This window comes from Streptomyces sp. NPDC056169 (assembly GCF_042268445.1).
In the GTDB taxonomy this organism is placed as follows: Bacteria; Actinomycetota; Actinomycetes; order Streptomycetales; family Streptomycetaceae; genus Streptomyces.
On sequence record NZ_JBHJUO010000027.1, the window covers coordinates 1 to 56,120 of the forward strand.

The window sequence follows — 56,120 nt, forward strand, 5'->3', positions numbered from 1 at the left end:
GGTCCCCCCCGGGCGCGCCGGGGGGCGGCTACCCCGCCCCCCCCCCCGGCCGCTTCCCCCCCGCCCCCCCCCCCGCGGGCCCCGGCCCTGTGGGTTCCCCTGACTCTCGGGATCAGTTAGGTTAGGCTTGCCTAAGTAACGACTTGGGCATCTCCTTCCCTCGCCCCTGGAGAACTCGGATGCGCCCCTTCAGTGCCCACGTCACCCAGCCCACCCCCGCGGAACGCGTGCGCTCGATGCTGGCCACGGCGCACTCGATGACCGTCGTCACCGACGGACGCCGCCGGGAGGTCCATCTCCTGGACGGGACGGGGCCGATGGGCCGCATCCACCTGCACGACCCGTCCGAGGGCGTCCATGGCGCACGGGGCGCGCGCATCCCCGTACGCCTGGAACTCACGGACATCGCCCCCACCGCCGTACGCGAGCGCCTGAGGGCGCGCGTCACCGTGACCGGGCTCCTCGGCTCGGACTACGCGGACGACGCGGCCGAGAGCACCTGCATGGAGTTCGGCCAGGCGCTGCTCGAAGACGCCGAAGGCCGCACGTACGTCACCCTGGACGCGCTCCACGCGGCGGACCCCGACCCCGTCGCCTCCTCCGAGGCGGCCATGCTCACCCACCTCGTCGACGGCCACGCCGAACTCGTCCCCCTGCTCCTGCGCCTCGTCCGGCCGCGCCCCGACCGGCGCCTGGTCCGCGCCCTGCCGGTCGCCCTGGACCGCTACGGCATCACCCTGCGCATGGAGTACCCGGTGGGTCACCGGGACGCACGGCTGCCGTTCCCCACCCCCGTCACCGACATCGGCGAGGCCGGCCCGCGCATCCACGCCCTCCTCGCCGCCGCGCGCCGGTCCTCGCACCCCAACAGCCTGCTGACCTGACGGTCCTGGCCGCCGTGGGCGTGTCCGCGGGCCCGGCTGCGGCACGGGCATTGACGCCTCCGTGAGCGCCGTGCTGCACTTGCGGCGCCCGATGGTTACGTAAACATGCGCGAGACCGACACCTTTGGGCTACCCGGTACCACTTGCCCTCGGTGAACGGAGCCGCCACCATGCACCTCCCCGACGCACCCCTCGGCCGCAGGCGATTCATCACGGCCGCCGCCGTGGCCGCGGGGGCGGTCGCCCTTCCCGGGCTCGGAGCGCCCCGAGCGGCCGCCGCGATCCCGCCGGGGGCCACGTTGCCCGAGCGGGGCATCCACGACGCCTCCGCCGCCACCGCCTGGACCGACGGATTCGTCAGCGGGAACGGGGAGTACGGCGCGGTGGCGTACGGCACGCCGACGGAGGAACGGATCCTGCTCAACCACCACGGCTTCGTCCTGCCCAACGGCACACGCGACACCGAACCGCCGTTGCTCGCCGACCGGCTGGAAGCCGTCCGGGACAGCGCCCTCGCCGGGGACTACGGCGGTGCCGCCGCCGCGTTCGCCTCCGGATGGACCCTTCGCTGGACGCAGACGTTCCACCCCGGCTACGAACTGCGGCTGAGCAGCCCGGCGATGAGCACCGCCGAGAACTACGCCCGCGTGACCGACTTCCGCACCGGAGAGGTCACCCACACGTGGACCGACAGCTCCGGTGTCTGGAAGCGCCGCGTCTTCGTCTCCCGCGCGGACCGGGTCGTCGTCCACGAGCTCACCCCCGCACCCGGACGGACCGTCGACACCACCATCAGGGCGAACACCGCTCTCGAAGGAGTGCCGAACGACGTCTCCTTCACCGCGATCGCCACGCTCAGCGGCCGCGACGGCTATCTCAACCTGCGCGGCACCTACCCCGCGGGCCAGGGAGCGTACGGCTACGAAGGCGTGACCCGGGTCGTGGTCACCGGCACCAAGGCCGCCGTGACGGCCACCGGCTCCGCCCTCGTCGTCTCCAAGGCCGCCACGGTGGTGCTGCTCACCCGACTCGACCGCTACGAGTCGTCCGGGCAGTGGAACGCCAAGCCCCTGCACGCATCCCTTGCCACCCTCCCCACCGACTACGCGACCCTGCTGGCCCGCCACACCCCGCAGCACCGGGCGCTGTTCGACGCGAGCACCCTCGACCTCGGCGTACCCGATGCCGATCGGCGGCTGTCCACCAGCGAGCTGACGGCACGCCAGAACAGTCAGCGGTCGACGATCGACCTCGCGCTCCTGGAGCGGATGTACGACTCGGGCCGCTATCTCTTCGTGAGCTCCTCGGGCGTGCTGCCACCGCGGCTGACCGGCGTCTGGTCCGGCTCGTGGAACGGCGCCTGGGCCGACGACTTCACCACCGACGCCAACATCAACCTCCAGGTGGCCGGCGGCAACATCCTCGGCCACGGCACCGCGATGCGGGGCTACTTCGACCTGATCCTCGGCCAGCTCGACGACTGGCGCGACAACGCCACCCGGCTGTACGGCGCCCGCGGATTCCTCGCCCCGAGCCGCACCGACGGCGAGAGCGGCCACATGCTCCACTTCAACGGCGGCGACTTCCCCGGCCAGTGCTGGACCGGCGGCGCCGACTGGCTGCTCTACCCCCTCGTGGAGTACTACCAGGTCACCGGCGACAACGCCTTCCTCAGGGACAGACTCGGACCGGCGCTGATGGAACTCGCCCTCTTCTACGAGGACTTCCTCACCCGCACCGACGCCGACGGGAAGGTCGTCTTCGTGCCCTCCTTCTCCATGGAGAACTCGCCCTCCAACACCGGGCAGATGCTCTCCGTCAACGCCACCGGCGACATCATGGCCGGCCGACACGCGCTCCGCGCCGCGGTCGAGGCGGCCCACGCCCTCGGCGTCGAACAGGGCCCCGGACAGGGCGTGGCCCGATGGACCGCCCTGCTCGACAGGCTTCCCGCGTACGACGTCAACCAGGACGGCGCCCTCGCCGAGTGGTCCTGGCCCGGGCTCGCCGACCGCTACGACCACCGGCACGTCCACCACCTCTACGGCGCCTGGCCGCTGCACGAGATCAACCCCGAGGAGACGCCCGACCTCGTCCGCGCCTCCCGCCGCGCCCTCGACCTGCGCGGCGACGAGAACATCTCCGCCCACGGCAGCCTGCACCGGGCCCTGGCCCGGGCCCGCCTCAAGGACGGAGCCGGCGTCTACGACAACATCCGGAAGATCCTCGGCAACAACATGGTCCGGCGCTCACTGATGACCTCCCACAACCCCGATCTGCACATCTACAACGCCGACGCGGCCAACGCCCTCCCCGCGGTCGTCTCCGAGGCACTGCTCTACACGCGCCCGGGAATCCTCGAACTCCTCCCGGCTCTGCCCGAGGAGTTCGCCCGGGGCACGATCCGAGGGGTGCGCGGCCGCAACCGGATCCTGGTGGAGAGCCTGAGCTGGGACACGACCGCCCGGAGCGCCACCGTCACGCTCGTCTCCGACATCGCCCAGGACGTCACCCTGGTCTGCCGCCGCGGCATCACCTCGGTGTCCGCCACCGTCGGCGTGGCCCCCTCCCCGCTGGGCGACCACGCGCGGACGGTGACCCTGGCCGCCGGCGTCCGGACCCAGCTCACCTTCGGCCTCATGACCGGCACTTTCCGGGTGGTCAACCAGCACAGCGGGAAGGCACTGGACGTCTCGGGGGCCTCGACCGCCGACGGCGCCGACGTCATCCAGTGGCCCTGGAACGGCGGGGACAACCAGCGGTGGACCCTGCGGCCCGGCTACGACGGCTCCTTCCGCTTCCATAACGTCCACAGCGGCAGAGTCCTCGACAACCCCGGAGCCTCCCCGACGGACGGCCAGGCCCTCGACCAGTGGACGAACACCGACAGCCCGAACCAGTGGTGGCGCCCGGTGCCCACCCCGGCCGGCGACCGGTACCACCTCGTCAACGTGTCGAGCGGCCTGTACCTCGATGTGGAGAACGGCTCCGCGAACGACGGGGCACGGATCGTGCAGCGGGCGGCGAGCGGCGCCCCCGGCCAGGAATGGCGCCTCGAAAGTCCTTGAGTCCCGCGCCTGATGCGGTAGCGCTCACTGCGGCGGGCCGGGCAGGTAGTACGCGCGGTTGTGGGCGGCCACGGGCGGCGACTGGAACGTCCAGGCGCCGGACGCGGGGGAGGTCCCGACCAGGGCCGTGAGGTCCTGCCCGAGGTCCGTCGTCCCGTCGTGGACGGTGAGACGGATCCGGTCGGCGTCGGCGACGGGATCGAGGGAGTGGTGACGGTAGGGCTGGTAGAGGTTCATCGGCCCCGCCAGCGCGCGCCCCTCGGCGTCGGTGCCGTAGCCGGTGACCGGAGCGTTGTTCGCCGGGACCGAGGACAGACCGGTGAGGTCGGCGGTGAGGGTGAAGACGTCCTCGTCGTGGCGCACCACCGTGTCCGAGCCGTCCGCCGCCGCCGAGGCCTTGCGGCAGCGGACGGACCAGGCCTCTCCCGGCGGGCCGTTGGGCGAGGGCATCGTCGTCTCGAACCAGCCCGGATGCTTGGGCTCGGCGAACAGCCGCCGGCCCGCGTCGATCGCCAGCGGGTTGTCGCACAGGACGTGGATGCGGGCGATGCCGAGCAGCCGGGTCTGGTCGACCCCGTGGGCGTACTCCTCGTAGGAGAGCCGGGGCAGCCGGTGGGCCTCCGCCGTCGGGTGGGCGATGACGTTGAACTCGATCTCCTGCGTGACACCCCCGCCGAACGCGTACTGGGCGAAGTACAGCTGGTAGTTGAGGGACACCACGGCCTGCCCCTCGAACTCGGCCGCGCTCAGGGCTGGATGACGCTTCGCCAGGAGATCCCGCACCGGCTCGGGGTCCACGAGGAAGTCGACGCCGATCTGGTGCAGCGCCCCGTAGTGGAAGGGCAGCTGGTACGGCGCGGGGACGGGCGGCAACGGCAGGGGGGTCACGGGGCGGCTCCTGGAGAGATGACGGCGGGCCGGTCGCGAGCGGTGAGCTCGCGCGCGATGGCCTCGGCGCTGCGCAGCGCGAGGGCGGCCATGGTCAGGGTCGGGTTGGACGTGGCGACCGAGGGCATGCTGCCGCAGCCCACGGCGTACAGGCCGGGGTGGTCCCAGCAGCGCTGCCGGGAGTCGACGACGGAGGTGGCGGGGTCGTCGCCCATGACATGGGTGCCCGCTCCGTGGCCGGCCCCCCGGTAGGAGTAGGTCCTGCCCCGGTGCTCGAAGCGGCCCGGCGGGACCGGTCCGGCCGGGTCGTCGGTGTGGTCCTCGGCGCCGAGCAGGGCGAAGATCCGGTCGGAGACCTGCCGCGCGGCCACCACGCCCTCCCTGACGTGGGACGAGAGGTCGTACGTGACCACCGGACGGGGCAGTCCGAGCGCGTCGCGGTGGCGCGGGTCGAGGGTGACGCGGTTGGCCGGGTCGGCCTCCTGCTCCATCTCGAACTGGAGCGTGAACTGGCGCCCCACGCGCTCCCGCACGGCGGTCCGCAGCGCCGTGCCGAAGAGCCCCCGGCCGCCCGGGCCGCCGGTGCGCACGAGGGCGGCGACGTCACCGTCGGCGGGCCCCTTGGCCCACACCCACCCCCAGTTGCCGATCTCGACGCGGAAGGGCGCGCGGGCGCGGCGGGCGGGCCCGAAGCGGAACCCCTCCAGACCGGAGGTGGAGCCCGGGCCCCGGTACGGGCCGACCTGCTCGGGCAGCAGCCCCCAGGTGAGCAGCACCGGATGGTCCATCAGATTGCGGCCGACCTGGTCGCTGCGGTTGGCGAGCCCGGACAGGAGCAGCAGCCGGGCGTTCTCGACGGCGTGCGCGGCCAGGACCACGACGTCGGCGGAGGCCGTGCCCGGGGTCGCAGGGCCGGAACCGGAATCCCAGCGGAGGTAGTCCACCCCCGTGGCGCGGCCGTTGCCGTCGACGAGGACGCGGTGGACGACGGCCCGGTCGACCAGCGTCACCGAGTCGCTCCAGCGGGCCTGGGTCTTCAGGGGCGTGTACTTGGCGTGGCTCGGGCAGTGGGGGATGCAGCTGGCGCTGCCGAGGCACCGGCTGTCGGGGTCGGGCCGGCCGTGCGCGCCCGCCGGGACGTACCCGGCGCCGCCGTCGTACCGGGGGTCGGGTGTGCTGTTGCGGCCGTGCGGGGTGCCGGTGACCCGGAGGACGACCGGGTCGCCGGTGGCCGGGTCGGGGAGCGTACGGCCGTCGAGCCGGGCGGCGAGCATCCGGTCGAGATGGCTGACGGGCAGGGCCTTCATGGGGAAGGTGTAGCCCTCGGGGAACGGCAGCCCGACGTGCTCGCGCTGTTCGTCCACGTCTGCGGCGACCCCGATCTCGTACTCGGCCGCCCGGTAGTGGGGCTCCAGCTCGTCGTAGCCGATCGGCCAGCTGCGGCCGTAGCCGAACTCCGCCGTGCGGAAGTCCTCCGGGTGCATCCTCGGGGTCAGTCCCGTCCACACGTTCCCGGTGCCGCCGTTGACGCGTACGTAACCGCTGGCGTACGGGAGGGGGCCCCGCTGCATCAGGTGGCCGTCGGCCGTGAACCCGCCCGAGGGCAGGCCGCCCAGGTCGGTCACCTCCGGCCACGCGGCCTCGGGGCTCGGGACGTACGGGGACCCGGGCACCTTCACCCCGGCCGTGAGGTACGTGTGCAGCGCGGCCTGGTGCCCGGCCTCGGGGTCGGCCACCGCGGGCCCGGCCTCCAGGACGAGCACCCGACGCCCCAGCTCGCCGAGCCGCCGGGCGACGAGCGAACCGGCGATCCCGGCGCCGACCACGATGACGTCGTACGGAGCGGGGGCGGGGGCGGCGCTCATCGGACGGCTCCCTCGGGCGCCTCGGACCAGCTCCCGAACCCGGGCCGGCCGGTGCCGGGCGCGTGCCCTCCGAGGGTGCGCCACAGCAGTCCCTCGGCGTAGCCGCGGGCGGAGACCACCGTGGGCGGGGAGCCGGCGGAACCGGTCCAACTCCCCGTGTACCAGAGCAGGGTGATCGACCCGGCGAGCTCCAGGAGCTCCTCGGAGAGTCCCTCGGGCGGTCCGTCGTCCGTGCCCGGCGCGGTGCACAGGGCGCGACACGGACCGGCGTCCACCCGCTCCGCGACGAACTCCGCGTACGCGTCGGCCATGCCCGTCTTCTCCAGCTCGGTCACGGTGAATCCGGTGAGTGCCGAGGAGAGAGCGACGAACTCCGCCACACCACCCCAGGCTTCCTCCGAGGTCGATCGCCTCACGTACCCCTCCCTCGACGCATGTCGGTGATCGTTCCCCGCCGCCCACGGGCGGACGCGTCCAGTTCAGGCCATCCACGAGGGCGCCGCGCAGGCCATGTCCGTGCCCGCCGACGTCCGCCGCCGCCCGTCGACGGCTCGGCGACCAGCGGCGGAGGTCAGTGCAGGCCCTCTCGTGCCGAGCTCCCGGATGCGGCGGCCCACCGGCCCACCACGTCCGGGAGCTCGACACGGGAGCGGATGCCCAGTCGGAGGAAGACGCCTCGGAGGTGGTGGTCGACCGTGCGCGGGCTCAGCGCGAGGCGGTCGGCGACCTCGCGGTTGGTGGCGCCCTGGGCGACGAGGCGCGCGATGCGCTGCTGCTGGGGGGTCAACTCCCGCGCCGCCGAAGGGTCCGACGTGCCACCGGTGGCACCACCGGTCGCTCGCAACTCGGACCGGGCGTGCTCGGCCCAGCCCTCCGCCGCCGCCCGCTCGAAGGTGACGAGGGCGTCGCGCAGCGGGCCTCGCGCGTCGCCCGGGCGACGGCGGCGCCTGAGCCACGTGCCGTAGGCGAGGAGGGTGCGGGCGCGCTCGAAGTCGTTGCCGCAGCTGTCGTGGCGACGGACGGCCTCACCGAACCAGTACGCCGACTCCTCGTCCTTCGCGAGCAGCGCCCGGCAGCGGGCCAGTTGAGCAGGTGCCGGGCGGTCGATGCCCTGCGCGGCCCAGACCGCGTACTCCTCCGCCGCCGCACGGGCCTCGGCGCTCCGGCCCGACGCGACGGCCGCCTCCACGAAGCAGGGCACGGCCAGCATCCGCAACGCGAAGTGGCCGCCCCGGGGGCCCGGCCGGACGAGGGGAACGAGCCGCGCGGTCGCCTGCGCGGCCAGCCCCCTGCCCAGTTCGTCCCGGGCAAGCGCCCACTCGGCGAGGGTGGCCGCCTGGACGAGACCGTGGGGGCGCGCCGTCGCGAGGGCGCGCCCGGCGTGCTCCCGCACGGCCTTCCCGTCGCCCGCCACCGAGGCCACCAGCGCCAGGACGGCGTACTGGTGCGCGGCGACGTTGTCCTGGCCCGTCAGCTCCGCCGCCCGCAGCCCCTCCCTCGCGGTGCGCGCGGCCCGGCTGTACCGGCCGGCCCGGAGTTCGGCGTAGGCGAGGTGCTCCAGCGCCCGGGGCAGGAGGGCGGTGCGGCCCTCGGCCCGGGCACGGGCGAGCGCCCGGGCGTGCACCCTCGCCGCCGCGGTCGTGTCGCCGAGCACCAGCGCGGCCGAACCGGCCCGGAGCAGCAGCCGGGGATCGTCCGCGGCGCCGTCCCGCTCCACCACCCGCGCCAGCGCGGCACGGGCCTCGTCCAGCCGTACGGCGAGAGCCGCGCTCAGTCCTTCGGCGAAGTCCCGCTCCGTACCCCGGACTCCCGTTCCCGCGTGCAGGGCGGCCAGGCAACCGGCGACGTCGCCCCCGGCCCAGGCCGCCTCCATCGCGAGGAACCGGGCGTCGGAGGCCTCCACGGGTGCCCGCTCCCGCAACAGCTCCGCCGCTTCCAGGAACGCCTCGTGCGCGTCCATGACCGGGCCGTTCGCGAGGGTCGCCAGACCGCGTACCAGTTGGGAGCGGCCACGGGCCAGTGGGGTGAGGGCGCGTACGGCGGCGGGCGGGCCCAGCCGGTCGGCGCGGTGACCCTCGCTCCGGGCGAGCACCGTGTCCGTGGTCCGGCCCGGTCTCGGATCGGCCTCCCGCCCCGGCGCCGAGGCGAGCAGGGCCCGACCGAGGAACGGGTCCTCGAAACGGAGGGTGGCGCCGCTCCGGTGCAGCAGCCCGTCCGCGATCAGGCCGTCGAGCGGCTCGACCGAGGTGCGTGCGGCACGTGCCCCGGCGAGGACGGCGTCGATGCCGATCCCGTGCGTCGGCGCGTCCGGCGCGTCCGGCCCGCCGGAAGCCGTCCGGGCCGCCAGGGCCACCACGGCGAGCAGGCGGCGGGAGTCCGCGGGGAGGCGGCCCATGAGACCCCCGTACACCTCGGCGAGCACGGCGCCGTCGGTCGCCGGCCGCGGCAGCGGGGTGGTCCCCGTGAGGTGGGCGGGGGAGAGGCGCCGTACGGTCGCGGTCAGCACACCCGGGTGCCCTGCCGCCTCGTCGAGCAACCGCCCCTCCACCCACGGGACCGGGGGAACCGGGCACACATCGCTCAGGAGGGCCCGGCCACCGGCCGGGGTCAGCCGGCCGAGCCGGACGGTCTCCGCCCCCGGGACATCGGGGAATCGATGGTGCCGGGCGGCCGACAGGAGCCAGCCCACCCGGACCCGAACGCCGTGACCGCGCCCGCCGAGACGCGGAAGGCCGGGCTCCTGCCAGGAAGCGGTGAGAGCGGCCCGCGAATGGGCGTCCCACAGATGCAGGTCGTCCAGACAGATCAGGACCGACCGTCGCGATCCGGATCCGGGAGGGGGTCCAGGATCGGTGCCGGTGCCGGTGCCGGTGCCGGTGCCGGTGCCGGTGCCGGTGCCGGTGCCAGAGCTGGACTCGGACTCGGACTCGGCCACGAGGTCGGCCACGGCCGCGCCCAGCCCGTCCGCGCCCCGCGCCCGCCGCAGCGCCCTGCGCCCCGCCGACGGGGTCGCGGCCAGGGCGGCGAACAGGGCACGCGCTCCGCTCCACGGCGCGCGATGCCCGGGCGCGGCGATCCGGTACGCGGTGCCGGGGAAGTCGGCGGCCGCCCGGGCGAGCAGCACGGTACGCCCCTCGCCGGGATCACCGGTGAGGAACAGGACGCCTCGGGTACCGGCATCGACGCGGGCCGCGAGACGGGCCAGGGCGGCGAGTTCGGTCGTGCGGTCGTGCAGCCGAGGGCCCGGGGCGGCGGCTTGGCTCGCTCCGCTCACGGCGGTCACGCTACCGACCCGTGGATGACGGGGGAAGGCTCCCGGGGCTGGGCGAGGGCCCAGACCCGGGAGCCCCGCTCTGTGATGGCGCACAGAGCGTCAGGAACCGAGGGGGCAGGTGCCCCGGTACTCGTCGATCGTCAGGCTGGGCCGCGGCAGGGGGCAGAGGAACCGGTCGTAGCGGGTGTCGTCGTCGATGAACCGCTTGAGCCACGACAGGCTGTACTTCGCGATCGTCGTGTTCGAGGTGTTCGGGGTGAAGTGGGTGGCGCCGTTGAGCTCCAGGTACGCCTTGTCGAGCGAACCGGGCAGGCTCTCGTAGAAGGGCTCGGAGTGGGTGGCGACGGGCGCGACGGTGTCGCCGTCCGCGCCGATGACGAGGGTCGGCGTGGTGATCTCCGGCCAGCTCTTGTCCGTGTTCCAGCCGGTGAGGGGAACGGCGGCCTTGAGGGACGGCCGGCTCTTGGCGGCTTCGAGGGTTCCGCCACCGCCCATGGAGTGACCCATCACGCCGAGGCGCGTCGTGTCGATCCGGCCTCGTACGGAGCTGCGCTGGGTCAGGTAGTCGAGCGCGGCCAGGAGCTGCCGTCCGCGGCTGTCGGGCTGGTCGAGCGTGGTGAGGGTGTCGATGGTGAACACGACGAAGCCCTGCGACGCCAGGCGCGGCCCGAGCCAGGCGATGGAGGACTGGGTCGCGGTGAACCCCGGGGAGATCGCGACGGCCCCGAACGTGCCGTCGCTCGTGGACGTCGGGTAGTAGATGGTGCCGCCGCCGAAACCGGTGACGGCGAGGGAGGAGACGCCGGCCTCGGAGACGGAGTACGAGCCGCGCAGCGCCTCGACGCTCGCGTCGGTGGGCGCGGGACCGCGCTCGTACGGGTTGGCGGCGGTGGCGCCCGCGGTCGTGTCCGCGGCCTGGACGCCGGGGGCGAGGAGCAGGGTGAGGCAGGTGGCGGCCAGGGCCGCGGCGAGGTGTCGTGTCACGACGGAGTCGTCCTCTCGTGTCGTGGGGCGGCCGCCACCGGGGGGAACGGAGTGGCGGACGCGCCGTGAACTGGCTCGGCCACTGTCGGGCCGGCACGCCGCGCGGGCATCGGCAGAATCACCGGCCGCCGCGATCCGCTCCTCCGTCCTCCCCTCGATCGACCGGGACCGGTCCCGGTCCCGGTCGATCGTCGGCGACTAGGACACGGCCGGTACCGAGTCCTCGAAGGCCGTGCCCGCCGACCGGTACGCGCCCACCTTGGCCGCCACCTGGGCCGGGGTCAGGACCTGGTCCTTGACGTGCAGGACGTAGTCGACCTTCTGGTCGTAGGCGCGCGGCGTCGTCGAGGTCTGGCCGGCCAGGTCGATCAGCCACTGGTTGAAGTTGATGGACATGGGCCGCTCGGGCAGGTAGCGGGCGTCGTGGCGGCCGAACTCCTGGCCGTCGACGTAGTAGACGATCGTGTCGTCGTCGATCGTCAGCACGAGGTCGTGCCAGCCGGCGTAGCTCGCCCGGACCTCCGAGTGCTGGTTGACGGCCTCCCAGGGGTCGGGCCGGTACGTCTCCCACGACGTGGTGTAGAGGATGTCGGCGGGCTCGCCCCAGCCGCCGTTGGGCAGGTACTCGAAGTCGTACTCGGCGTAGTCGTCGGCCATCGGGGCCTTGAGGTCGTTGATGGTGAAGAAGGTCTGGACGACGCGGTCGCCGTCGGGCCCGGACAGCGGCGCGTCGGAGAAGCGCACCCGCGCCGCGTACGTGCCGTTCCTGAACTTCGAGGCGCGGGTGAGGATCTCCGTGTGCTTGGTCGACTCGCCCGTACCCGCCGTCGAACTCCGCAGGTTCATGACGGAGTTCGTGCCCTCCTTGGCGAAGGTCACGTTCTCGGGCGCCCAGGTGGCGCCGGGGACTCCGGGACCTCCGGAGTTGGACCGCACGCTCCAGCCGTGGGCCGTGATCGCCGGGTCGGTGTGGCCGGTGTAGTCGAAGTCGTCGAAGAGCGCGGCCCCGGTGGGCGGGGGAGTGGTCGGGCCGGTGGGCGTGGGCGTCGGGGTGGGTTCGTTGCCCTCGGGGGCCGTGCCCCAGACGGGGACGCCGCCGACGGTCGCGGTGACCTTCGCCCAGTTCGCGTACGTCGTCCGGCCCGGCCCGAAGGAGTAGTCGTCGTTCTGGTTCAGCGGCTGCCAGTTGGAGCGGTGGAAGCGCAGTTGCATGTCGCCGGTGTCCGCGCCGGGGGCGAGCGAACCGGCGCCGGCGGTGAAACCGACCTCCAGATAGCGGTCGGCGGTCGCGGTGGGGTGGGCCAGGGTGCCGAAGGTGCCGGTGATGTTCGCGCAGCCCTTCACGGCCCAGGAGCAGGCGTAGGTGTACGTGGCTCCCGCGTCGGCCTTGAAGTAGTAGCGCACCTTGACCTGGCTCAACGGCACGCTCGCCGCACCGGTGTTGACCACCTTGAGCCAGGGTTCGACCTGGTCGCCGCCGGTCGCGCTCTGCCGGTACTGGACGGTGACGGCCTCACCGGCCGCCGCCGCCGGAAGCGCGGTGAGGGCGGTGGCGCCGAGGCCGGTCACCGCGGCGACGGCGAGCGCGGCACGGATCCGCAGGCCTGTGCTGTTCGTGGGGGCGTTCATGGTGGTGGTTCCTCTCCTCAGACGGGGACGGACGTGGGCGAGAGACGGCGCGGCACCCCGAGGGCGTCGAGCCGGGTCCTGTGGTGGCGGAGGCGCTCCTGGAAGCCGGGCCAGTCGTGGCGGCCGGTCCAGACGACCTCGGCGAGGGCGCAGAGCCGGGGGAACGTGAGGTACTCGGCGTGCGCGGCGGTGGGCACGTACTCGGTCCAGAGCTGGACCTGGGAGCCGAGGACCCGGGCCGCCTCCTCGGGGCTCCACTCCGCCGGCGCCGGATCGTTGCCGTGGACCGTGCGGAGGTCGACGACCTCGCCGGCCTGGCCGGGCGGTTCGGCGGGGCTCGTGGACTGGGGGTAGTCGAGGTAGGTCGTGCGGTGGGGGGCCATGACGACGCGGTGTCCGCGCCGGACGGCGACGCGGCCGTGGTCGGCGTCGCGCCAGGGCATGACGGTGAAGTACGACGGGAGGTCGGCGCCGTCCTCGGTCCAGCTGAGCGGCTGCCGGCCGGCGTCGAGGAGGTGGCGTCCCATCCGCTCCATGAACCAGCCGTGCAGGGCCCCGGGACCGGCGAGCCCTTCCTCGGCGGCCCGCCGGCGCGCGTCCGGGGAGGTGTGCCACTCGGTGGTGGGGCACTCCTCGCCGCCGATGTGGACGTACGGGGACGGGAAGACGTCCATCACCTCGTCCAGGACGGTGCGGCAGAAGTCGAGGGCCTCGTCGTGGACGCCGAGGATCGTGTCGCAGACGCCCCACCGGTCCCAGACGTCATACGTACGTCCCGGATGGTTGCCGAGCTCGGGGTAGGCGGCGAGGGCCGCGCGGACGTGGCCCGGCATCTCGATCTCGGGCACGACCGTGACGCCGCGCTCCGCCGCGTACGCGACGAGCCCGGCGAGTTCGGCGCGGGTGTAGGCGCCGCCGTGCGGCACCCCGCCGATCTCGGTGAGCCGGGGGAGGGCGGCGACCGGCATGCGCCAGCCCTGGTCGTCGGTGAGGTGGAGGTGGAGGACGTTGAGCTTGTGGAGGGCGAGGAGGTCGACGTACCGGCGGAGGAAGGAGACGGGGCGGAAGCGGCGGGCGACGTCGAGCATCGAGCCGCGCCAGGGGAAGCGCGGGGTGTCGGTGATCTGCACGCAGGGGACGGACCACGCGATGCCGGGGGCCGGGGAGACGCCGAGGGCTTCGACGGGCAGGAGCTGGCGGAGCGTCTGGACGCCGGCGAGGAGTCCGGCGGGGCGCGCGGCCCGCAGCAGGATGCCCTCGGTGCCGATGGTGAGGCCGTACCCCTCCTCGCCGAGGCCGGTGAGGGCGCCGTCGAGGGCGAGGACGACGGAGCCGGCCGGCCGCGTGGGCAGCGGAAGCCCGGTGGCCGGACCGAGCAGGGTGCGCAGCAGCCGGGCGGCGGGTTCGGCGCCGGGCGAGACCTTCAGCGCGGTGGTCGCGTCGAAGGTGAACAGGCCCGGCAGGGGCGAGAGATGGGTGGGTTCGGGGACGAGTCGGGGCGCGGGCATCGGGGTGCGTTATCCCTTCACGGCTCCGCCGGTCATCCCGGCGGCGACCCGGCCCTGAAGGACCAGGAAGAGGACGAGTACGGGCAGGGCGAAGAGGGTGGAGGCGGCCATGGTGGCGCCCCAGTCGGTGCCGAAGACGTTGGAGAAGGACGAGAGCCACACGGGAAGCGTGCGGTCGTCCTGGTTCTTGATGACGCGCATGTTGGCGAAGGCGAACTCGTTCCAGGCGGTGATGAAGCCGAAGAGCGAGGTCGCGAGCAGCCCCGGGGCCAGCAGGGGGAGGGTCACGCGGCGGAACGCGACGGCGCGCGTGCAGCCGTCGACCTGGGCGGCCTCCTCCAGCTCGGCCGGGACGGCGGCCAGGAAGGAACGGAGGGTGACGATGGTGAACGGCAGGGTGATCATGAAGTAGACGAGGCTCAGGGTCGCCAGCCGGTCGAGCAGGCCGGCATCCCGGGCGATCACGTACATCGGGATCAACAGCGCTTCCCACGGCGCCACTTGCGTGAGGAAGACCATCAGGATGAAGGCCCGCCGGCCGCGCCAGCGCAGCCGGGCGACGGCGAACGCGGCGGCGAGCGCCACCACCAGCGCCGGCAGGACGCACCCGGCGGTCACGAGCAGGCTGTTGCGCCAGAAGGTCCAGAAGCCGTCCGCCGCCACGGCCTTCCCGAAGTGCTCCAGGGTGACGGACACCGGAAGGAACCGCGGGGTCTCGGACTGGATGTCGCGGGTGGGCCGGAAGGCGGTGAGGATCATCCAGTACACCGGGAAGACGGCCACGGCGAAGACGAGCGCCGCCGCCGTGTTCAGGGGGAGTCGGCGCAGGGAACGCGGTGTCACCGGTCGGCCTCCTGTCGGAGCAGCTGGTGGAAGTAGGCGATGAGTACGGCCACGAGGAGCAGGACGGTGAGCGTGGAGACGGCCGCCCCGAGGTCGTAGCGGTGCAGGGACTGGGCCACGCGGTAGGCGTAGACGGGCAGGGTCGTCGTCGCCTCGCCGGGGCCGCCCTTGGTGACGGCCCAGATCTGGGCGAAGCAGCGGAAGACCCAGATGACTTCGAGGCAGAGGACGAGGCCGAAGAGCGGGCGGAGGAGCGGCAGCGTGATCGAGAGGAAGATCCGCCGGCCGCCCGCGCCGTCCAGCCGGGCCGACTCGTACAGCTCGTCGGGGACGGTCAGCAGCGCCGAGTGCAGGGTGATCGCGGCGAAGGGGACCGACTGCCACACCACGAGCAGGACGAGCACCGTGAACGCGGCGGGACCGTCGGCCAGCCAGGAGTACCCCTCGAAGGACGTGAACCCGAGCCGGACGAGGAGCCAGTTGACCATGCCCAGGCGGGACGCGAAGAGCCACTGGAAGACGGTGGTGGTGGCGATGACGGGGCTGGCCCACGCGAGGACGAGGCCGCTCGTCACCAGGATCCGCATCCGCCGGCCGAGCCTGCGCATCATCAGGGCGATCAGCGTGGCGATCACCATGATCAGGACGACGTTGACGAGGGTCCACCAGAAGGTGCGCCGCACGACCTCCCAGAACTCGGGATCGGTCAGGACGGTCCGGTAGTTGCGGAGACCGACGAAAGGGGCGTCGCCGCGGATGAGTTCGCCCATGCCGTACTGCTGGAAGGAGATGAGGAGATTGCGGACGAGGGGGTAGCCGAGGAGGAGCACGCCGCCCAGGACGGCGGGGGCGACGAGGAGATACGGCCAGAGGGCCGAGCCGTGCGGGAGGCGCGGGACCCAGGGGCGGCTTGCGCGCGCGGGTCCTGGTCGGCTCACGATCCGAGGGTCTTCGTGATGCTCCGGGACGCGGCCGCGGCCGCCGTCGCCGGATCGCCGCCGGTCAGCACGGCGGTCATGTACTGCTTGATCGGGTTGGTGGCCTCGACGGCCGCCCACTGCGGGGAGTTGGGCGTGGCCCGCCCGCGAGCCGCCCCGGCGGCCATCGCGGCCGTGCCCGCGTCGTCCTGGATGACGCGCGCGAGCGAGGTGCGGTTGGGGACGTAGCTCATGGTCCTCGCCATGTCCGTCTGCCACGTGTCGCCCGCGAGCGCTGCCACGACCTCGGTCGCGGCCTCGGGGTGGGTGGAGGCCTCCGGGACGATGAAGTCGGAGCCGCCGGTGAAGACCGCACCGGGTGCGGCCGCCGTCTTCCCGGGGACCGGGAAGAAGCCGAGCTTGCCCTTGAGCGCCGGGTTGAGCTCCTCGACGATCCTCGCCCCGCCCGGCACGGCGATGATCTGGGCGACGTCGCCCTTGGCGAAGACCTCGGCCTGCGGGGGCTTCGCCTCGTCGGCGTCCTTGGGCCCCTTGCCGAGCGCCTGGAGCCGGCGGTAGAAGTCCATGCCGGCGAGGGCCTGCGGGGTGTCGAGCGCCCCCTTCCACGCGGTGCCGTCCTGGACGGCGAGATCGCCGCCCTCCTCCCAGACGAAGCCGGAGAGGGTGAACCAGTTCTGGCCGGGGAGGTAGATCCCCTGGGTCTTGCCCCGGTTGAGCTTCGCGGTGGCGGCCAGCCACTCGGCCTGCGTCTTCGGGGGCGAGGTGACGCCCGCCCGGGAGAACAGGTCCTTGTGGTAGATCACGACGCGGTTGGCCGCGTACCAGGGGATGCCGTACTGCTTGCCGTCGACCTTCCCCGGCTCGGCGAGCCCCGGCAGCCAGTCGGCACCGTTCAGCTCGGCGACCTTGTCGCTGAGATCGCGGACGCCGCCGCTCGCCGCGTACTGAGCGACCTGGGTGTTGCCGACCTCGATGACGTCCGGGGCGTCCTTGCTGGCGAGGGCGGCCGTGACCTTCTCGCCGATGCCGTCCCACTCCTGGATCTGGATGTCGAGATCGATGTCCTCGTGCTGCGCCTCGAAGCCGGCGCGGAAGCGGGAGAGGAAGGCGTCGGTGACGCTGTCCTTCATGATCCAGACGGTCACCTTCTCCGCTCCGCCGGAGGCGACCGGGTCACCGGTCGCGCTACAGGCCGTGGCGGCGAGGACGACGGCCGCCGCGAGGGCGACGGTACGGGGGAGAGTCTGCACGGGCACCTCGATGGATAGTTGACCAATTGGTCAAGTGGTCAGGTGTGTGACCAGAAGGTGGCACGGCCTCATCGCGCCGTCAATCCCCGGGAAAAGATGTGCTGTTCAGGCAGCGACAGGTCAACATGCCCGGCTAGTATCGGACTTACCAGTTGACCAGTAGGGAGTGCGACATGAAGGACGGCTCCTCCAGCGGGGTGCTGAAGAGGGAGCGGGTACGGGAACACCTGCTGGGCCTGATCGAAGCCGGCGGCCCCGGCGACCCGATCCCGTCCGAGCGCACGCTCTGCGCGACGCTCGGCGTCTCGCGCCCCACGCTCCGCGCCGCCGTCGACGAACTGGTGGCCACGGGCGCGCTGGTACGGGAGCACGGCCGGGGCATGTTCGTCGCCCCCGACAAGATCACCCAGCGACTCGCCCCGGACGACACGGCCTTCGCCGTCCCCCGGGCCTCCGGCAGCTGGTCCAGCACCGTCCTGGAATCCGCCACGGTCCGGGCGGGCGCCCGGATCGGCCGCAGACTCCGCCTCTCGCCCGCCGCCGAACTGCTCTACATCGCCCGCCTCCGCCTGGTCGACGGCGCGCCCATGGCCATCGAGCACCTGCACATCCCGGCCGACCTGGTGGGCGCCGCGCTCACCCCGGAGGAACTCGAAGCGGGCGACCTCTACGACCACCTGCGGGAACACCACCGGGTCCACGTCCAGGAGGCCACCCAGTCGATCGAGCCCACGGTCGTCAGCGAGGACGAGGCCGCGCTCCTCGACGTCCCCGTCCTGTCGCCCGCCCTCCTGATCGAACGTCTCACCCTCGACACCGCCGGCCGGCCCGTCGAGTACGTCCACTCGGTGTACCGGGGCGACCGCTACCGCATCGTCTCCCGCCTCGACTTCACCCGCGACGGCCTCGTGACCTCCTCCACCGAAGGGGATGCATACTGACGCGCAGCCGACCGAACGACGGGGAGGAACCGGGGATGGAGCCACACGGAGGAGGCAGGACGGAGCCGGAGGCAGGGGGCCGGACGGCGTCGGACCTAGCGGACCGGACAGAGGCGGACGCGGCGGCGGACAGGCCGGACCCGGACGCGGCGGCAAGTCGGCCGCGTCCGGACACCGGAGGCCGGACGGCATTCAAGCGCGAGCGCGTACGGGAGCACCTGCTCACCGTGATCGACGCCCGCCGCCCCGGCGACGCCATCCCCTCGGAGCGCACCCTCTGCGCGACCCTCGGCGTCTCGCGCCCCACCCTCCGCGCCGCCGTCGACGAACTGGTGGCCACGGGCGCGCTGGTACGGGAACACGGCCGGGGCATGTTCGTCGCCCCCGACAAGATCACCCAGGAACTGGTCGCCGAGCACCACACGGCCGACGCGCCCCGCAGCCGGGGCAGCTGGACGAGCACCGTGCTCGAACTCCGTACCGTACGGGCCGGCGCGCGGATCGGCCGCAAGCTCACGATCTCCCCGGCGGCACAGCTGGTGCACGTGACCCGCCTCCGGTACGTCGACGGCGACCCGATCGCCCTGGAACACCTGCACGTCCCCGCCGACCTGGTCCCCGGCCTCACCGTCGCCGACATGGAGGGCGGCTTCTACGCCCACCTGCGCGAGAAGCGCGGCATCCGGACGGCCCACGCGGTCCAGTCCATCGAACCGACGGTGCTCAGCGAGGAGGAGGCGGCCCTGCTCGACGTGCCGGTCCTCTCACCCGCGCTGCTCTTCGACCGGATCACCTCCGACACGGCCGGCAGACCGGTCGAGTACGTACGCTCCCTCTACCGGGGCGACCGCTACCGCATCGTCTCCCGGCTCGCCCTCCGCGACGGCGCGCCCGACCACCCTGCGGCGGACGCCGCGCGCGCCGGTGCGTGGTGGGGCACGGTGGACTGACGGAACGTACGGGCACGGAAGCACGCCCCCGCTTCGAGGCCCCGCCCGCGCGTTCGGGCAGGATGGCGCCCATGGGGCGCAGAGACAGGCGTACGAGGGCGGAACTGATCGCCCTGCTGGACCGGGCCGGCCTGGAGATCGTGGGGGAGTGGGGCACGGAGAACGTGCTGACGCCCGCGGCCGCCTGGCGGCCGGTCGCCTCGTACGAGACCGTGCCGACCGCGGTCGTCCGCGAGGACCGCCCCGACCTCGTCCCCGCGCTCAACGCCGAGTGGCATCGCCTCGCGCGCGAGCACGGAATCATCGACGAGAAGGGCGAGTTCCTCCTCCACGCCGGGGACGACGACACCTGGGCCAGGGTCCGCCTCGCCCCCGCCTGGGACCTCGCGGGAGTCCTCGGCGACCGCCCCGGACAGCCCGAGTTCGTCACCCTTGCGGTCGACGGGGACGCCCTGCTCGGCGTGACCTGCGAGGAGTACGAGGTCTGGCTCGTCGCCGTCGGCGACCTCCGGGAGCGACGGGAGGAGGAAGCGCGGGCGGCGGCACGGGAATCCCCCGAAGAGCGCGAGGCCGCGTGGGAGGGGCTGCGCACCGCCCGGCTGCGGCCCACGAAGTGGCTGTGGGCGGACTGGGCGGAGTGGCTCGGCTTCAACGACGGCGCGAGCGACGAGGTACTGATCCGGCTGCTCGACGTGGGAACCGTCCACTTCCTGGACCACACGCTGTCCGCCACCGTCCTCGACGCGGCGATCGCCCACCCCGACCCGGAGGTCCGCGGCAGGGTGGCGAGGCACCGGCGATCCCTGACCCCGGAGCAGTGGACCGCGCTCGTCCTGGGTGAGCAGAGCCCGGCCCGGCGCGCCCTGCTCGTCGAGCTCGCCGCGACGCGTGGGTGCCTGACGGAGTCCGGACACGAGCGGATCGCCACCGACTCGTCCCCCCTCGTACGCGCCGAAGCCGCCCGTACCCCGGGCCTCCCGGCGCATCTCCTGGCGACCCTCGCCACCGACCCCGTCCCGTCCGTACGGGCTGCCGCGTGCGGCAGGGACGACGGCGGCCACGGGGACGAACGCGCCCACGGGGACGAACGCGCCCACGGGGGACACACGGACGCACAGGCCCCTGGGGGTCGCCCGATCGACCTGGCCGCGTACGAGACGCTCGCCCCGGACCGGGAAGCCGTCGCGTCCCGCCGCCTCACCCACGAGGTCGCCGCGCTGCTCGCCGCGCACGAGGACCCGCACACACGACGGGCCCTGGCCGGCAACCCGTACACGCGCCCCGAGGTGCTCGCGCAGCTCGCCGCCGACGAGGACGAGGGCGTACGGCAGACCCTCGCCACCCATCCCCACCTGCCGGCCGACGTCCTCGCCGCGCTCACCGAGGACGCGAGCGGGTACGTCCGCCGAACGGCATCCGTACACCCCGCACTCTCCGAGGTGCAGCGGGCGGAATGTCTGACCCGCCTCGACCTCGACGGGATGCGGCACGACGTGCCCTGGGTACGGGACCTCCACGGCGACCCGGAGGCCATGCGCCGGATCGCCGCCTCGTGCCACCCGCTCCTGAGGAGCACCGTCGCCCGCGCCCGGCACCTCCCGCCGGACGTCGTCGAACGCCTCGCGCACGACGAGGACAAGGTCGTACGCCTCTTCCTCGCCGAGTCCTGCGACGACGCGCCGGCCGACATGCTCCTGGAGGTCTGGCTGTGGTGGAACGGCAGCTTCAGCGCACCCGGGCGCCCACGCACTCACCCCAACTTCCCGCGTACCGGCCTGCTCCCGTACGCGACGGATCCGCACCCGAGGCTGCGCCAACTGGCCCTGGACGACCCCGAATCCACCCCCGACCTGGTGGAACGGTTCAGCCGGGACGAGAACAGCGAGGTACGGCTCCGGGCGGCGACCGACCCCCGGCTCTCGGCGGCCTCGGCGGTCCGGCTGCTCGACGACGGGAGCGCCTCGGTCCGGTACGCGGCGGCCCGGCACCCCGCACTGCCCGCGCGGCCCATGGTCCGGGCCCTGCGCGACGCCGACCTCAGGCAGCATGCCGTGCGGAATCCGGCGCTGCCCGAGTCCGTGATGCACTGGATGATCGACACCGCCCTTGCAGGGCTGGAGGAACTCCGACGTGACCAGTGAGAGCCCCGGCGCGGGCGGCCCCAGGCCCTGATCGAGGACCTTCGGTCAGCCGAACCGGCCGGACCGGTCGTCGCCGCCCGGACGGAAACGCGGAAGGCGCAGAGGCCGCCACCGGCGGCCCGCACCCCTCCGGGGAGGCGGGCCCGCAGACACAGGCGGGAGGGGATAACGGTCGCGGCCGCCGCTCGCCGGCAGCTCGTCCTCGAAGTCACAGGCGGCCAGCGCCGTGAAACCCATCTCCCACAGGGCCTCCAGGACGAGGGCGACCGCGTCCACCACAGCGCCGGGGCGCGCCTCCGCGGGTGCTTCGCACTCCAGGACGGTCGGCCACTGGAGAAAGTCGAAGGGATGGGCCTTGTCGCCCGTGACGTAGCCGTTGTCGTCACCGGTCACCCGCACCGGCCCCACCACCAGCACGCCACCCTCATCGCCCGGTCCGAGGACGCGCCTCAGCCGGGCGAGGACGGTCGAGCCGTCCGAGGCGTCGACGTAGATCGTGCAGTCCTCGTACGACACCGCACCCCCCAGAGAACCCATGGACCCGCCCACCCCTCCACGCCCAGCAGAACACGGCACGGCATAACGCGGGCTCCGGGCGATCCGGATGTCGCTCGCCGGGGCATCGTGATGTCGGGTCGCCATGACCTCCACTCTGCCCACACCCACTCGACAGCCGGAAACCGACGCTGTTCCCGCTACTGAGGCGGCGAGCTCGGCACGATCTCGGGATTGACCGTGTCGAAATACACGTGGTCCGTCGTGGCGGAGAAGAGGAACCGGCCCGTGTAGAGCGACTTGGTGAGGTACTCGTCGTAGCGGACGCTGCCCAGCCACTCGGCGCCCTCGGGCAGGAACTCCGTCAGCTCCTCCGGGATGTCGGACGGCGGCGAGGGGACGAAGGCGTACATCGGCCTGCCGACGATGGCCTTGGCGGCCCCGGCGGGCAGACGGGCGACCCCGACCACACGCACCTGCGGATCCTGGTCCGGAATCCATTCGCGCCCCGAGTCGTTCGGGTTGTAGCCGAGCCAGTGGGGGTCGGACAGCCGGCCGATCGCGCGGAACCGGCGCTGAAGCGGCTCGACGTCGGTGCGCACCTTCCTGAGGTCCGGGTCGGGAGAGTCGTCGGCGGACCCGCATCCGACGGCACCGCCGCCCAGTACGAAGAGCCCGCCGAGCACCATCAACCCACGACGACTGAGCGACTTCGACGTCCCCATGACCGCACCCCCGTGTGTCCTGCGAGAGCTCGATTCTAAGAGACAGTGTTCTCCGTACAGAGACGTTCCAACGCTTCCCCTCCGGGAGCTACCGTCGCCGGGTCCTCCGCCCGGCCGCGTACCCCCCGATGCCCAGGCCGATCCCGACCAGGGTCAGCACGATCCCGAGGGCCCCGAGCGCCATCGTCGCCCCCGGCACGGCGAAACCCTGCCGCGCTCGCCCGAGCACTCCGGAGGCCGCGACACTGCCCGACTGCTCGTCGAGGAAGAACCGCGAGTCGTTCGAGTTCTCCCGGTGATCGCCCAGCAGGAACAGCCGCCCGTCCGGCACCTGCACGTCGTACGGTTCGGTGGCCGGGCCGAGCTCGCCGCGCTGCACGTACGGTTCGTCGACCGGCTTCCCGTTCACCGTGATCCGATCTCCGTCGGACACCACGTGGTCGCCGCCCATCCCGATGACCCGCTGCAGGACGGGTCGGCCCTGATAACGGTCGGGCACGTCGACGAGTACGACGTCACCCCTGCGTATCTCGCCCACGTCGATGTGCTCGACGACCAGCCGCTCGCCCTGGCGGTGCGTGGGCTCCATCGCCTGGCCCATGACGGTGACCCCCTGGTAGTTCATGAAGAAGTACCCGAGGCCTCCCAGCGTCAGGACCAGCCCGAAGGGCACCAGTACGCGGGACGCGACTCTCAGCCCGCTGCCCGCTCTCCGCTGACGCATGCACACCCTCTCCGTCGGACCGCCCGAGGCCGGGCGGACCAGCAGAGGCTAACGGGATGCCCCGCGAGCGATCTGCGGGGATCCGGGATCCGGGATCCGGGATCCCGGATCCGGCAGTCCAGCGCTCGCTGGTCGGCCCGCTACTCGTACCGGTACTTCAGCGAGTCCGCCTCCGCCTGCTCGATGTCGGTGATCGTCAGTTCCGGCATCCGCAGCTGGGCCAGCGTCACCTCGGCCGAGGCCGGCTGGGCGTCCGCCGGGAGCCACTGCTCCGGCTTCCAGGCCCCGCTGCGCAGGAGCGACTTGGGGCAGTGCGGGTAGACCTCCTCGATCCCCACCACCAGCGCGCTGGCCGGCGGCTTGCCCACGGCGGTCAGCTGCGACAGCAGCTCCGGGCGGGTCGAGACGCAGGCCCGGCCGTTCACCCTGAGCGTCGTGGTGCGTCCCGGGATGACGAACAGCAGCCCGGCGCGCCCGGTGGCGATGACGTTCTGCAGGGTGTCCAGGCGCTTGTTGCCGGTCGCGTCCGGTATCGCCACCGTGCGTGAGTCCAGGACGGCGACGAACCCGGCGGGGCCGCCGCGCGGGGAAACGTCACAGTTGCCCTCGGCGTCCGCGCTGGCGACCAGGACCAGCGAGGAGCAGCCGATCAACCGCCGGGTCTGCTCGGTGAGTTCGGTCATCTGCTTGCGGATGGCCGTGTCATTGGGGAGTTCGTAGGTCCGGCGCAGCGTCTCCTGGTCGGGCACGGCGTCGAGGCGGAGCGAGTCGAAGGCACTGCCGGCAAGGGTTTTCGTCATGCCTCCGACACTAATGTGCGGACCTGCGATTGATCTTGGCGCAGGTCGTGTTCAGGGCGTCGCGGCACGCAGGTCGGGGCGATTCCTGGGCAGCCCGAAGCCCGCGATCTCCCTCTCCTCGCGAACCGTCTCGCGCCGTGATGACGAGATGGGAGTTGGCCAGGCCGGGACAGAACCTGTCGACGTCGCTGGTGTAGCCCTCCCAGCCGAACGAGTCGTAGAGGTTCAGCATCTCCTCGGGATCGAAAGCATCCTCTGTCGTAATGAACACGCCTGACCTCCATGGAGCGGTGCCGTTTCGGATGCGTCGGGCCGCCACCTCGATACCGCATCTGACCCCGAGCGCGCCGGAAGCGTCAAGATCGACAACACCTGGTCGGTATGCCCTCGGAACCGCTCCCCCCGTTTGACAGTGCCCGTTGTCGGGCGTAGTCCGGAAGAAGGGATCCATCCGTAGAGGGGATCCATCCGTCGACGGAGGGAAACGGAGAGGAGTTCCGTCATGCTCGGTGAACTGATCGGCGAGGAGCAGGGAGAAACCACGGGAATTCGGGTGCTGTCCACCGACGGCGGCCACCCCGTCATGGAGGCGTCCTTCCAGGCGACCGGCACGCTCCTGGGTGTAGGGGTCAAGGACATGGGCACGTACGAATCGGTCGTACGAGCCGACGGCAGCCTCTTCGGAGAAGGCCAGGGCGTCTTGATGACCCAGGACGGTGAGACGATCACCTGGCACGGCTCGGGCGTGGGCAGCTTCGACGAATCCGGCGCAGTCGACTGGCGAGGCGCCCTGTTCTTCGAAACCGTCGCCGCGAAGTTCGCCCGACTCACCGGCGTCGCCGGATTGTTCGAGTTCCATGTCGAGGAGAGCGGGAAGGCCACCGCCAAGATCTATGAGTGGAAGTAACCCCGACGGCAACCCGGAGGGAGCCCGCGCAGCTCATCCCTGGATGTGGCGGACCATGCGGAGGTTCGGCAGTCTGTCCTGCCAGAGCTGTCGCTCACCGGTGGTCCGGAAGCCGTAGTGCTCGTAGAAGCGGACGGCCCGCTCGTTGTACTCCGTCACCCACAAGCGCATCGGCACCTCTCCGGCCCACGCGAGGAACGCGCCCATCAACCGCCCACCGACGCCCCTCCCTTGGGCCGTCTCCAGGAGATACATGGGCCCGAGGTCGACGACGCCGTCGCGGCGCCCACACAGAATGCCGACGATCTCCCCCTCGGAGCGGACGACACGACAGAAGAGCGCGTGCGGCTCCCTGGCCGTCCGCTCGATGAACGCGCGCCACGGAGCAGAGCCCTCCGCCGTCGCTGTCTGCCCCCGGTGCTCCCTGATCCAGGCCTCGTCGATGCCTGCCTCTTCGTTGGGGTAGGTCTCCAGCCACGCGGCGAGGTGCATCTGGGCGATGCCCCATGCTTCATCGGCGCGAGGTTCTCCGATCACGTAGTCCATGTGTCCGCCCCCGACTCCCACTCGCACTCCCACATCCCTCACACGCCCAATCCAGCAGCGCGTCCTGACGGTGATTCAGCGATTCAGCGCGAGGACGTTCACCGGCAGCGGAGAACCGTCCACGAGCCGCGCTCGATGTCGGCCGTGACCGGTGCGGCGACAGCGGCCGTGATCCGAGAGATCGCGCCCAGAGCCTCGTCCCGGCTCAGACGATCCCCGTCGCCGTGGCCCAGCGACCACGCGACCCCGGCGCTCGTCGTCGCGACCGCGGGTGCGCCGGCCTCCGCCACGACCCGGGCGGATGCGGCGTCCCACGCGTTGGGCAGGACCAGCGGCGTGCCGGGGACGTGCAGGGACCGGAAGAGAAGTGCCTTCTCCGCGAGAGTCGTCATGCGGGCATTGCACCACGACGGACCGAGGAACGATCACCGATTTCTCGGCGCAGTGAGCGGCCGCCGGACACTCGGGTCGCCGCCCGCGGACCGGCGGGCGACGATGGAGTACGGGACCGATCTCGGGGCCGGGCGCTGGGAGGCAGCCGTGGCGCGCACCCGTATGACCGACGTACTCGTCGTGGGCGCCGGTCCGGTCGGACTCAGTGCCGCCGCCGAGCTCCTCCGCCGCCGCGTGCGCTGCCGTCTGATCGACCGGCTCGCCGCCCCGCTTCCCTACGCCAAGGCCGTCGGGATCCAGCCGCGCACCCTGGAGATCTGGGACCGGATGGGCCTGGCCCGCGCCGCCCTGGAGGCCGCCGCCGAGATGCGCGGACAGCTGATCTACGTCAACGGCGAGGAGCGGGCGCGGATCGAGCTCGCGCTGCCGCCCGAAGTCCCGTACGGATTCGCCGCGCTCCCGCAGTACGAGACCGAGCGCCTCCTCGACGCGTACGTCACCGACCTGGGCACGGCCGTCGAGCGCGGCACGGAACTGCTGTCGTTCACCCAGGACCAGGACGGCGTCACCGCTCTCCTGCGCACCGCGAGCGGAGCGGAGGAGGAGGCCCGGGTGGGCTATCTGATCGGCTGCGACGGAGCCCACAGCATCGTGCGCAAGCAGCTGGGCCTCACCTTCGAGGGCGGTGCCTTCCCCGAGGAGTACATGCTCGCCGACGTCGAGGCCGACTGGGACCTGCCGTACGGCTACGGCGTACGGTCCAGCCACCTGGCCGCCGACGGCTCCACCGACGACCTGCTGGTCTGCATCCCGTTGCCCGGGACGGGCCGCTACCGCATGTCGATGCTGGTCCCGCCCGAACTCTCCACACTCGCCATGGAGCCGGCGCCCACGGACCCGGGCGAGGCCCGGACAGGCGGCGACGGCCGGACGCGCGGCACCGGTGCGCCGGGCGGCACCGGTGCGCCGGGCGGCACCGGTGCGGTGGGCGGCGACGGCGTGGCGCACGGCCTGGAAGGCGGCCGCGCCCCCGAGCTGTCCCACATCCAGGCCGTCGTGGACCGGCTTGCCCCGAAGCCGGCCACCCTCTCCCGGATGCGCTGGTCGTCCATCTTCCGCATCAGCCACCGGATCGTCGACCGCTACGCCGACGGCCGGGTCTTCGTGGCGGGCGACGCCGCCCACATCCACCCGCCGACCGGCGCCCAAGGCATGAACACCGGCATCCAGGACGCCTGCAACCTGGCCTGGAAACTCGCCCTCGTCGTCCGCGGCGAGGCGGGCCCCGCCCTGCTCACCAGTTACGACGCCGAGCGCCGCCCGGTCGGCGAGGAGGTCGTCGGCCGCACCGTACGCCATGCCACCCAGGGCATGGAGAACGACACCGCCGACCCTCGGACACTGATGCTCCGCGAAGCCCAACTCCTCGTCGGGTACCGGGGCGGCCCGCTCGCCCGCAGCACGTACGGCCCGGCCGACGCGCCCCAGCCCGGCGACCGCGCCCCGGACTGCGCCGGCCTGACCACCCCGGTCGCCACGTACGCGCTGCGCCTGCTCGACATCCTGCGGGGCCGTACGGAGCACGTCCTGCTCCTGTACGCGTCCGCTCCGACCGAACTGGCCGCGGCCGCGGCGGCCGGCGGGGTGGTACGGGGACACGGCGCCGGCCCGGCGGCGGGGCACCCACCGCAGATCGTCGCCGTCCTGGCCAGGGAAGCACCGCCGACCGCCCTGGACGGCCTCGTGGTCGCCGGATACCACGACACCGAGGGGGAGTTCGCCCGGCTGTACCGCCCCGAAGGACCGACCGGCTTCGTCGTCCGCCCGGACGGACAACTCGGCTCCCGCTTCCCACTCGCCGCCACCGCCGCGGCCCTGACCGACTACCTCACGACCCTCTCCGCGCCCTCCGCACCCTCTATGCCCTCCGCGCCCGGGTGAACGCGATGGCCGGGGCGACCGCCACGCCGCCCGCGGTCACCGCGAGGGTGACCGTGAACCGTTCGGCTTCCTTCAGCCGAGCTGTTCGGCCAGCCCGACGACGATGCCCTCAGGGCCGCGGACGTAGCAGAGCCGATAGCTGTTCTCGTACCGCTCCAGCTCGCCGACGAGTGCGGCGCCGTGGGTGCGCAGGCGGGCGACGACGTCCTCGATGTCGTCGACGGCGAACATGATGCGACGGATGCCCAGCGTGTTCGCCGGCGCGTCCTCCGGCTCGCCGCGGATCGCCTTCGGCGTGTGGAACATCGCCAGCTCGATGCGGCCGTGGCCGTCCGGCGTCCGCAGCATGGCGACCTCCTGGCGGACGTCGTCGATCCCGATGACACGCTCCACCCAGCGCCCCTCGACGGGCATCCTGCCTTCCAGCTCCATGCCGAGTTCGAGGAAGAACGCGATGACGGCGTCAAGGTCGTCGACGACGATGAGGACGTTGTCCATCCGCTGGATCGGCATACGGGGTCTCCTTGGGTGCGAGTACGACCACGATGGCTGCCTACGTCCCTGAGACGGAGCCGCCGGGCCGCACTCGACATCCTCGGTCACACGATCCTCGGACAGGGGCCGCGCCACGGCGGTCGAGAGAAAGGAGCGGGTCCGAGGGCGTAGCCTGCCCCCGGACCCTGGCGATGCCGCTCACATCACACGCCGGCACACTTGAGGACCCGGGTCATTCGTCATTGCGTCGCGTCCTGCCGTTGGACCACCGCCGATCGAGCTCGGCGGACCAGATTCGAACTGGCATTTCGACGCACCAGGGCCCGGGCCCGGTCGATCCGGCGATGAGCGGCGCATGCTGAGTCTGGAGCAATAGTCTGAGATTGACCGCGGTCTGCCTCTGCCTGGTTGGGCCATCCCGGCAGGAAGTGCCGGGAGGAGGACTCGAACCTCCACTGGAACCGCGGATGTCACGACAAGGCTCAGCTTCAGCTTTGCGCTCCTCGCGCACCCCGGCCGTTCTCTGTGGCCGGGGAGTCTGTGGTGTCCCGGCTACCCGAAGAGGTAGCCGAAGACGGCGTCGCCGACCCGCTGGTCGGTGACCTCGGCGCTGTTCGCCTCCTCACGGGCGAACTTCACCGCCTGCTGGAGCTTCTCCACCCGCTCCAACAGCTCGTTGACCCGCCGGGCCGGCAGCGCACCCGAGAACTTCACCGTCGTCCAGTAACCGACCGGCACGTCCTCGTAGTAGACGTCGACCTGCGCGGGGTGCTTGTCCGTCGCCTCCGCCTTGACGTGGTTGCGCGGCACCTTCTTCGTACGGAGCGTGCGGACGACCTCGGTCTTCCACGCGTCGGTCGACGGGTCCTGCGTCCACGACTCGGCGGCGTCCAGTACGGGAAGCTTGCGGACGAAGGTGTTGATGTCCGTCAACTGCTTCTCCAGGAACAGCAGATACGCGACGGGCACCTGCGCCACGAGCACGCGTCCGTCGACCGTGATGTCGGCGCGCGCCTCGCAGTTCGCCCAGTCCTTGGTGGCCGTCACATCGAAGAGCCGGGTCAGCGCTCGCGCGGTGTCGCGCAGCACGTCCTCGGCCTTCACCTGCACCAGCGTGGACTCGGGCGGCAGTTGCTCGCCCTCCTCGTCCTTCGGCTGGTAGGTACGGGAGATGCCGGCGAGCAACGCGGGCTTCTGCAGGCCGTGATGAGCCGCCGTCAGGTCCTGGTGCGCCCGGGACTTGACGCCCTTCTCCACTGCGATGATCTGATTGAGTTTCGTTGCCACGTCGCCGACCCTAGTACGCGGGAGAACGACAGATCGAACGGTTTTCCACCGACTCGGATCCCGAACCGCGCACACCTTTCGTAAGCGCCACAGAGACTCAGAGCATCAGCAGCAGCCGCGTCTTCGAGACGAGCTTCCGATTCACGCTGGTGCTCTGGACGAAGATGGTGAAGTCGTCGTTGTGGTCCGGCTTGACGCGCGTCTCCACGTCCGCCAGGCCGATCAGGGCTCGGGCCTCTGGCCCCGTGTAGACCCGGTCCGTCTTCTTCTCCAGCACCGCGATCTGCTTCCGCGCCTGGATCTTCTCCGGCTTGCTCAGCTGGTAGAAGGCGCAACCCGTACGGTAGGTGTGGCCGGATTCGACGACCCATTCCCGGATCGCCACGTCACGGGCCACCGGAATCACCTGGTACTTCGACGGATTCACCGGGGTGAGCCCGGCCGCCTTGATGGTCTCCTCGTTGACGGCATCCGCACCCATGGAGAAGACCGCCCGCGAGCCGCGAATGCCCTGGGCGCGCCCCACCATGAACTTCTCGGTTGCCTGCTGGATGACCTGCCCGGCCTCTTCCAGACCCTGGGTGCTCGTGGCGTCCCAGATGGCGATGTTCTCCTTCGGGAACCCGCACTGCATGGCCTCGCGCTTGCCCATCTGGTCCGGCACGAGGACGGCCAGCGTCCAGTTGTCCTCCTGCGTCGCGATCATCTCGGCGACGGCCTGGGTCAGTTCACGCGGATTCCGGGCAGGGGCGCCGGGGCAGCGGTGACTCGCGTTCTCCTGTCCGTCGGTCAGTACGAACGTCAGGAAGCTGTGGTCGCCGTACAGTTGCGCCGTCTGCGCGAGTTCCCGCTGCGACTTCAGCGCGGCCGCCAGCAGGGCCGTCATGCCGCCGACCCGGTACAGCTCCTTCAGGGACGGCATGCGCAGCACGTCCTTGTCGTAGATGACGCACTCCACCTTGTCCGCGAAGGCGTACACCGTGACGCGGGTCTCCTGGTCCAGCTCCCTCGACCGGCGGGCAAGGTACGCGATCTGCTGGTCGGCGACTTCGACGACCTTGCGGCTCAGGTGCGACATGGACGAACTGGCATCCAGCACAAGAGCGACGTGGTTGATGTAGTTCTGGCTTCCGGACATGACGACTCCCCCTCGTTCCGTTCCGACTCGATACCTCCACCGTCTCACCCACCACTGACAATCGATCTTGACGCCGGCCGAGGGGGGAGGGGGCAGGGCGGGGGAGCGGTGCCGGCCACGCTTCGGCCCGGCCGACTACCGCGAGCGTCACGCGGTCGAGTGCGGGATCGACCGGCTCAAGCGTCACCGAACTGTGGCCACGCGATGCGACGAGCTCGCCGTCCGCTGCGAGGCGACCGTTCTCATCGCAGCTGTCAACGAATGGCTGTGACGAACGATGGTTGGTAGGGGCGCACGCAACGGGAACTCCCGGTTTTCCGTTGCCCGATCGCCCGTCTTTGCAGCACCGGGATTGCAGCTGGAGCGACGGTACCTGAACCCCGTCGCCACACCCATCGCACTACGAACGAAGATCCACTTCATGTCGGCCCCTCGCCGGTCGACCGTGCCCGCCCCGGTTCCAAGCACCATGTGATCGTCGACCGTCACGGGACCCCGCTCGCCGTCACACTCACCGGCGGCAACCGGCACGACGTCACCCAGCTCTGGCCGCTGCTCGACGCCGTCCCGCCGATCCGGGGCCTGCGAGGTCGGCCTCGCCGCACGCCCCGGCGGCTGTATGCCGACCGGGGCTACGACTTCGGCAAGTACCGCCGTCTGCTGTGGAAGCGCGGCATCGAGCCCGTGATCGCCCGACGCGGTGTGCCCCACGGCTCCGGACTCGGCACGGTCCGCTGGGTGGTCGAACGGACCTTCGCCTGGCTCCACCAGTTCAGACGGCTACGCATCCGCTACGAGCGACGCGCCGACCTCCACCAGAGCCTCCTCGTCGTGGCCTGCGGCCTCATACGCCTACGCCGCCTCCAACCGTTCACGGCCGGTTCCCGGCCAGACGGAAGACCGGGGCCGATCCGGCTGACGTTGGCTGCTGTACGGGACCCGCACGGAGCCCAGCCGCGTCCGGCCTCGTCCGACACCCTGCCTCGGAGGCGAACGCGGCGCGCTCACCGATGCGTTCGGTGACGGCGGCGGGCCAGGACGCCCCGGCGGCCCGCTCCTCGGCGCGCTTGACCAGCTCGGCGGCGGAGGGCCGGTCGGCGGGGTCCTTGGCGAAGCAGCGCCGGAGGAGCGCGGTGAGCTCGGGACCGGCCTCCGTGAGCCGCCCGAAGTCGGGCTCGCCGTGGACGACCCGGTAGAAGTCGCGAACCACGGCGGCTTGGCCGTCCGGTCGCTCGCGAGGAGCTTCGTGGAGCAGCTTCGTGTTGGCCCCGGCGGGCAACCGGGCGAGATTGTCCAGCTCGTGCCCGAAGTGACTGAGGAAGTCCGCGTCCTCGGCGAGCACGGGCGGGACCCGCTTCACCGCCGCGAACTTCCCCGGCACGGCACCGAGATAGACCCGCCCCATGCCACCGGACCCGAGCACCCCCAGCAGCCGGAAAGCTCCGATCTGCCGGGGATCCCCCTCCTCCAGCGGCACGGCCCCACTGCCGTCGAGCGTGAACAGGCCCGAGTTGCCTTCCAGTTCCCCCTGTATGGGCCGCACAGTAGCTGAGCGTCTTTCAACTCTGTGCGGAGCCCAAGTATGGCTTTGGTCGACGGTGTTGGGCGGCTACGCCGTCGTCGGCAGACCCCTCTTCTTCCTGTCCTCCTTTTCCGCCTCCTGCAGCGCCGCGATCCTCTCGCGGATCACCCCCTTCTTTGCATCGCCCAGCAGATCGCTCTCGTCGAGCTCGGCGATGCTGCGCTGTTCCAGCGGGTGGGAGGAGTGCCGGAAGTTGTCGGCTGTCGCGAGGGTGCCTCCGTCGCCGCGTTCCTCGGCGAAGAAGTGCGCGATCGCATCACGGAGCATCGCCTGGTCCTGCTCCCCGAAGCGGCCCGCCCACGCGCCGTCGGTGACCTCCTGGTCGTTCGCCCTTTCCTGGCCGAGGAAGGCCCGCCCGTACTGCGAACCGAAGACCGCTTCCAGCTTCCCGCCGCGCTCCCAGCCCTTGGAGGGGTACTTCGTCGCGTCCGTCTCGTTGTCCTTCCCGTCGGCGTTCCTGTTCCTGGCCTGGTTCGGGGAGATGTCGATCGACAGGGTCTTGATCCCGGCGAAGGTGAACTGGTCGGTGACGCCGCTGCGCATGCCGACCGCGCCGATGATGGTGAACTTCTCATTGAGGTAGTGCAGCAGTGCCAGCTCGGAGCGGCGGCCCGTCATCCCGGACCACTCCCAGTACTTGTGCAGGTGCGGCCTGTCGGTGGGGATCGGTCCCGGAATGTCGCCGATGAGGACGGGCCGCGCGCCCCCGAGATCGGGGTGCGTGCTGATCATGTCCTGGAGCTGGGTCAGACCCTCCCGTCCGGTGTCGAGCGCGGGGGCGTTCCCCTCCCCGGTGTGGCCGCTGTCCCGGTAGTTCACGATGACGTACCGGACGCCTGTCTTAAATTTGCTCAGCGGGTGATCGGATTTCGAGTGGGCGGCGTCGAAAGCCTGCTTGGTGACCTCGTCCGGAGCGGCGTACTCACGGTAGAAGTCCTGCATCCCCGCCGCGTCACCCCCTTCACCGACCCAGGCGCGCCGCTGCTCCAGCATGCCTTCCTTGAAGTCGTCGGTGGATTTGGTCTCGCCGCTGTGCCCGATCTTGAGGTTCCTCGGGCTCTCTTTGGTGTAGAAGACCCGGCCGGGCAGGTCCTTGTGGAGTTGGTACATGTGCTGGGCCTTGCGATCGACGGAGCGCTTCTCCGCGGGGCGGTTGTCCCGGGTCGCGGCGATCTCCGTGGCGATTTCTGCGTCCGTCTCCGCTTTGAGGTTGCCCCTGTAGAGGGCCTCGGGCGAGGTTTCCATGGCCGCCTTGATCCGGCTTTTCTTTTCTTTTTCGCGCCACTTCGCGACTTGGGCCTCAGCATCAGCAGCAGCAGGATCATGACCAGTAGGAAAGGATGTGCCGACTTCATCTCCGATAGCGGCCTTTATTTGGTTGAACGCAATCGCCCTCGCGGTGGATGCAGCGACCTTGTCCGGGGATTTCTCCTCCGCCCTCCTCCTGTTTGTCACGGATTCGGTGATCCGCTTTCCGTCGGCCTTTGGGTCGAAGTCGTCCAGCAGTCCGTACATGAGGAGCCTGAGGTCCGGGTTGACGATCAGGGCGGCCCGGACGTGGTACATGTCGCCGGAGTGATTCGCGTTGACGACGAGAGTGTTCTCGGCCGTCAGTCCTTTGGCCTTCGCATCCGCTGCGCTGTTGATCTTGATGCCGAACATCGGGGCGGTCGGGACCACCGCCGCCTGCGTGGGCGCTGCGGAGGATGAAGACGTCGTCTCCGCCGGCTCCGTCGGCACCCGCTGAACGGAGGGCTGCGTGCCCCCGGTCGCGCGCTGGACGGGCTGCGCGGCAGCCTGCGCCGCCGGAGCCGCGCCCGACAGCGCGCGCCGGGCGTTCGCCTCGGCCTCCCGCTCGAAGCGGTCCGAGGGATCGGAGACGCGCAGACCGGAGCCGTTGTCCGTGCCGGACACCGGGCCCTGACGCTGCTGGATGACATGCGTCAGCTCATGCGCGAGGGTGTGGCGGTCGCCGCCGCCGTCGCCGATGACGATGTGACTGCCGGAGGTGTACGCGCGGGCGCCGACCTCGGCGGCGGAGGCGCGGGCGGCGCTGTCGTCGTGCACGCGCACGTCGGAGAAGTCGGCGCCGAGCCGGGACTCCATGTCGGCACGGGTGCCGTCGTCGAGGGGGCTCCCGGAGCTGCGCAGGACGCCGTGCACGGCGGAACGCTGTACGGGGGCGGGCGCGGCCTCGGAGCTCTGCGCGTGGCCGCAGCCGGCGCCGTGCTGGTGCCGGGCCTCCTCGACCAGCCGGGAGACGGCGGCGTTGCCGATCGTGCGCTGGAGGGCGAGGACCGTCTGCGGGGACAGGACACCGCCGACACCGGTCGCAGGGGTGCTCGTGGCGCCGCGCGAAACGTCACGGCGGGCGCCCGCCTCGGCCGCCGTCGCGGTCGACGGCTTCGGTGCGTCCTTGGCGTGCATGGGAATCCCCCTGAAGGGCGTGGTACGGGTACGTGCCTCCCTGTCTAGTCGGCGGGGCCGACGGGGCACAACGGACGCCAGGGCAGCTTCCGATGGGCGATCGGGCAACGCGGGTTCGGGTCCCGGAGGCTCAGGAGGCGGGGGTGTCCAGCGCGTCTCTGGTGGGGCCGCCCTCTTTTTGAGGGTCGCAGCTTCCGGTGGCGCGTCAAGGGCGCTCCCTGCGGTCGCGTGACGCCGGCCACAGACCGGTCGGCCCCTGCGCGGGCACGCGGGTGGCCACCGCACCTGTCAACGGCCGGAGTCGCGTCCCGGCAGTCCCCCCTTCCGGCCGGCCGCAGAGCAGCGCGAGCCGCATTCGCAAACGCCACCCCCGCCCGGGGGCTTCCGCCGCCGGAGGCGTGACGGGCCGCCTGCGCACCTCATTTTGAAACAATCAGCGAGGCCGGTTCATCGGTCCTGTTCCACGCTGGACAGCGCTTCGGTGACCAGGCGGGTGGCGAAGTCCTGGTCGTCGGTGAGGCGGTTGATGTGCTCGGCGAGTAGGAGGGCGGTGGCTTCCAGCGGATTCATCTCGTCCTTGGTCCAGTCCCCGTACTGCCGGCGCCACAGGCTGGGGCTCAGGCCGGTGCCGGCAGCGATGACCAGGCCGGCCATGGTGGGGATGGCCTCGGGGCTGACGCTCTTGGGCATCTTGCCCATCGCGGCCACGAGGCTGGGGACCACGTACTCGATGACGTCCTTGCCGTGGTCCTCATGGGCCATCCTCAGCCACTTCATGAAGATGTAGACGAGGGTGCAGGCACCGTCGATGAGGTCGTGGACGCCCGTGGGCCCCAAGGACGCGATGAACTGTTCGGTCAGCCGCTGCTGTTCGGGATCGGACCCGGCTCGGGAGTCGTAGATGGACTTGAGCCGGGAGTCGATCACCAACAGCGCTGCGTTCACGTCGCCGGCGGGAGCGTGCCGGGGGTCGCAGGACGACGACACAGGATCCTCCTCATGCGGCCGCGGAAGACAGGGCGGCGGCCTGTCTGCACGCTATGCGGCCGAGCAGACAGGAGTCAGGAGAATCCCGCAGGAGCACCCTTTCGTGGCGCACCCAGGAGTGCCCGGAGAATCCCGGCTCGGGCACTCGGCAGAGGTGCGGCCGATCTCAGTAGGTGTGCCCCACGTGCGCGAGCGCCTGCTTCAGCAGCACCCCGCGGCCACCCGGCATCTCATCCTGCACGGCGGGGGAAGCCGCCTCTTGCGGGCTGAACCAGACCAGGTCCAGCGCGTCCTGCCGCGGCCGGCAGTCGCCCGCGACCGGCACGATGTAGGCCAGGGACACCGCGTGCTGGCGCGGGTCGTGGTACGGGGTGACGCCCGCGGTGGGGAAGTACTCCGCGACGGTGAAGGGCTGCAGGGACGCGGGGACGCGGGGCAGCGCGACCGGGCCGAGGTCCTTCTCCAGGTGGCGGAGCAGCGCGTCCCGGACTCGCTCGTGCTGCATCACGCGGCCGGACACCAAGGTCCGGCTGATCGTCCCGTCGGCGCCGATCCGCAGGAGCAGACCGACGCTGGTGACTTCGCCGCTGTCGTCCACGCGTACGGGTACCGCCTCGACGTACAGGATCGGCATCCGGGCGCGGGCCGTGCCCAGCTCGTCCGTGGTCAGCCAGCCGGGCGTGGTCTCAGTCATGTCAGACATCGCTTGATCATACTTTCCCGGTCGCGTCTTGGGCCCAATTCACGTGTCTGCCACCCGGGTGGGAAGGGAAGGAAATCGAACAGGGCCCTCGACGACCAGCCCAGGCGTCCTCAGACGGGCCGCTGGGCCATGACGACCAGACCCGGCCCGACTTCCCCCTCCGCGGGGAGTCGGAGCTCGGCGACCGGACGCAGCCCGGCTTGCTCGATCAGTTCCACGAGCTGCTCCGGCCGCCACTTGTGCGTCGTCCACCGCACGGGTACGCCTCCGTAGGCGTCGGTGCGCACCAGGTCCTCGTCGCCGACGTGCGTCCCGGTGATGAAGTGTCCGCCCGGCTTCAGGGCGCGCGCGAACTGGGAGAGGACCTGGGGAAGGATGTCGCGAGGAAGGTTGAACAGCGACCACCACCCGAGGACGCCGCCCAGGGACGCCTCGACCAGGTCGAGCTCGGTGGCCGAGGCGACGCTGAAGCGGCATTCCGGATGCATACGGCGCGCGTTCTCGATCATCCGGGGCGAGAGGTCGACCCCGGACACGTCGAGTCCGCGTTCGGCGAGGTAGGCCGTCACCGTCCCCGGCCCGCAGCCGACGTCGAGGACGGGCCCGAGGTCGCCCACGGTGTCGGCGAAGGCGTCGATGGATGCCTTGAGCCAGGGATGGCGACGGATGTCGCCCATGCCCGTCGTCACCACCATGTGGGCGTAGGTGTCGGCCACTCGGTCATAGGACTCACGGACCGTGTCGAGATCGGCTGGGCGGTCGATGGGGTGGTGTGTGCGCATCGGCCCACCATAGGGCGGCGTGCTGGGAAGCACAGCGAGCACAGGAAGCATGGGTGCAGGCAACAATGGTGCGCTGGGATCGCTTACGGTCCGGCTGCCGTGCGGGTGCCGGACCGCACGTCACTCACGGACCCGGGCGTTCACCGGCGGATGCGCGTCATCGCTGCCCGCACCCAGGCCCGCGAGCAGGCGCAGCCCGTCCTCTGCGGGACTGCCGGCGGCCGCGGACAGCACCACCAGCTCCATGCCCGAGGCCTCCGGCAGCGCGAAGTTCTCCTGGTGCAGTTCCAGCAGCCCGACCAGCGGGTGCCGGTAGGCCTTGCGTCCATGCGTACGGGCGCGCACGTCCGCGCGGGCCCAGAGGCGGCGGAACCGCTCGCTGCCCATCGCCAGCTCGCCGATGAGGGAGGCCAGTTGGGGGTCGTCGGGGAACTTCCCGGCGGCCAGGCGCAGATGCCCGACCACGTCGAGGGTGCACTTCTCCCAGTCGGCGTAGAGACCGCGCTCGGCCTCTTCGAGGAAGAGGTGCCGCGCGGTGTTGAGGCCCGGCATCGGCCGGCCGAAGAGGAGCCCGGCGAGCCGGTTCCCGGCGAGCACGTCCAGGCGGTGGTCCATGATCAGCGCGGGTGCGCCGGAGACCAGGTCGAGGACGCGCAGCAGCTCGGGCCGGACCCGTCCGCCCGGCGCCTTCGCGGGGCGGCGGCGCTGCCGGGCGAGCCGGTAGAGGTGTCCGCGTTCGGTCTCGTCGAGGCCGAGGACGCGGGCGAGCGCGTCGAGGACCTGCTCGGAGGGCTGGGTCGCGCGGCCCTGTTCCAGACGTACGTAGTAGTCGACGCTGACTCCGGACAGGTGCGCGACCTCTTCGCGGCGCAGCCCTTCGACCCGTCGGCGCCTGTCCGTGGGGATGCCGACGGCCGCCGGGTCGACCCGGGAACGCCGGGTCCGCAGGAAGCTCGCAAGATCGTCCATGCCTCCCAGTATGGCCTCGGCGGGTGCCCGTGAAGGTGGCCCTGCCAATACCAGGAAGTCCCGTCCGATGGAACGCGCGCCCCTGAACGCCGGGCGCCGCAGCTCCCAGAATCGAAGGCATCCGATCCGAACGTATGTGATCCGAGGGAGTTCCCATGAAGACGCTGATCGTCCACGCCCACCCGGAGCCGAAGTCGCTCAACAGCTCGCTGAAGGACCTCGCGGTGTCCACCCTGGAGACCGCCGGCCACGAGGTACGGGTGAGCGATCTGTACGCGATGAACTGGAAGGCGGTCGTGGACGCCGCGGACTACGGCCCCGCGGCGTCGAGCCCGCTGAGGGTCGCCCGGGACTCGGGCCGGGCCTTCGAGGCCGGGACGCTCACCCCGGACGTCCTCGCCGAGCAGGAGAAGCTGCTGTGGGCGGACACGATCATCTTCCAGTTCCCGCTGTGGTGGTACTCGATGCCCGCGATCCTCAAGGGCTGGGTGGACCGGGTGTTCACGTACCGCTTCGCGTACGGCGTCGGCGAGCACAGCGACACCAAGTACGGCGAGCGCTTCGGCGAGGGCACCCTCGCGGGGAGGAGGGCGCTGCTGTCGGTGACCGTCGGCGGCCCGGAGTCGCATTACGCCGCGCGTGGGATCAACGGCCCCATCGACGATCTGCTGTTCCCGATCCACCACGGCATCCTCTACTACCCGGGCATCGAGGTCCTGCCGCCGTTCGTGCTGCACGGCACCGACCGGATGAGCGACGAGGACTACGCGGACGTCGCCAAGGCCTGGGAGCAGCGTCTGCTCACCCTGGAGTCCACCGAGCCGATCGCGTTCCGCCGGCAGAACTTCGGTGACTACGAGATCCCGTCGCTGCTCCTGAAGGAGGGCCTGGAGCCGGCGGGCCGCACGGGCTTCGACCTGCACGTACGCGGCTGACCGCGGGCGGTCACGGCGATCGCCGCCGGAGGGCGTGCCCGAGCTCTGAAGTGGCTCAAGTCCCGTGCCGGACCGCGCCGCCCAGCGGACAAGACCCTTCCGACCGATGGCGATGCCGTGGTCGTCCTGCTCGCGAGCAGGGCCGCCTGCAGGGCCGCCTGCACGCCCGCCGACGGGAGTCCCGTCCTGACGGCGGCCCGCATCTCCTGCGGCCCGGACGTCCCGGCCACCAGGACCAGACGGCCCTGATCAGCTCGCAGACCCTGACCGAAGCCGCTCTGAGCTGCGCGGACTTGCTCCGTGGAGGTGTGCGATCATGCGGTGGCCCCGGGGAGGGCCAGGAACGTACGCGGTGTGAGGGGTCGGGCGTGAACACGGGTGGGGAGCAGGGCGGTTCGTCGGCGCCGGACGAGGTGTGGGAGGAGTTCCTGCGCACCACGGTCGACGGCGCCGGGGACGCGCCGAAGGAACCGTCCGCGCGGGCCCGCGAGATGGCGGGCCGACTGCGGACGGAGCCCGCGGAGCCGACGCCCTGGCGGGCGCACACACCCGTCCGGCCGCGACGCAGGAAGAAGGGCTGGTACGTAGCCGGGCTCCTGGCCTCGGTGGCCCTGCTGGTCGTGGCGGTGGACCCGGGAGGCTTCGTCGGGTGGTCCGGTGACGAGGGCCCGACGGGGGAGACCTTGGCACAGGAGTCGCAACGACCGGAGGGCGCGCCGGCCGACGAGCCGGCTCGGCGGGCCACACTCGACGACCCGTTCCGGGGGTCCCCGGCGGCGCGCTGGGCGAACGGCACGGCAGGGATCACGATCCCGGCCGCGAAGGCGACCGGGTGGCTGACGAAGGCGGAGGTGCAGCAGGCACTCGCGCGGACACGCGACTTCCTCGCCGCGTCCAGCCTGGATCCGTCCGTGCTGCGAGGTGGCCGCCCGGAGAAGGCCATCTCCTTGATGAACCCGCATCAGCAGGACGTCAGGACCTTCGTGTCGACCGCGCTGCGCACTCCGAGCGACGACGACGACCCGCGGCTCCTGTTCAGCCGCTTCGACCCGGCGCAGGCGCGCCTGGTCGGGGATGCGGTCAGGACCCGCGGGCGGATCACGTACGGGGAGGGGAAGCTCGGGGCCCTTGAGGTGACGGCCGACGTCACGTTCGTGTACGCGTCCGCACCGGCGGGCGGCGGCGACGAGGTCGTGCGCACGATCGTGCGGCGGGAGACGGTGGTGAGCTGGGACGATCCGAGGAAGGTGACCACTGAGGAAGGCACCTTCACCCTCCTCTCGTACAAGACCCATATGACCAACGGTGGTTGCGGCAAGGCCACCGGGTACTTCAGGCCGGAGTTCGGCGGGGGAGGGTCGGAGGCCGGCAGCACGGACGGCCGGACGGTCGATCCGTACGACCGCAGTACGACGATGGGGGAGGGGCACGAAGGCTGCGGGACCGCTACACGGTCGTAGCAGCCCGGGCGCAGGAACAGGAACAGGGCGCTCGACTCACACCCAGTCGTTCTGCGGAGTCGCCGCCCGCAGCACCTCGCTCGCGCCCTTGAGCACCGGCTCGCCGTGCGGGACGCACAGCGTGTCCACCTCCAGCGAGGCCAGCCGCCGGAAGGAGGCGATGGCCTGCTCCCTGTCCACGTTGAACGGGCCGAGGATCGCCCGGCCCTCCGCGGTGGCGACGATGTCGCCCGGGAACAGGACGCCGCTGGAGGGGAGATGCAGCGCGATACTTCCCGGGGTGTGTCCGGGCACGTGCAGGACGTGGACGGGCTCGCCCCAGCCGTCGATGGTGTCTCCGTCGTGGAGTTCCCCCTCCACCGGCACATGGCGCAGGGGCTGGGCGTACGTATCGGAGAAGCCGGCCACGATCTGCTCGTGAAGCGCGCGTTCCGGTGCGGTGTGTACCGGCTGGGGTTCGGGTGCCGTGCCACGGATGAACGGGGCGTCCACGGCTCCGGCCAGGACGCGGGCGCCGGTGGCCTCGACGAGATCCGCAGCCGAGCCCATGTGGTCGATGTGCGAGTGGGTGAGGACGATCTGCCGCAGGTCCTGCGAGCGGCCGCCCAGCCGCGTCAGGGCGTCGAGGATCGCGGGGGCGGACCCCGGCATGGCGGTGTCGATCAGAGCGTAACCGTCGGGCAGGCGCACGAAGTAGACATGGCCGACCGGGAAGGCCAGTTGCCAGACAGTAGGGGTGACCTGGGTGAGTTCCATGAAACGACGCTAACGCGGGGCCGGCGACAGTCCAGCTGCTTCTGCCGACCGCGAATTGCGCGCAGGGTGAACGAGGCCGCGAGAAGCGAGGTTCCCCCGGCGGCCGGCCCCCAGCGTTCGACAAGAGCGATTCCCGCGAGCGGGACTCTGCGGAGTAACGAGTGGCTGTGACCCCACGGTCGCACCTGCCTTCGGTTAACTCTTTGCCGAGGAACCGATGGTCCGGCTACGTTCGCCCGAGCCGTCCACGTCGTTCCGGACCGGCACTGTCGACGAGGAGGTGTGGAGCGCATGCGTACGAGTGCCCAGCAGGTGAGCCCGCGTACTGACCTTCGCCACCTCCTCACGACGGAGACACCTTGTCGCTTCGCATCACCCCGCTGACCGACCCCGCTCACGGGGCGCACAGCCGACGCCTTGCATGGCTGGCATCCGACGCCGATTCCATCCCCGTTGGGACGGCCTTTCTGCGCCTGTTCGACGGCGGACAAGAGCACCTGGCCGAGATCATCGAGCGTCCGCACCCCGGCTACCGGCTGGCGTCATGGCGGGGAACCGTCCCCGACGACCTCGCCCAGACGTTCGCCGCCTCACGCCGCGCCATGGACGACATGCCCATGGAAGACACCGACTACGGCACTGTCACCTGGGACGTGGACCGGGTCCGGGCCGCAGCGAGGGCCGTTCGAGACCGCGGAGACCAGCTGCACACGGTCGTCGCCATCGACACGACCGACGGCTCGATCGCCGGGTTCACAGAACTCGTCGTCCCCGGCAACGGCACGGGTGATGGCCAGCACTACGGCACCGGCGTGCTGCCCGAGCACCGGGGACACGGCCTCGGCCGATGGATGAAGGCCGAGTCGATCCGAGAAGCCCACGGGCGCTATCCGGACCTCGGTGGCCTCCTGACCGACACCGCCGACAGCAACACGCACATGAGACGCATCAGCGACAGCCTCGACTACGTGCCCACACACACGACGGTCCAGTACCAGCTCGACCTGTAGAGACGAGCGGACGACGGGCCGGACCTGGGCATCACCTGGTCCGGCCCGTCGGCACTCTCACCACAGGCCCTGGCGGGAACCGCTCAGTCACCCGTCACCCGTCGCCCCGTCGGTCCGCTCCCGCAGGAAGTCGGCATGGCCGTTGTGGCGGGCGTACTCCTGGATCATCAGCGCGTAGACCCAGCGCAGGCTGAGAGGAACTCCGTAGGAGGACAGGAAGGTCTCGTCGAGGTCGTGGCCGGCCGCCGCCGCGTCGCACGCCTCGACCTCGGCCCGGAACAATCCGAAGTCTCGCTCCGCGTCGGCGGCGCGAACTCCGTCGAGTCCCTCGTTGCCGTCTGCCGGACCGGTGAACACATCGCCGATGGCCTCACCCGCGAAACCGCGCCGGAACCACCATCGCTCCACCTCCGTCATGTGGCGGACCAGGCCCAGAAGGGTGAGATCCGACGGCTCCACGGTCGTCCGCACCAACTGGGCCGGCTCAAGCCCGGCGCACTTGGCCAGCAACGTCTCGCGGTGCCAGCTCAGCCACCCCTCCAGCATCTGACGCTCGGTTACGGTGCCCAGGTCGCCGAGCTGCCTGGTGCGCTCGACCTGCGGTGCTGTCCATGCCATGGATCCACCCTCCCCCGCCGTCAGGGAGGCTTCAAGCACGCCTCGCCCCCGCCACGCCCCGTGGACGACGACGCCGCTTTGCCGAACCGGCAACAGGAGTGGCGCGACCGGGAAGCGTTCGGCGACGGTGGGGCGCATGACTGACGACACCAGGGCGGGATCGCCCACGTCCGGTACCCATGCGCCTGGCGACGGATACCTCGGAGATCCCGCGGTGCGAGCGGAGTGGGACAGCCGGTACGCCGATCGCCGGCAGCTGTGGAGCGGCCGTCCCAACGGCGCACTCGTGGCCGAGGTCGCCGGGCTCACCCCCGGCCGGGTGCTGGACGTGGGCTGCGGGGAGGGCGCGGACGCCGTCTGGCTCGCGCGCGGCGGCTGGGACGTCACCGCGCTGGAGGTGTCGGGCGTGGCGCTGGAGCGGGCGGCCGGGCATGCGCGGGACGCCGGTGTCGCGGTCCGCTGGGTGCACGCCACCCTGACGGAGGCAGAGCTCCCGCCGGCCTCGTTCGACCTGGTCTCCGCGCAGTACCCGGCCCTGCTGCGCACTCCCGACGCCGCGGCCGAGCGAGCCCTGCTTGCGGCCGTCGCGCCCGGTGGCGTGCTGCTGCTCGTCCATCACGCGGGGATGGACACCCACCAGGCAGACGAGAGCGGTTTCGACCCGGCCGACTACGTCTGGCCCTCGATGGTCCTTGGTCTGCTCGACGACGACTGGGCGGTCGAGGCGGACGAGCAGCGGCCACGCGTGGCACCCGAGGGTGGCGCCGGCGCCCACCACACCGACGACGTGGTCCTGCGCGCACGCCGGCTCCGCTGAACCTCGACAGGCTTCTCATACGTCGTCACGGACGTCGCGCCGCCGCCGGCCGGCCCGCGCTGATGCTCCTATTGATCGTCAAGCGTGGGGAGTCGTAGGAGCGAGGTACCTTCCCTCCATGCCCTTACTCCCGACAGCGAGATCCGCAGCCGCGACGAGCTGGTCGCCGCCGTCCGGGAACTGCACCAGGACTACCTCCGCCGGGGGCACGAGTGGGAGAACCAGAGCCTCGGCCGCTTCCTTGAGGCCCTCGCGGCCTGGGTGGATGACTCGCCGGGCTGGTATCGAAACTCCGGGAAGAAGCTCCCCGAGGAAGGGGACTGGACTTTCCTGGCCAGAGCCCTTCAGGCCGCCACCGTCTATGAGTGAACCCGCCACGACGCCGCAGAGGGCCGCGAACGAAGCCTCGGAGCGCAGTCGGTCGGGGTTTCCTCCGGCGGTGACCAGGAGCTGGGCCGCGGTGTCCGGACCGACACCGAACGCGGCGCGCAGGCCGGGTTGTTGTCGGTGGCGGCTGTGTCCAAGGAGGTGGCGAGGGTGTCGTGTTCTGCGGTCAGGGCCCGGACCCGGCGGGCGAGAAGCTTCAGGGCGGTCAGGAGGGCGACGCGTGGTCCGTCGCCGGTGGGACGCAGCCGGGCGATGGCGTCGACCTGCGTCTTGCCGCGCAGGGCGGCGTACTTGACGCGGATGTCATCCGGGGCGGTGATGAGGATGTGCGCGATCTGGTTCAGGGCGACGCTCCGCCTTATCGGGCCGGTTGACCTCGACCACGGTCAGTCCCGCGCGGCGGGCAGCGCGGGTGAACCCGAGACCATAGGCGGAGGTCCCCTCGACACCGACGGCGGTCACCGTGCCGTGGGCGCTCAGGAACGCGACCGCCGCAGGGTATCCGGCTGCCGTGGTCGGGAACTCGGCGTCCGCTACGTGGCCGCCCCGGTCGGTGACGACAGCAACGTGGATCGTGTCCGCGTGGGAATCCACCCCGCCGAACACCGCATCCAGCTCGGTGACGGGTGTGGTCGTCGCTGTCATCGTGTGTGCTGCCTTCCGGGCCGGAGGTGACGCCGGCCGGGTGGGTCAGACAGTACATTGAAGGGGCCGCTGGCCAAGCTCCTATCAGGTCATGCTCCACCTGGCCGGAGCCATGGAGAACGGGTCCCGGCGGCCGGACAGAACAGTCGCAGGACAGCCCAGCAGAGCGTCAGTCAGACCCTGAGCCACGACCCCCGGAACCCGCTACGAGTATCAATGTCAGACCCCCGCCCTACGCTGGCGTCATGAGCGTCTCTCTCTACTACAGCGCGCGCCGCACGACTCCGCTGACCGAGGCCGAGTCGGGCTCCGTCGACCGCGTCGTCGCCGTGCACAGGGCGTCGTTTCCGTACGACGACGAGGAATCACTGGACTTGTACGACCGGGATGCGGACTCGCCGGAGGAGGTCATCGCCGGGTCCACCAAGATGCCGTTCAATCCCGGTCGTCTGATGCCGGTGATCGCCCATGTGCTGGATTCCGTGACGGAGCTTCGCCGGGCCGTACCGGACGCCGAGTGGCGCGTGCACATGGACGACCTCGATGTCCCCTGGGACGAGGCCGAGGGGTACTCCCTGCCCGGAATGCGCGACGCGGACCTGATCGCGGAGCTCGCGGCGATACACGACGGGGACGGGGCAGCCGGATGAGTGAGGCGGCGTTGCGACACCGCCGGGCCTGAATGCCGGAGTGTCAGAGTGCCTGAGGCCTTGCCGGACGCATCCCCACCTCATTATCTTGACGTCAAGATTCCATCGAGGAGGAGATGTGACTCAGGAGACCCCCCGGTACTCCCTCGACGGCCTGCACCACGTACAGCTGGCCATGCCTCCGGGAGCCGAGGAGCTCTGCCGCGAGTTTTGGGGCCGTGTCCTCGGGATGACCGAGCTGGAGAAGCCTCCGGTGCTCGCCGCCCGCGGTGGCTGCTGGTTCCGCGGTGGCGGCCTGGAGGTACACCTGGGAGTCGAGGAGGATTTCCGCCCGAACAAGAAGGCGCATCCGGGCATCCTCGTGACGTCGTTGAAGGCGCTCGCCGAACAACTGGAACTCAACGGCGTGGACGTGACGTGGGACGACAACTTCCCTGGTCACCATCGCTTCTACGCGTTCGACAAGCTGGGGAACCGGCTTGAGTTCCTTGAACCGATCCAGGGCCGCTGACACAGGCACCGCCGTCAGCACACCGACGACGACCGCCCGGCGCACTCACGCCCCGTGGCCCGCACCATTCGACGGAGCCTGGGCAGCAGCGCACTCCAGCCCCGAATCGAGGGCGGACCACCTCCCTCTGCACCCGCACCAACACCCTGACCCCCTACCGAGGTAGGGGGCCGATGCGGCACCACGGTGTGAGGTGGTGGACGGAACCTTGCCCCTACTCTCCCGGTCGTCGGCAGAGGGCCGATGACCGGAAGACAGGGGCAGGGCATGCCGTTCATTGCTTCGAGGCGTGCGGACGACGGTGCCACCGCATCCGATTCGGGTGCCGTTGCCGCGCGATTCGCGCGCCGGGTCGGGTACGCCCTGGTGCTGCTACCTGCTGCGGTCGTGACCGTCGGAGCGGTCGCGGCGGGACGTTCTGACAGGGCAGGTGCGTGGTGGGCCCGAGCAGGGGGCCACGTTCTCACCGCGCGGACGTCGTCCCGGCAGCCCGGCGCGGGACGGCTGCTGGCCCATGCGCTGTTGTGCGTACCGCTGGGACTGCTGGCGCTCGTCCCTCTGGGTGTCGAGATCCTGCTCGTTCTTCGTGGCGTCCTCTACCCGCTGGTCGACCAGGGCCCGTACGACCACTCCTGGGGCGGGCCGACCATGGGCGGGGCATGGGTCGTGCACTTCCTCGTCGCCCTGCCCTTCGCTGCTCTCGGGCTCGGTGCCCTGGGGCAGCTGAGCCGGCTGCACTCCCGTCTGGCAGGCGGGATGTGGGGTCGCAAGGTCGGGCTGTGGCCCGTTCTCGCCCTGGTGGCGTCGACCGGCGCCGGCGTCGTACTGGTGATCGCCTGGACTCACCAGCTGTGAAGCGTGAGGTCATGCGGCACGAGGACGGGGATCGTCCGACCGGCGCCGGACTGCCGAGCCCGCTGCCGTACCTCCCGGCCCCCGACCGGCCCGCCCGGGCCTGAGCCGAGGAGCGGCGGCGCCGTCCTCCTGCTACCCGGTCTTCTCCACGCGGGTGTTGTCGGCGTCGAGGAGGGTGCCGTCGGCACCGGTGGGCGCGAGTTCCGGCACGGGGGCGCCGTTCTGGTCGACGAGGACGGAATGGGCCTCGCCGGGGGCGAAGGCGTGCCGTTCCCCCCACTGCCGCAGGGTGAGGATGACGGGGAAGAGGGTGCGCCCGGCATCGGTGAGCACGTACTCCTGGCGGCGCCCCGACGGTGCGGTGCGCTGGGCGAGGAGCCCGTGAGCGGTGAGCTTGCGGAGGCGGTCGGTGAGGATGTTGCGGGCGATGCCTGTCCGTCGCTGGAACTCGGTGAACGACCGCGCCCCGTCCATCGCGTCGCGGATGACGAGAAGACTCCACCTGTCGCCGACGAGGTCGAGCGTGCGGGCGACGGGGCAGTCGGGGTCGGTCCAGTCGAGCTCCAGGGTGCCCGTCGTGGTGCGCGGCATGACCTCTCCCAATGGGTTGCGAAGTGAAACCATCATGCCGTACGGTCGAATCAGTTGCAATATGCTACCGATTGGGGCTGGGGCGGAATGAACGCATGGCGGCGCCTACTGCTGGCGATGGTGTGCGGCGTCGCTGTGGCGAGCATCTACGCCGCCCAGCCGGTACTGGAACCGATGGGACACGACCTCGGCGTACCGGCACGGCTCGCCGGATGGATCGTCGCGACCGGCCAGCTCGGCTACCTGGCAGGCCTCCTGCTGCTGGTACCGCTCGGCGACCTGGCCGACAGACGCCGGCTCATCGCCGTGCACCTGGCGATCACCGCAGCGGGCATGATCCTGACGGCCTCGGCATGGACCACATGGGCGGCGTTCGTGGGACTCGCGACGACCGGCGTGTTCGCCGTCGTCGTACAGATCACGGTGGCCTACGTCGCATCGACCTCGCCACCCGACGAACGCGGACGGAACATCGGCGTCGTGACCGCGGGCGTCGTGGTCGGCATCCTCGGCGCGCGGGCGGTGGCCGGCGTACTCGCCGACGTGTGGGGCTGGCGAAGTGTCTACGCGGTACTGGCCGCGGTCTCCCTCGGACTCGCGGCCCTGGTCCTCGCTGTGCTCCCACCGGAGCAGCGCCCCAACCGACCCGGGAAGCCGGCGACGCCCGCGACGCACGCCACCCCCACGACGTACAGGCAGGCCATCGCCTCGCAAGGCGGACTGTTCAGGGAGCGCACCTTCCTGACGCGCGGACTCATCGCGTTCTTCCTCTTCGCATCGTTCGGAACGCTCTGGAGCGGACTGTCCCTGCCACTGGCGGACAAGCCGTGGCAGCTGAGCGAGAGCCAGATCGGACTGTTCGGCATCGCTGGACTGGCCGGCGCGCTCGGCGCCGCACGCGCCGGACGATGGGCAGACGCGGGAAGGGCGGGCCCGGTCACCGGATTCGCCCTGACCCTGCTCATCGTCTCGTGGGCGGCGCTCGCCCAGCTGCCGTGGTCGCTATGGCTCTTGACCCTCGGGATCGTGGTCCTCGACTTCGCGGTCCAGGCCGTGCACGTGAGCAACCAGCACCTGCTCACCGCCGCGCATCCGGACCGCGTCAGCAGCGTCATCGGCAGCTACATGGTCTTCTACTCCCTCGGCTCCGCCCTCGGTGCGGCCGCAACCACCACCCTCTTCACCACCCACGGCTGGGCGGGCTCCAGCCTCCTCGGCGCAGGGTTCGCCGCGTGCGCACTGACCATCTGGGCAGCCAACAGAAGACGCCCCGGCAACGGCGCGAAGCTCCTACCCGAGGCACGACGACGCACACAAGCTGCGTCCAAGAACCCCTCACGACCTCAGATCGGCTTGCGCCACACGGAGATGTGCTTCGCGGAGTCCTGGGTGAACGGCGCCCCGTCCCAGTCCGCGACGCGACGTTCCAGATCGAGCCCGGCGATCCGTGCCATCAGGTCGAGCTCTGCCGGCCAGGCGTAGCGGTGCCGGGAGCTGTCACGGCGGTAGCGGCCGTCGTCGCCGTCGAGGGTGAGGTGGTGCGAGACGAGAACCTGCTCGACGAGGTCGAAGGTGTCGAAGCCGAGATGCCGCTCGGAGACGTCGAACGGCACCGCGACCTGGCCGGGCGGCAGGAACCGCAGCGGCGGCACGCCCAGCTCGATGACGAACCGGCCACCGGGCTCCAGATGGCGAGCGGCGTTGCGGAAGCACTCGACCTGCTCGTCCTGCGTGAGCAGGTTCGTGATGGTGTTGTAGACGAGATAGACCAGGGTGAACTCACCGGGAACGACCGTGGTGGCCATGTCCCCGATGACTACCGGGAGCGTGTCCTCGTCGATCTTGCGCCGCAGCACCGCCGCCATGTGCTCGGACAGTTCGATGCCCACGACCGGCACGCCGCGTTCCCGGAGCGGGACGCCCACTCGTCCGGTCCCGATGGCGAACTCCAGTGCCCGGCCGTCTCCGGCGAGCTCGTCGAGGAAGGCGAGAGTCGGTCCGAGAACGGCGGCCGAGAACGTCTCGGTCTCCTCGGCGTCGTAGCGGTCGGCGGTCGCACGGGTCCACAGCTCACTGCTCGTCACGGGCGGCCACTTTGCCGGGTATCGAAGGGCGCTGTCGACGCATTTACCTTCCACCGGCTCCGATCACACCCCACCCAGCTCCTCAACCGCCGCTCCGTCAGGCCGTGCGGATCGCGGCGAACGCCTCGTCGATCGCCAGGCAGGTCTCGTCGATGTCGGATTCGGTGAGAGCGGTGGAGACGAACCAGCAGGCCAGCCCGAAGCCGTTGGCGTGGATGCCACGCTGCAGGAGGGCGTACCGGAAGGCGTCGTAGCGGTGCTGGTCGAGGCGGAAGATGTCGCGGTAGTGCCGCGTCGGTGCACCGTCGGTGGAGAACACGACCTGGAACATCGCCCCGACGCCCTGCACCGCGCAGGGAACGTGATGATCCGTGGCAGCTTTGCGGATGGCCTCCATGACGCGCTGCCCGGTCTCGTCGATCCGCGCCGTGACGGCCGGGTCGGCCAACTCGGTGAGGGTGACCAGGGAGGCGGCGGCGCACAGCGGGGAGCCGTTGTAGGTGCCGCCGTGCTTGACCCGGCCGGTGGCGAGGCTGTCCATGACGTCGTACCGGCCGGCGAAGGCGGCGATGGGCAGTCCGCCGCCCAGGGCCTTGGAGTAGACCGCGAGGTCCGGGACCACTCCGAAGAGCGTCTGGGCACCTCCGGGGCCGGTACGGAAGCCGGTGCAGACCTCGTCGAAGATCAGCAGGATGCCGCGCGCGGTGCATTCCTCGCGCAGCATCTCAAGGTAGCCGGGGAGCGGCATCGTGCAGGCGTTGTTGGCCACGATCGGTTCACAGATCACGGCAGCGATCTCGCCTCGGTGCGCGTCGAGCGCCGTGCGCAGGAGGTCCACGTCGTTCCACGGGCAGACCACCACGTCGTCCACGACGCCCTGGGGGATTCCCGGGGAGTGGGGATGGGCCGCGGGCGATTCGTAGGGACCGGCCTGCGCGGCGGTGGGGCGGTTCGAGATCGCCAGGGTGTCGGTCCACCCGTGATAGTGGCCCTCGAATTTGAGGATTTTCGAACGGCCGGTGAATCCGCGCGCGGTGCGAATCGCGCCGAGGACGGCCTCGGAGCCGGAATTCGAGAAGCGGACCAGATCGGCGCAGGGGACCGAGGAACATATCAGCTCGGCGAGTTCGATCTCCGGGACGTTGCAGGTGCCGAACATCGTGCCGTTCTCCAGCACCGAGGTCAGCGCGGAGGTGATGGCCGGAGCGGCGTGCCCGAGGATCGCACTGCCGTAGGAGATGAGGTAGTCGAGGTACTCGTTTCCGTCGACGTCGACGATTCGTGCCCCCGAGCCGCGGCTGATGTAGAGCGGATACGGGCGGGTACCCGTAGAGGTGAGGCGGGACGAGGAACTGATCCCGCCGGCCAGTGAGAGTTTCGCCCGCTCGAACAGGGCTTGGCTTGTTTTGGTGTTCCCGATTTCAGGAACACCGTGAACGGTAGGGGCGGTGGGATTTCCGAGACTCATTCTTGCTCCTGTAAGGGGAAGTGCTCGTGGCCGAAAAGGTCCATAAGGTCTCTGTCGTTACCGGTGCGGGCAGCGGCATTGGCCGTGCCTGCGCCCTGGCGCTCGTCGCGGACGGGTGGTCGGTGGTGCTGGCCGGGCGGAGAAAGGACGCTTTGGAGGAAACGGCGGAACTCGCCCGGGCGGGTGCGGAACAAGGGCGCGGAGGCGGCCAGGCCGTGCCGGTCGTCGCGGACATCACCGACGCCGATGCCGTCACGCGCTTGTTCGACGAGGTGGCTGAGCGGTTCGGTCGCATTGACGTGCTGTTCAACAACGCGGCCGACACGATGCCGTACACGCCGACCGAGGACGTGGCCGTCGAGGACTGGCGGCGGGTGCTGGACTCGATCGCCACGGGAACCTTCCTCTGCTCACGGGCCGCGTACCGGATGATGAAGGACCAGCTTCCCCGTGGCGGCCGCATCATCAACAACGGCGCTCCCTCGGCCCACGTCCCGCGCCCGGACTCGATCGCCTTCACCGCGGCCAAGCACGCGGTCGCCGGGATCACCCGCTCCCTGTCGCTCGACGGGCGCCGGTACGACATCTCGTGCGGTCAGATAGACATCGGAAACGTCACGCCGGTGGGCCGTGAACAACCGCCGGTCCGGCAGGCCGACGGATCCCTCCGGGTCGAGCCGACGATGGACGTCTCTCATGTCGTGCACATGGTCGTCACCATGGCGAACCTCCCCGTCGGCGTGAACATCCAGTCCGTCACGGTGATGCCGGCCGCTATGCCGTACGTCGGCCGCGGCTAGCGCTCAGGCTCCCGGCCCTGGATCCGGCCCCGGCCCCGGTCCTGGCCCCGGATCCGACGACGGGCCCTCCGGCCACGTACGCCTGGATCCGGGTGCCGGAATCGACCCTGCCGTGGAGTTCCCAAGACACCATGCGGTGCAGGCCGTCCAGGTGGGTGAGCCCGTGCCTGACCGTCAGACCGTCGTAGTCGATGCCCGGCGCCGGCCCGACGCTCAGGAAGACAGGGGTGAAGGCGCTGGTCGCCTGGCGCGCGATCTTGCGACCGCAGACCGGATTCGAGCGGGTGTACGCCGCGCCGGAAGCGCGCAGCAGCGCTACCGTACGGGCGACCGTCAGCCCGCTGGTGGGAATGAGCTCCCGCTCCCCGCCCTCACCGAGATGCCACGGCAGGATGATGCCGCGCAGGTCCCTCCTGTCGAGCAGGACCTTGCTCCATCGCCCGATGGTGCGGTCCGCGTCCTGGAGGTGCCCCTCCGCCTCGTCGTTGGTGTTCCCCTCGTACTCCCGGTCGAGCGGGTGCTCCTCGTGGAAGCGGTGAAGTACCTCGTCGAACGAGACAGGTGCGACGGTCATCATGTTCGTGCCTCTCGGGAACGTCAGGCCGGGACGGCGTACTCGGTGAAGTGGTGGTCGGCGAAGAGCTCCGGCCACTTGCCGTGATCCAAGCCCAAGACCCTTGCCCGGGCCAGCATTTGACGCCAGTACGGCTTCACCGGCTGCCAGCGAACCCCTGTCTGACAGTACGAACCGTCGACCATGTAGCGAGGCCCGCCCGCCGCGGGACCCGCGACGCGCGGCGGGCGCCGGGTGTGGAACAGTGCCGAGTGGATCAGCACGGTCGAACCGGGCGGCAGGTCGTCGACCAAGACCTCGCCCGGCAGTTCGGCGCAGCCGAACCGGGCGCGCGCGGCCTTCTCCGCCTGCTCCTGGTGCGAGCCGGGGAGCAGCGCGAGACCGCCTTGGGAAGCGTCGAGGCCGCCGAGATAGTGCAGGGCGTGCACCATCAGATGGCTGCGACCGCGCCCCGCGGGCCGCTCGTAGTCGTGGTGCCAGCTCTTGCCGGGGGCGTCCGGGGCCAGCCGGGCGCTGTGGAGATGATGGAAGACGAAGTCATTCCCCATGAGCTGGTCCAGCAGCCACATCAGGGGAGGGTGTGCGACAAGCTCGCCGTGGGCCGGGAGTTCGATCTCCATGACCGACGGCGGTCGTAACGACTCGGGGTCGCGGCAGGCTTCGATCGAGTCCGTCCGTAGCCCGCTGTCCACCCAGTGGTCGACCTCCGGCTCCAGCCGCGCCACCAGCGCGGGCGGAAGGAAGGCGGGGAGTACCAGATACCCGAGTTTTTCGAACTGGGCCATCTGCTCGGTGTCGAGCATTGGTGCGGCCTGCTGGCTCACGCTGCCGATCCCTTCCCGTGGCCGCCCGTACGAATTCCTCGTGGAATGCGGCTTTACCTGGCATGAATTCGACCCGAACGAGGCCGAACAAAGCCAGAGGCTATCCACAACGCCGACTATTCATGCGGAGGGAAACAAGGAAGTCCAAAACCCTGCGGGCTGGCCCGAAAATGCCGCTATGGACGGATCAAGCCAATTCCGGAGACGCCTGGGCCGACATAAGGGAGGAGGGAGCGCGCACCTCCACCGGCGCTGCCGCATCGCGTTTCACTTCGAGTCGAGCCCGGCCGCGCCGACGGACGATCGACTCCGCGGCTTACCGTCCGCGACCAGCGTGATCACCCCGAGAACCGGACAAGCCAGCCCCTTGACCTGCGCATTCAAGACGGCGGAGGCTCACGGAATCGGAATCTCCGCACAGCCCCGAGCTCAGCCCAGACAGCGGACGCATCCCGCGACGAAGGCTCAAGCAGCAGTCACGAACTCGGGGTTACGCCCCCCGGACACCTGCCCGCTCGCCTCGTCCCACAGCACGAGCAGCCGCTGGTACTCGGCCGCACGCTTCTCGCTGTACGGCTCGTCCATCAGTTCACGAATCCTGGAGTTGATCCAGGACGCTTCGAGCGCGGGACGGGCGAGGACGGAAGACGATGACATGCCGCTACCGTACGGGGCCCCACTGACACACGCGTCGGCATTTCCCACCGGCCGCTCTCGACCGCCACTGCGTCGCTGCTGCACCCCGCCGTCTACCGTGTCGATGCCTGGTGTGGCTGATCCTGTCCCCGTTCGGCGAGGGCGACGACGCCTTCGGAAGGCGGCGACGCGAACGGATGGTACGAGGCCCAGTCCTGAGACGAGCGGCATGCGACGGAGTACGGGTGATCCATCAGCCGCGGCTGCCCCTCCTCATCAGGCCCGCCGTCCAGCCGCTCGCTCAGTAGTCAGGGCGCCGCGGCCAGGAACCCCAGGGCCGCCGCGACGTTCGATGGCAGGTCGATCACGCTGTCCAGCACCAACCGGTGATCCGACCACGGTGCGAACTCCTCCCGTCGCCGCTCCACCGCCTCCCAGGTCGGCTCCTGGAAGCCCTCGATGCCCCGGGACCGGCCCTCAAGCCGCCGGCGATGCACCGCCGTGTCCGAACACACCACCTCGATGAACGCCACCGGCACACCATGACGAGCCGCCAGCAACCGCCACTGCTCCCGCGCCTCCTCCACCGCGTTGACCGCATCGATGATCACCGTCTGGCCCAGGGCCAGCACACCGTCGGCAACAGCCTCGGCCACGACATACGCCGCGAGGCCCGTGGGCTGCTCGCGAGCCACCCCCGCGCGCCACATCGCCGCCTCGATCGGATCCACCGACACGACCGGAGCGGCCAACTCCCGCCCCAACGCCTCGGCGACCGAACTCTTCCCCGCGCCAGGCAGCCCCGCCATCACGATCAACATGGTCACACCCTCGCACGCCCGACCGTTGCTACCGCCAACTCGCCAGGTCGGGGTGCGCGCACCACTGGTCGTCAACCTGACAGCGACCCGGGTGACGGCCGCTGACGTGCCGCTTTCCGGGCCGGACGCGTGTGACGCCACCAGGCTGCGCTACGTACCCCTCATGCCCACGACCCCCACGATCCCCATGATCTCCTCGATCCCCGCCGCTCCCCGTGCGCTGCCCCTGGTCGGGCACGTCGTGCCGCTGCTGCGGGATCCGTTGGCGTTCCTGAACTCGCTGCCCGCCCTCGGCGACCTGGTCCGTATTCGGCTTGGCCCCCTCACCGTCATCGTGATCTGCGATCCGGAACTGACCCGGCGAGCGTTGCTGGACGACCGCATCTTCGACAAAGGCGGCCCGCTGTACGACCGCCTACGAGAAGTGATCGGCGACGGCGTGGTTTCCTGCCGGCACCAAGCGCATCGCCGGCTGCGGCGGCTTTCCCAGCCCGCCTTCCACCAGGCCCGGCTTCCGGACTACGCACGCTCCATGACCACCTGCCTACAGGAGACGACCGATTCCTGGACTCCCGGCCAGGTCCTGGATGTGCCCGCCGAGATGATGGCGACCAGCTCCCGAATCATCACCGCCACGCTGTTCTCCGACACCCTGCCCGCGACCGCGCACGGCCGGCTCGTCGACGATGTCACCACGGTGGTCAAGAGCCTCTACCAACGCATGTTCCTGATCCCGCCGCTGGACCGCCTGCCCACGCCCGGCAATCGCGCCCACCTTGCCGCCCGCGCCCGCCTCCACGCCACCGTCGAGCGCCTCATCAACGATCGACGCGCTGACGGAGCCGACTACGGCGACCTGCTCTCGGCCCTGGTGTCGGCCCACGACCCCGAAGACGACACTCCGGGCATGACCAGCGCCGAGATCAGCGACACGATCGTCTCCTTCATCCTGGCCGGTATCGAAAGCACGGCAGCAACGCTGTCCTCAGCGCTGGATCTGGTGGCCCGCCACCCCGACATCGAGCGGCAGTTGCACACCGAGGTCGACACCGTCCTGGGCGGTGCGCCGGCCACCCACGCCGACCTGCCGCGCCTGCCACTGACCGAGCGCGTGATCACCGAAACCCTCCGGCTGCGCCCGCCGGGCTGGTTCTTCACCCGCGCGGTCACCGCCGACACGCACCTCGGCGGGTACCTGCTGCCGGCCGGGACCAGCGTCGCCTACAGCCCGTACCTCATCCACCACCGTCCCGACCTCTACCCCGACCCCGAAGCCTTCGCCCCCGATCGTTGGGACTCCCCGCACCCCCAACCGCCCCGCCACGCCTTCCTGCCCTTCGCCGCGGGCGCCCGCAAATGCATCGGCGATTCCTTCAGCATGATCGAGTCCACCCTCGCCCTCGCGACCATCGCCGCTCGATGGCGCCTGGAGCACGTATCGGGCCACCGAGGCCGCCTCGCCGCAGCGGTGACACTCGAACTCCGTGACCTGCACATGCAGGCAAGACCACGCACCGCGATGCCCGTATCGGCGCCGTGACGCCGGTGGCTTCGGCGTTGCTTCGACAGATGCGACAGAGCTGCCCCGCGTCGAAGCGGTCCGCCGCCCCGAAA

The 56,120-nt window shown here is 71.1% G+C and carries 52 protein-coding genes and 5 pseudogenes; 19 read left to right on the top strand and 38 right to left on the bottom strand.

Translation table 11 applies throughout. The features are described from left to right. The first annotated feature begins 179 nt into the window (after positions 1-179). Both ACFC0G_RS34880 and ACFC0G_RS34885 read left to right on the top strand, forming a co-directional pair. Complete coding sequence (locus ACFC0G_RS34880) at positions 180-884, top strand: DUF2470 domain-containing protein (protein WP_376411502.1); 705 nt, start codon at positions 180-182, stop codon at positions 882-884. A gap of 170 nt (positions 885-1,054) precedes the next feature. After that, entirely contained in the window at positions 1,055-3,952 is a 2,898-nt protein-coding gene (locus ACFC0G_RS34885; RefSeq protein ID WP_376411505.1) for an RICIN domain-containing protein, read from the top strand. A 24-nt stretch (positions 3,953-3,976) separates the two neighbouring features. Here the strand turns inward: ACFC0G_RS34885 and ACFC0G_RS34890 are convergent, their stop codons facing one another. From ACFC0G_RS34890 to ACFC0G_RS34935, 10 genes are all read right to left on the bottom strand, one after another. Next, on the bottom strand, positions 3,977-4,840 hold the full coding sequence (locus ACFC0G_RS34890; protein WP_376411508.1) for a hypothetical protein: 864 nt from the start codon (positions 4,838-4,840) through the stop codon (positions 3,977-3,979). Then, positions 4,837-6,705 carry a GMC family oxidoreductase gene (locus ACFC0G_RS34895; RefSeq protein WP_376411511.1) on the bottom strand — a complete coding sequence of 623 codons (1,869 nt, stop codon included), beginning with the start codon at positions 6,703-6,705 and terminating at the stop codon, positions 4,837-4,839. The genes ACFC0G_RS34890 and ACFC0G_RS34895 overlap by 4 nt, the downstream gene beginning before the upstream one ends. Beyond that, positions 6,702-7,121 carry a hypothetical protein gene (locus ACFC0G_RS34900; RefSeq protein ID WP_376411514.1) on the bottom strand — a complete coding sequence of 140 codons (420 nt, stop codon included), beginning with the start codon at positions 7,119-7,121 and terminating at the stop codon, positions 6,702-6,704. Before ACFC0G_RS34900 ends, ACFC0G_RS34895 begins: the two co-directional genes overlap by 4 nt. Before the next feature lie 155 nt (positions 7,122-7,276). Beyond that, positions 7,277-9,979: a LuxR C-terminal-related transcriptional regulator gene (locus ACFC0G_RS34905; RefSeq protein WP_376411517.1), complete on the bottom strand. Its 2,703-nt coding sequence runs from the start codon at positions 9,977-9,979 to the stop codon at positions 7,277-7,279. Positions 9,980-10,078: 99 nt separating this feature from the next. Further along, a complete protein-coding gene (locus ACFC0G_RS34910) occupies positions 10,079-10,963 on the bottom strand; it encodes an alpha/beta hydrolase family protein (RefSeq protein ID WP_376411519.1) in 885 nt (294 codons plus the stop codon). 198 nt (positions 10,964-11,161) lie between these two features. Continuing rightward, positions 11,162-12,592, bottom strand: coding sequence for a cellulose binding domain-containing protein (locus ACFC0G_RS34915; protein WP_376411523.1), 1,431 nt, complete (start codon positions 12,590-12,592; stop codon positions 11,162-11,164). 17 nt (positions 12,593-12,609) lie between these two features. Beyond that, positions 12,610-14,100: a beta-N-acetylhexosaminidase gene (locus tag ACFC0G_RS34920; protein WP_376411526.1), complete on the bottom strand. Its 1,491-nt coding sequence runs from the start codon at positions 14,098-14,100 to the stop codon at positions 12,610-12,612. 9 nt (positions 14,101-14,109) lie between these two features. Further along, positions 14,110-14,943, bottom strand: coding sequence for a carbohydrate ABC transporter permease (locus ACFC0G_RS34925; RefSeq protein ID WP_376411529.1), 834 nt, complete (start codon positions 14,941-14,943; stop codon positions 14,110-14,112). Then, positions 14,940-15,881, bottom strand: coding sequence for a carbohydrate ABC transporter permease (locus ACFC0G_RS34930; protein WP_376411532.1), 942 nt, complete (start codon positions 15,879-15,881; stop codon positions 14,940-14,942). The genes ACFC0G_RS34925 and ACFC0G_RS34930 overlap by 4 nt, the downstream gene beginning before the upstream one ends. Then, positions 15,878-17,137 (bottom strand): extracellular solute-binding protein, encoded by a 1,260-nt coding sequence (locus tag ACFC0G_RS34935; protein ID WP_376411535.1) that lies wholly within the window; start codon positions 17,135-17,137, stop codon positions 15,878-15,880. Before ACFC0G_RS34935 ends, ACFC0G_RS34930 begins: the two co-directional genes overlap by 4 nt. 167 nt (positions 17,138-17,304) lie before the next feature. Here ACFC0G_RS34935 and ACFC0G_RS34940 point away from each other — a divergent pair, with 167 nt between their 5' ends. The 3 genes from ACFC0G_RS34940 to ACFC0G_RS34950 all read left to right on the top strand — a co-directional run bounded on the left by ACFC0G_RS34940 (position 17,305) and on the right by ACFC0G_RS34950 (position 21,163). Continuing rightward, positions 17,305-18,072 carry a GntR family transcriptional regulator gene (locus ACFC0G_RS34940; RefSeq protein ID WP_376411538.1) on the top strand — a complete coding sequence of 256 codons (768 nt, stop codon included), beginning with the start codon at positions 17,305-17,307 and terminating at the stop codon, positions 18,070-18,072. Positions 18,073-18,107: 35 nt separating this feature from the next. Beyond that, on the top strand, positions 18,108-19,022 hold the full coding sequence (locus ACFC0G_RS34945) for a GntR family transcriptional regulator (protein ID WP_376411541.1): 915 nt from the start codon (positions 18,108-18,110) through the stop codon (positions 19,020-19,022). A gap of 71 nt (positions 19,023-19,093) precedes the next feature. After that, positions 19,094-21,163 (top strand): PE-PGRS family protein, encoded by a 2,070-nt coding sequence (locus ACFC0G_RS34950; protein ID WP_376411544.1) that lies wholly within the window; start codon positions 19,094-19,096, stop codon positions 21,161-21,163. Between the two features lie 45 nt (positions 21,164-21,208). Here ACFC0G_RS34950 and ACFC0G_RS34955 read toward each other — a convergent pair whose 3' ends face one another. The 5 genes from ACFC0G_RS34955 to ACFC0G_RS34975 form a co-directional block, all read right to left on the bottom strand. Beyond that, positions 21,209-21,700: a hypothetical protein gene (locus ACFC0G_RS34955; RefSeq protein ID WP_376411547.1), complete on the bottom strand. Its 492-nt coding sequence runs from the start codon at positions 21,698-21,700 to the stop codon at positions 21,209-21,211. Positions 21,701-21,858: 158 nt separating this feature from the next. Then, on the bottom strand, positions 21,859-22,383 hold the full coding sequence (locus tag ACFC0G_RS34960; RefSeq protein ID WP_376411550.1) for a hypothetical protein: 525 nt from the start codon (positions 22,381-22,383) through the stop codon (positions 21,859-21,861). Between the two features lie 88 nt (positions 22,384-22,471). Further along, entirely contained in the window at positions 22,472-23,107 is a 636-nt protein-coding gene (gene lepB / locus ACFC0G_RS34965; protein WP_376411553.1) for a signal peptidase I, read from the bottom strand. Between the two features lie 140 nt (positions 23,108-23,247). Beyond that, complete coding sequence (locus tag ACFC0G_RS34970) at positions 23,248-23,907, bottom strand: MSMEG_1061 family FMN-dependent PPOX-type flavoprotein (RefSeq protein ID WP_376411556.1); 660 nt, start codon at positions 23,905-23,907, stop codon at positions 23,248-23,250. A gap of 10 nt (positions 23,908-23,917) precedes the next feature. After that, complete coding sequence (locus tag ACFC0G_RS34975) at positions 23,918-24,178, bottom strand: hypothetical protein (protein ID WP_376411559.1); 261 nt, start codon at positions 24,176-24,178, stop codon at positions 23,918-23,920. 231 nt (positions 24,179-24,409) lie between these two features. Between ACFC0G_RS34975 and ACFC0G_RS34980 the strand changes: the two genes are divergently transcribed. Continuing rightward, the gene (locus ACFC0G_RS34980) at positions 24,410-24,814 is read left to right on the top strand and encodes a hypothetical protein (RefSeq protein ID WP_376411562.1); all 405 of its coding nucleotides are present in this window, start codon (positions 24,410-24,412) and stop codon (positions 24,812-24,814) included. 33 nt (positions 24,815-24,847) lie between these two features. Here the strand turns inward: ACFC0G_RS34980 and ACFC0G_RS34985 are convergent, their stop codons facing one another. Then, on the bottom strand, positions 24,848-25,360 hold the full coding sequence (locus tag ACFC0G_RS34985; RefSeq protein ID WP_376411565.1) for a GNAT family N-acetyltransferase: 513 nt from the start codon (positions 25,358-25,360) through the stop codon (positions 24,848-24,850). Between the two features lie 125 nt (positions 25,361-25,485). Continuing rightward, positions 25,486-25,752, bottom strand: a pseudogene (locus ACFC0G_RS34990) (isocitrate lyase/phosphoenolpyruvate mutase family protein); the annotation flags it as partial. Positions 25,753-25,915: 163 nt separating this feature from the next. Between ACFC0G_RS34990 and ACFC0G_RS34995 the strand changes: the two are divergent. Then, on the top strand, positions 25,916-27,694 hold the full coding sequence (locus tag ACFC0G_RS34995) for an FAD-dependent monooxygenase (protein ID WP_376411761.1): 1,779 nt from the start codon (positions 25,916-25,918) through the stop codon (positions 27,692-27,694). Positions 27,695-27,766: 72 nt separating this feature from the next. Here ACFC0G_RS34995 and ACFC0G_RS35000 read toward each other — a convergent pair whose 3' ends face one another. From ACFC0G_RS35000 to ACFC0G_RS35015, 4 genes and pseudogenes are all read right to left on the bottom strand, one after another. Beyond that, positions 27,767-28,207, bottom strand: a complete 441-nt coding sequence (locus ACFC0G_RS35000; RefSeq protein ID WP_376411567.1) for a VOC family protein — start codon at positions 28,205-28,207, stop codon at positions 27,767-27,769. A 411-nt stretch (positions 28,208-28,618) separates the two neighbouring features. Beyond that, positions 28,619-28,706, bottom strand: a pseudogene (locus ACFC0G_RS35005). 35 nt (positions 28,707-28,741) lie between these two features. Then, positions 28,742-29,476, bottom strand: a complete 735-nt coding sequence (locus ACFC0G_RS35010; RefSeq protein WP_376411570.1) for a hypothetical protein — start codon at positions 29,474-29,476, stop codon at positions 28,742-28,744. 97 nt (positions 29,477-29,573) lie between these two features. Continuing rightward, positions 29,574-30,614, bottom strand: coding sequence for a vWA domain-containing protein (locus ACFC0G_RS35015; RefSeq protein ID WP_376411573.1), 1,041 nt, complete (start codon positions 30,612-30,614; stop codon positions 29,574-29,576). A 423-nt stretch (positions 30,615-31,037) separates the two neighbouring features. Between ACFC0G_RS35015 and ACFC0G_RS35020 the strand changes: the two are divergent. Then, positions 31,038-31,463 (top strand): annotated as a pseudogene (locus tag ACFC0G_RS35020) (IS5 family transposase); the annotation flags it as partial. Positions 31,464-31,485: 22 nt separating this feature from the next. On the opposite strand, the gene ACFC0G_RS35025 reads toward ACFC0G_RS35020, so the two are convergent. The 6 genes from ACFC0G_RS35025 to ACFC0G_RS35050 form a co-directional block, all read right to left on the bottom strand. Beyond that, a complete protein-coding gene (locus tag ACFC0G_RS35025) occupies positions 31,486-32,157 on the bottom strand; it encodes a hypothetical protein (protein WP_376411576.1) in 672 nt (223 codons plus the stop codon). A 66-nt stretch (positions 32,158-32,223) separates the two neighbouring features. Continuing rightward, entirely contained in the window at positions 32,224-34,359 is a 2,136-nt protein-coding gene (locus tag ACFC0G_RS35030; protein WP_376411579.1) for a DUF4157 domain-containing protein, read from the bottom strand. Positions 34,360-35,070: 711 nt separating this feature from the next. After that, complete coding sequence (locus ACFC0G_RS35035; protein WP_376411582.1) at positions 35,071-35,610, bottom strand: hypothetical protein; 540 nt, start codon at positions 35,608-35,610, stop codon at positions 35,071-35,073. Between the two features lie 166 nt (positions 35,611-35,776). Beyond that, a complete protein-coding gene (locus ACFC0G_RS35040; RefSeq protein ID WP_376411764.1) occupies positions 35,777-36,304 on the bottom strand; it encodes an NUDIX hydrolase family protein in 528 nt (175 codons plus the stop codon). Between the two features lie 119 nt (positions 36,305-36,423). Then, positions 36,424-37,095, bottom strand: a complete 672-nt coding sequence (locus tag ACFC0G_RS35045) for a class I SAM-dependent DNA methyltransferase (protein ID WP_376411585.1) — start codon at positions 37,093-37,095, stop codon at positions 36,424-36,426. 120 nt (positions 37,096-37,215) lie between these two features. Beyond that, positions 37,216-38,064: a helix-turn-helix transcriptional regulator gene (locus tag ACFC0G_RS35050; RefSeq protein ID WP_376411587.1), complete on the bottom strand. Its 849-nt coding sequence runs from the start codon at positions 38,062-38,064 to the stop codon at positions 37,216-37,218. A 155-nt stretch (positions 38,065-38,219) separates the two neighbouring features. Between ACFC0G_RS35050 and ACFC0G_RS35055 the strand changes: the two genes are divergently transcribed. Further along, positions 38,220-38,999, top strand: a complete 780-nt coding sequence (locus ACFC0G_RS35055) for an NAD(P)H-dependent oxidoreductase (protein WP_376411590.1) — start codon at positions 38,220-38,222, stop codon at positions 38,997-38,999. A 368-nt stretch (positions 39,000-39,367) separates the two neighbouring features. Continuing rightward, entirely contained in the window at positions 39,368-40,459 is a 1,092-nt protein-coding gene (locus tag ACFC0G_RS35060; protein WP_376411593.1) for a hypothetical protein, read from the top strand. 36 nt (positions 40,460-40,495) lie between these two features. On the opposite strand, the gene ACFC0G_RS35065 is transcribed toward ACFC0G_RS35060, so the two are convergent. Continuing rightward, entirely contained in the window at positions 40,496-41,215 is a 720-nt protein-coding gene (locus ACFC0G_RS35065; protein ID WP_376411596.1) for an MBL fold metallo-hydrolase, read from the bottom strand. Between the two features lie 359 nt (positions 41,216-41,574). On the opposite strand from ACFC0G_RS35065, the gene ACFC0G_RS35070 reads away from it, so the two are divergent. Further along, positions 41,575-42,225 carry a GNAT family N-acetyltransferase gene (locus tag ACFC0G_RS35070; RefSeq protein ID WP_376411599.1) on the top strand — a complete coding sequence of 217 codons (651 nt, stop codon included), beginning with the start codon at positions 41,575-41,577 and terminating at the stop codon, positions 42,223-42,225. Between the two features lie 87 nt (positions 42,226-42,312). Here ACFC0G_RS35070 and ACFC0G_RS35075 read toward each other — a convergent pair whose 3' ends face one another. Next, positions 42,313-42,843 carry a DinB family protein gene (locus tag ACFC0G_RS35075; RefSeq protein WP_376411602.1) on the bottom strand — a complete coding sequence of 177 codons (531 nt, stop codon included), beginning with the start codon at positions 42,841-42,843 and terminating at the stop codon, positions 42,313-42,315. Positions 42,844-42,979: 136 nt separating this feature from the next. Between ACFC0G_RS35075 and ACFC0G_RS35080 the strand changes: the two genes are divergently transcribed. Next, positions 42,980-43,660 (top strand): class I SAM-dependent methyltransferase, encoded by a 681-nt coding sequence (locus tag ACFC0G_RS35080; protein ID WP_376411605.1) that lies wholly within the window; start codon positions 42,980-42,982, stop codon positions 43,658-43,660. Positions 43,661-43,744: 84 nt separating this feature from the next. Further along, entirely contained in the window at positions 43,745-44,029 is a 285-nt protein-coding gene (locus ACFC0G_RS35085) for a hypothetical protein (protein WP_376411609.1), read from the top strand. Positions 44,030-44,047: 18 nt separating this feature from the next. On the opposite strand, the pseudogene ACFC0G_RS35090 reads toward ACFC0G_RS35085, so the two are convergent. After that, positions 44,048-44,152, bottom strand: a pseudogene (locus tag ACFC0G_RS35090) (hypothetical protein); the annotation flags it as partial. A 198-nt stretch (positions 44,153-44,350) separates the two neighbouring features. After that, positions 44,351-44,692, bottom strand: coding sequence for a transposase (locus ACFC0G_RS35095; protein ID WP_376411612.1), 342 nt, complete (start codon positions 44,690-44,692; stop codon positions 44,351-44,353). A 245-nt stretch (positions 44,693-44,937) separates the two neighbouring features. On the opposite strand from ACFC0G_RS35095, the gene ACFC0G_RS35100 reads away from it, so the two are divergent. The 3 genes from ACFC0G_RS35100 (at position 44,938) to ACFC0G_RS35110 (ending at position 46,708) form a co-directional block, all read left to right on the top strand. Then, positions 44,938-45,342, top strand: a complete 405-nt coding sequence (locus ACFC0G_RS35100; RefSeq protein ID WP_376411615.1) for a hypothetical protein — start codon at positions 44,938-44,940, stop codon at positions 45,340-45,342. A 175-nt stretch (positions 45,343-45,517) separates the two neighbouring features. Then, positions 45,518-45,853, top strand: a complete 336-nt coding sequence (locus tag ACFC0G_RS35105; RefSeq protein WP_376411767.1) for a glyoxalase — start codon at positions 45,518-45,520, stop codon at positions 45,851-45,853. Positions 45,854-46,375: 522 nt separating this feature from the next. Beyond that, positions 46,376-46,708, top strand: a complete 333-nt coding sequence (locus tag ACFC0G_RS35110) for a hypothetical protein (protein WP_376411618.1) — start codon at positions 46,376-46,378, stop codon at positions 46,706-46,708. A 132-nt stretch (positions 46,709-46,840) separates the two neighbouring features. Here the strand turns inward: ACFC0G_RS35110 and ACFC0G_RS35115 are convergent, their stop codons facing one another. Further along, the gene (locus tag ACFC0G_RS35115; protein WP_376411621.1) at positions 46,841-47,299 is read right to left on the bottom strand and encodes a winged helix-turn-helix transcriptional regulator; all 459 of its coding nucleotides are present in this window, start codon (positions 47,297-47,299) and stop codon (positions 46,841-46,843) included. A gap of 87 nt (positions 47,300-47,386) precedes the next feature. On the opposite strand from ACFC0G_RS35115, the pseudogene ACFC0G_RS35120 reads away from it, so the two are divergent. After that, positions 47,387-48,586 (top strand): annotated as a pseudogene (locus ACFC0G_RS35120) (MFS transporter); the annotation flags it as partial. A gap of 56 nt (positions 48,587-48,642) precedes the next feature. Here the strand turns inward: ACFC0G_RS35120 and ACFC0G_RS35125 are convergent. Both ACFC0G_RS35125 and ACFC0G_RS35130 read right to left on the bottom strand, forming a co-directional pair. After that, positions 48,643-49,383: a class I SAM-dependent DNA methyltransferase gene (locus ACFC0G_RS35125; protein WP_376411624.1), complete on the bottom strand. Its 741-nt coding sequence runs from the start codon at positions 49,381-49,383 to the stop codon at positions 48,643-48,645. Positions 49,384-49,480: 97 nt separating this feature from the next. Continuing rightward, a complete protein-coding gene (locus ACFC0G_RS35130) occupies positions 49,481-50,851 on the bottom strand; it encodes an aspartate aminotransferase family protein (RefSeq protein WP_376411627.1) in 1,371 nt (456 codons plus the stop codon). Positions 50,852-50,877: 26 nt separating this feature from the next. Here ACFC0G_RS35130 and ACFC0G_RS35135 point away from each other — a divergent pair, with 26 nt between their 5' ends. Beyond that, positions 50,878-51,651: an SDR family oxidoreductase gene (locus tag ACFC0G_RS35135; RefSeq protein ID WP_376411630.1), complete on the top strand. Its 774-nt coding sequence runs from the start codon at positions 50,878-50,880 to the stop codon at positions 51,649-51,651. On the opposite strand, the gene ACFC0G_RS35140 is transcribed toward ACFC0G_RS35135, so the two are convergent. The 4 genes from ACFC0G_RS35140 to ACFC0G_RS35155 all read right to left on the bottom strand — a co-directional run bounded on the left by ACFC0G_RS35140 (position 51,626) and on the right by ACFC0G_RS35155 (position 54,506). Then, a complete protein-coding gene (locus ACFC0G_RS35140) occupies positions 51,626-52,225 on the bottom strand; it encodes a DUF6309 family protein (protein WP_376411633.1) in 600 nt (199 codons plus the stop codon). The two genes, ACFC0G_RS35135 and ACFC0G_RS35140, sit on opposite strands and share 26 nt — an antisense overlap. A 23-nt stretch (positions 52,226-52,248) precedes the next feature. After that, a complete protein-coding gene (locus ACFC0G_RS35145) occupies positions 52,249-53,049 on the bottom strand; it encodes a phytanoyl-CoA dioxygenase family protein (RefSeq protein WP_376411636.1) in 801 nt (266 codons plus the stop codon). A 465-nt stretch (positions 53,050-53,514) separates the two neighbouring features. After that, positions 53,515-53,706, bottom strand: coding sequence for a hypothetical protein (locus ACFC0G_RS35150; RefSeq protein WP_376411639.1), 192 nt, complete (start codon positions 53,704-53,706; stop codon positions 53,515-53,517). Between the two features lie 287 nt (positions 53,707-53,993). Next, the gene (locus ACFC0G_RS35155) at positions 53,994-54,506 is read right to left on the bottom strand and encodes an AAA family ATPase (protein ID WP_376411642.1); all 513 of its coding nucleotides are present in this window, start codon (positions 54,504-54,506) and stop codon (positions 53,994-53,996) included. Between the two features lie 163 nt (positions 54,507-54,669). On the opposite strand from ACFC0G_RS35155, the gene ACFC0G_RS35160 reads away from it, so the two are divergent. Next, positions 54,670-56,046 carry a cytochrome P450 gene (locus tag ACFC0G_RS35160; RefSeq protein ID WP_376411645.1) on the top strand — a complete coding sequence of 459 codons (1,377 nt, stop codon included), beginning with the start codon at positions 54,670-54,672 and terminating at the stop codon, positions 56,044-56,046. Positions 56,047-56,120 lie beyond the last annotated feature (74 nt).

Bases quoted from the DNA above. Each gene is read 5' to 3' on its own strand.
- ACFC0G_RS34880 (WP_376411502.1), top strand. From the start codon at position 180: ATGCGCCCCTTCAGTGCCCACGTCACCCAGCCCACCCCCGCGGAACGC.
- ACFC0G_RS34885 (WP_376411505.1), top strand. From the start codon at position 1,055: ATGCACCTCCCCGACGCACCCCTCGGCCGCAGGCGATTCATCACGGCC.
- ACFC0G_RS34895 (WP_376411511.1), bottom strand. From the start codon at position 6,705: ATGAGCGCCGCCCCCGCCCCCGCTCCGTACGACGTCATCGTGGTCGGC.
- ACFC0G_RS34915 (WP_376411523.1), bottom strand. From the start codon at position 12,592: ATGAACGCCCCCACGAACAGCACAGGCCTGCGGATCCGTGCCGCGCTC.
- ACFC0G_RS34920 (WP_376411526.1), bottom strand. From the start codon at position 14,100: ATGCCCGCGCCCCGACTCGTCCCCGAACCCACCCATCTCTCGCCCCTG.
- ACFC0G_RS34940 (WP_376411538.1), top strand. From the start codon at position 17,305: ATGAAGGACGGCTCCTCCAGCGGGGTGCTGAAGAGGGAGCGGGTACGG.
- ACFC0G_RS34945 (WP_376411541.1), top strand. From the start codon at position 18,108: ATGGAGCCACACGGAGGAGGCAGGACGGAGCCGGAGGCAGGGGGCCGG.
- ACFC0G_RS34950 (WP_376411544.1), top strand. From the start codon at position 19,094: ATGGGGCGCAGAGACAGGCGTACGAGGGCGGAACTGATCGCCCTGCTG.
- ACFC0G_RS34955 (WP_376411547.1), bottom strand. From the start codon at position 21,700: ATGGGTTCTCTGGGGGGTGCGGTGTCGTACGAGGACTGCACGATCTAC.
- ACFC0G_RS34960 (WP_376411550.1), bottom strand. From the start codon at position 22,383: ATGGGGACGTCGAAGTCGCTCAGTCGTCGTGGGTTGATGGTGCTCGGC.
- lepB (WP_376411553.1), bottom strand. From the start codon at position 23,107: ATGCGTCAGCGGAGAGCGGGCAGCGGGCTGAGAGTCGCGTCCCGCGTA.
- ACFC0G_RS34970 (WP_376411556.1), bottom strand. From the start codon at position 23,907: ATGACGAAAACCCTTGCCGGCAGTGCCTTCGACTCGCTCCGCCTCGAC.
- ACFC0G_RS34980 (WP_376411562.1), top strand. From the start codon at position 24,410: ATGCTCGGTGAACTGATCGGCGAGGAGCAGGGAGAAACCACGGGAATT.
- ACFC0G_RS34985 (WP_376411565.1), bottom strand. From the start codon at position 25,360: ATGGACTACGTGATCGGAGAACCTCGCGCCGATGAAGCATGGGGCATC.
- ACFC0G_RS34995 (WP_376411761.1), top strand. From the start codon at position 25,916: ATGACCGACGTACTCGTCGTGGGCGCCGGTCCGGTCGGACTCAGTGCC.
- ACFC0G_RS35000 (WP_376411567.1), bottom strand. From the start codon at position 28,207: ATGCCGATCCAGCGGATGGACAACGTCCTCATCGTCGTCGACGACCTT.
- ACFC0G_RS35015 (WP_376411573.1), bottom strand. From the start codon at position 30,614: ATGTCCGGAAGCCAGAACTACATCAACCACGTCGCTCTTGTGCTGGAT.
- ACFC0G_RS35040 (WP_376411764.1), bottom strand. From the start codon at position 36,304: ATGACTGAGACCACGCCCGGCTGGCTGACCACGGACGAGCTGGGCACG.
- ACFC0G_RS35045 (WP_376411585.1), bottom strand. From the start codon at position 37,095: ATGCGCACACACCACCCCATCGACCGCCCAGCCGATCTCGACACGGTC.
- ACFC0G_RS35050 (WP_376411587.1), bottom strand. From the start codon at position 38,064: ATGGACGATCTTGCGAGCTTCCTGCGGACCCGGCGTTCCCGGGTCGAC.
- ACFC0G_RS35055 (WP_376411590.1), top strand. From the start codon at position 38,220: ATGAAGACGCTGATCGTCCACGCCCACCCGGAGCCGAAGTCGCTCAAC.
- ACFC0G_RS35065 (WP_376411596.1), bottom strand. From the start codon at position 41,215: ATGGAACTCACCCAGGTCACCCCTACTGTCTGGCAACTGGCCTTCCCG.
- ACFC0G_RS35075 (WP_376411602.1), bottom strand. From the start codon at position 42,843: ATGGCATGGACAGCACCGCAGGTCGAGCGCACCAGGCAGCTCGGCGAC.
- ACFC0G_RS35080 (WP_376411605.1), top strand. From the start codon at position 42,980: ATGACTGACGACACCAGGGCGGGATCGCCCACGTCCGGTACCCATGCG.
- ACFC0G_RS35095 (WP_376411612.1), bottom strand. From the start codon at position 44,692: ATGACAGCGACGACCACACCCGTCACCGAGCTGGATGCGGTGTTCGGC.
- ACFC0G_RS35100 (WP_376411615.1), top strand. From the start codon at position 44,938: ATGAGCGTCTCTCTCTACTACAGCGCGCGCCGCACGACTCCGCTGACC.
- ACFC0G_RS35105 (WP_376411767.1), top strand. From the start codon at position 45,518: ATGCCTCCGGGAGCCGAGGAGCTCTGCCGCGAGTTTTGGGGCCGTGTC.
- ACFC0G_RS35115 (WP_376411621.1), bottom strand. From the start codon at position 47,299: ATGCCGCGCACCACGACGGGCACCCTGGAGCTCGACTGGACCGACCCC.
- ACFC0G_RS35130 (WP_376411627.1), bottom strand. From the start codon at position 50,851: ATGAGTCTCGGAAATCCCACCGCCCCTACCGTTCACGGTGTTCCTGAA.
- ACFC0G_RS35140 (WP_376411633.1), bottom strand. From the start codon at position 52,225: ATGACCGTCGCACCTGTCTCGTTCGACGAGGTACTTCACCGCTTCCAC.
- ACFC0G_RS35150 (WP_376411639.1), bottom strand. From the start codon at position 53,706: ATGTCATCGTCTTCCGTCCTCGCCCGTCCCGCGCTCGAAGCGTCCTGG.
- ACFC0G_RS35155 (WP_376411642.1), bottom strand. From the start codon at position 54,506: ATGTTGATCGTGATGGCGGGGCTGCCTGGCGCGGGGAAGAGTTCGGTC.
- ACFC0G_RS35160 (WP_376411645.1), top strand. From the start codon at position 54,670: ATGCCCACGACCCCCACGATCCCCATGATCTCCTCGATCCCCGCCGCT.